The following is a 57,305-nucleotide window of genomic DNA, read 5'->3' as shown; positions in this document are numbered from 1 at the left end:
GCCGGTCGCCGCGCCCAGCGCGCCGCCCGCCGCCTGCTCGCGTTTCCCGCGACGCGGCGCCTCGTCGTCGCCGTCGGCAGGCGCGCGCCGCGCGTCAAGGAGGCCGGCCGCGCCCTGCTCGGCATCGAGGCCGGCGGGTCGCGCCACCTGCACGGCAAGCCGCGCGTCGACATCCGCGGCGGGCACATGCTGCTGCCGCACCAGGGGCGGCGCTGGCCGATCGTGCTCGTCGTCGCGCTCGGTCTCGAGCCGGGCGACACCGAGGTGGTCGCCGACGCGATCGAGCGCGTCCAGCTCACGACCGGCCGCTTCCGGCCGCTGTTCCTGGTGGACTCGGGTCAGCTCGGCCCGTTCCGCTCGCGCTCGTACGCCGTGGAGACCGTCATGCCGCGCGCGATGTACGCGCGGGTGAACCCGCAGGACTCCTACGGCGACTACCTGGCCGACCGGACGCTGTCGATCGTCACGGCGTACGGCGTGCGCTCGGTGGTGCCGGTATCCGTCGCCGCGCTGCGCGAGGGCGTCAGGCCCGACGAGCTACGGCTGCTGGGACAGCTCGAGCTCTAGCTAGACCCCGCCGACCTTGCCCGGCTCGAGCTTGCCGTCGCGGATCTGACGGAAGAACGTCGGCGTCTCGTCGGGGTCCAGCAGGACCGTCGACCCGACGCCGCCCGGACGGTAGTCCATGCTCGCGATCGGCGGGGTCCCCGTGATCCCGGCGTCGCTGTTGGCGGCGCGGAAGGCGAGCGCGAGCCGGCCCAGGTCGATGATGTCGCTCGACTCGTCAACCGTGAGCGTCGCGGTCGCGGCGTCGACGAGTGCGACCTGTCGGCTCGGGTGCAGCGCGAGCTGGCGCGGGTCGACGTTCGCGAGGACCGCCTTGACGAGCTGGCGCTGCCGCTCGGCGCGGCCGATGTCGCCCAGCGGGTCGGACTTGCGCATCCGCGCGAACTGCAGGGCCCGCGTGCCGCCCACCGTGTGGCAGCCGGACTTCCACTTGAGCTTCGAGTCGCGGTCGTCGACGTCGTGGTCGTAGCACAGACGCACACCGCCGACGGCGTCGACGACCTGCTTGACGCCGGCCATGCCGATCTCGGCGTAATGGTCCACCGTCAGGCCCGAGAGCTGCTCGACCGTCGCGACCAGCAGCGGTGCCCCGCCGTACGCGAACGCCGCGTTGATCTTGCCGGGACCCTTGCCGGGGATCTCGACGTAGGTGTCGCGGGGGAGCGAGATGAGGGCCGTCGGCCCGCTTTCGGGGACGTGCAGCAGCAGGATGGTGTCGCTGCGCTGGCCCGAGGTGCCGTCGTCCTTGACCCCGCCGTCCGAGCGCGAGTCCGAGCCGGTGATGAGGTAGGTGGTGCCCGGCGTCCCGTCGGCGCCCGAGAGTGCCTCGGTGTGCTGGATCTTGCCGTTCGCCCACATCACGAGCCCGATGGGCCACGCGAGCGCCAGGACCAGGAGCAGCGCGACCACCGCGAGGGTGACTCGCAGACGCCGCCTGCGCCGGGGTGCGCCACCGGGTGCCTGGGGGCCCTGACCCGTCGGTCCGCCGCGACCGGTGCCGGGGCGGGACGGGGGAGCGCCGGCCGCGCGACCGGTGGCGGGGTGCCCGCTCGCCGAGCGCGCGCCCGCGGCCGGCCGACCGGCAGGACGTGCGGTGGCGGGACGTGCAGCGTCAGAAGGTGCGGTGCCAGAGCGTGCGGTGCCAGAGCGTGCGGAGCCGCCCACGGCGGGCTGCGCGCTGCCCGGGGAGAACGACGGCGGGGTCGCCCCTGCGCGCGGCGGCGTGGGCTGCCGGGACGACGAGGGCGACGACGTGCGGCGCGGCGCGCCGGGGGCTGCCGCGCGCTGCGTGCGCGCCTCGGCTGCCGGCGAGTCGGGCGTGCGCTGGCCGGCCGGACGGGCCGGCTTGCCCGGTGCGCGGGCCTCGTCGCGGCCCACGGCCACGGCGTCACGCGCGGCGGGGCGGGACGCGCCGCCACCGGGGGTGAAGCTGGGCGGCGTGCCGGGCTCGTCGCGAGCCATGCTCAGCACTTGCCGGTGTCGTCGTCGAGCGTGAAGGACTCGCGACCGGCCTTGCGGGTCGCCTTGGCGGTGGGCTCCTTGGACGGGTCCGCGGTCGCCGTCGGGCCCTTGGTCGCCGCCTTCGTCGGTTCCTTGGTCGGCTGGGTGCCGCGGTCGTCGTCGGTGCCTCGGAGCATCGGGATGTCGCCGGCGATGTTCGACCAGATGACGTCCGCCTCGGACGTCCACACGACCCGGTTCTTGTTCTCGGGTGCCGCGCCCCACGGGATCGTCATGAACGTGATGTTGCCAGTGCGGATGCCGCGAGCGCTGTAGGCGAGCCCGGCGAGGTCGGATGTCGACATCGACGTCGTGACCGACTTGGTCGCGGCGTTGAGCAGCCCGAGCAGGTCCGTCCAGTCCGTCAGGACGTTCTTCGACAGCGTCTGGGACGCCATCGCGGCGAGCAGCCGCTGCTGGTTGCCGATGCGCGCGATGTCCGAGCCGTCGCCCGCCTGGCTGTGCCGCGAGCGGGCGTACGCCAGCGCGGTCTTGCCGTCGAGGTGCCGGTTGCCGGCCTCGACGTGCAGGCGGGCCTTCTTGTCGTCCATGTCGGTCGGGATGCACATGTCCACCCCGCCGATCGCGTCGACCATCGTCTGGAAGCCCGCGAAGTCGACGAGCACGAAGTCGTGGATCGTGACGCCCGTCGTGGCCTCGACCGTGCGCCACGTGCAGGCGGCCGCTGAGGCGAGGTCGAGACCCTTGTCCCAGCCGCGCGCGAACGCCTCGTTGAACATCGCGCGGCCGCTGGAGCTCGTGTCGCCGTTGGTGGTCTTGCACGTCGGGATCTCGACGAGCGAGTCACGCGGGATCGAGACCATCTCGACGCGCGACCGGTCCGCCGAGATGTGCATGACGATCGCGGTGTCGGAGCGCATCCCGCCCGCGACCCGGCCGCCGATCGCGCCGTTCTCGCCCTCGCGGGAGTCGGAGCCGAGCAGCAGGATGTTGACGGCCTTGCCGGCGTTGGGGTCGGCTCCCGCCTGGGGCGTCTGCGTCGGCCGCGGGCCGAGCAGGCCGGAGACGTCGACGTGGTCGATGTTGCCGTTGAGCCGCGCGTACACCGAGTAGGCCGCGGTCCCGCCGAAGGCGAGGATCGCGACCGTCACCAGCGCGACGCTCTGCAGGATCCGCCCGCTGCGGTGGTGGCGGGCGTGGCGCGCGTTGGCTGGGCGCTCGGCAGACATGTGGCGGACAGGCACGGCGTCGATCCTAGGGACGGGGGCTGGACGAGCGAGGGAGCGACAGGAGGAGCCCGGTGGAGAAGTTGTGCAGATCGATGCAGGTCAGCGGGCGATCCGGACAGCCGGGCACGCATCGGGTGAGCCCGCGGGTCAGCACGACGCGGTCTCGTCGTCGAGTGTGAACGCCTCACGCCCCGCCTTCTTCGTCGACCCGTGCGAGGGCCGCGCCGTGCCCGACGAGCCTGCTGGCCCGGTCGGCCGGGACGTCGCACTCGTGCCGGGCTCGTCACGCGTCTGCGGGTCCTGCGCCGTGCCGGTCAGAGCGGGTGCGTCCCGCGCGAGGTTGGCCCACACGGTCGCGGCGTCGTCCGCCCAGACGAGCGTGTTGTCGGGGTCACGCGGGTCCGGGAGCGTGGGGATGGTCAGGAACGTGACGTCGCCGGTCCGGACGTCGCGCAGGCTGCGCGCGAGCCCCGCGAGGTCGGTCGTGCTCATCGAGGTGGTGAGCGAGCGCGTCACCGCGTCGAGCAGGCGCATCAGAGCGGGCAGGTCCGTCAGGACCTCGCTCGACAGCGCCTTGTCGGCGAGTGCGGCGAGCAGCCGCTGCTGGTTGCCGATCCGCCCGGTGTCCATGCCGTAGTTGCCCTGGAACCCGCGCGAGCGCGCGAACGCCAGGGCGGTCGGGCCTGTGAACCGCTGGTAGCCGGCCTTGACGTGCAGCTTGGCCTTGCGGTCGTCCATGTCGCGCGGGACGCAGATCCACACCCCGTCGACCGCGTCCACCATGTCGCGGAACCCCACGAAGTCGACGAGCAGGAAGTCGTCGACGAGGACCCCCGTGGTCGCCTCGACCGTGCGCCACGCGCACGCGGCGGCCGACTCGAGGTCCTGACCGTGGTCCCAGCCGAGGGCGAACGCCTTGTTGAACCTCGAGTACTCGCTCGCGGCGATCGTCTCGCCGCTCGTCGTCGTGCACTGCGGGATCGCGACCATCGAGTCCCGCGGGATGGAGACGAGCTCGACGCGCGAGCGGTCCGCGGAGACGTGCAGCACGATCGTCGTGTCGGACCGCATGCTGTCGGCCACCGTGCCGCCGATCGTGCCGTTCTTGCCGGCCCGCGAGTCCGACCCGAGCAGCAGCAGCGTGAGCGCACGGCCCTCTGCCGGGTCCTGCGCCTGCGCCGCGGCCGTGGGGCGCGGGCCGAGCAGCGGGTCGAGGTCGAGGTGGTGGATGTTGTCGTCGAGCCGCACGACGAACGTGAGCGCGGCCGTGCCCGTGAACGTCATGGCGGCGAGCGCGGTGAGCGCGACCACACGCAGCGCGCGTCGCTCGCGCCGACCGCGCGCGTGCCTGCTCGTCGGGGCGGCGGGCTGGGCGGTGAGCGGCACGCGGCCGACGCTACGAGCGTCCGGTCGTCGCCGTGGGGACTCGTGCGACGGCACGGTGGAGGGGTCGTGAAGATCCGCGCACACGGGCCCACGCGACCCGTCCGGGTGTCCGTGCGCCGTTCGTCCCCAGGCGAGGACCGGCGGGGTGGTCGGCTGGGCTAGCCTGGTCCGCGATGTCCCCCTCGACCAGCCCGTCGGAGCCCGACGGCACCAGCAGCCTGCCTCCGGTCTCGGTGTTCCTCACGGTCCGCGAGGAGGAACGGCACCTCACGGCCGCGATCGAGCAGGTGCTCGACCAGGACTACCCGGGCGAGCTCGAGATCGTCGTCGCGGTGGGCCCCAGCCACGACCGGACGCGCGAGATCGCCGACGATCTCGCTGCCGGCGACGCCCGGGTGCGCGTCCTGGACAACCCCACGGGTCTGACGCCGGCCGGGTTGAACATCGCGGTCGCCGCGGCGCGGCACGACGTGCTGGTCCGCGTCGACGGGCACAGCGAGATCGAGCGCGACTACGTGCGCGTGGCGGTCGAGGCGCTGCTCGAGACGGGCGCCGCCAACGTCGGTGGGCTCATGGTCCCCGTGGGCACCACGCCGTTCGAGGAGGCCGTCGCGCGCGCGATGAGCAGCCGACTCGGCATCGGCGCCGCGTCGTTCCACACGGGCGGTCAGGCCGGACCGGCGCCGACCGTCTACCTCGGGGTGTTCCGCCGGGACGCGCTCGAGCGCGTCGGCGGGTACGACGAGCACTTCGTGCGGGCGCAGGACTGGGAGCTCAACCACCGGCTGCGGGAGAACGGCGACGTCGTGTGGTTCGACCCGCGCCTGGCGGTGACCTACCGGCCGCGCGGCGACGTGCGCTCGCTCGCCCGGCAGTTCTTCCGCAGCGGGCAGTGGCGCCGGCAGGTCATGCGGCACCACCCGGAGACCGCGGGTGTGCGCTACCTCACACCCCCAGCGGCCGTGGTCGGCATCGCGGGCGGGGCCGTCCTCGGGCTCGTCGGCGCGACCGTCGGCCCGACGTGGCTCGTCGCCGGTGCCGTCGTTCCCGCTGCGTACGCCGTCGGCGTGCTCGCGGGGTCGGTCGTCGTGGGCCGGGGGATGAGTCCCGCGGCCCGCCTGCGCCTGCCCGCCGCGATCGCGACGATGCATGTCGCCTGGGGCTCGGGGTTCCTGCGCGGCGTGGGGGCGGAGGCTGGCGGCACGCAGGCTCGCGTCCTCTATCCTGATCCGGCCAATGCGTCCCGACAGCCCCGATCCGCCGCGGGCGAGGGAATCGACCGTCACCCGGCGGAGGACTGAGCCAGCCATGCCCACCCAGGAAGCCGTGCGCCCGCGTAGGGGAGAGCTTCGCGTCTACGAGCCCCACCGCGCCGGCCTGCCCAAGTTCGGTCCGTACTTCAGCGACCTGCGCCACCGGCTCCCGTTCGCCGCGGAGTTCTCGCGGTCGGGCATCCGTGCCGCGCACACGCAGACCGTCTTCGGCCAGCTCTGGCTTGTGCTGAACCCGCTGCTCATGGCGCTCGTCTACTACCTGCTCGTCGCGATCCTGAGCTCGAACGGCGGCGGCGTGGACCGCCTCGCGCACATCGTCTGTGGCTTGTTCGTGTTCCAGCTCGTGGCCGGTGGCCTCCAGCAGGGCGCGACCTCTGTGACCGGCGGCGGGCGACTCATTATGAACATGGCGTTCCCGCGCCTGCTCATGCCCCTGGCTGCCGTGCGCACGGCGTTCTTCCGGTTCCTGCCGACGGTCCCCGTCTTCCTGGTGATCAAGGCGTTCACGGACGAGCCGTGGGGGTTGCAGATGCTCCTCTCGGTCGTGTTCCTGCTGATGATCACCGTGTTCAGCTTCGGCCTGGCGGCGATCATGGCCACCTTGCAGGTCTACTTCCGGGACACGTCGAGCTTCCTGCCGTTCTTCACGCGCATCTGGCTGTACCTGTCGCCCGTGCTGTGGACCATCGACGACCTGGGCGGCCACGGACAGCGATTCGCGCACCTCATGCTCATCGGCAACCCGCTGTTCTCGCTGATCGGCGGGTGGACGCAGCTCGCCCTGCTCAACGAGGTCCCCGAGCCCAAGGTGTGGCTCGCCGGTGCGATCTGGGCCGTGGTCGCCGCGGTCGCCGGGTCGCTGCTCTTCATGTCGAGGGAGCGTGAGTTCGCTGTCCGCCTCTGACATGGACCTGACCCAGGGCGGTTCCCGCCGGTCCGACGAGAACGCGCACCCCGAGGTGCAGCCCGCTGCCGCCGACCAGGGGGATGCTGTGCCCACGGACACCGAGGCGATCGACGCCAAGGTCGTGGACGACCAGCCCGCTCAGGGCACTGACGCCGAGGGCCAGGCGGTCGCCGCTCAGCCGGCCGCCGCTCAGCCCGGCGACGAGCCTCCTGCGGATGCGCCGGTGGCCGACGCCGAGACGCCCGAGCCTGCACCGGCTCCCGCCGTCGCTCAGCCGCGGATCGAGCGCAAGTACCCGGTCGACCCGGACGCGCCGCCCGCGGTGAGCGTCCAGGACCTGTCGATCACGTACCGCACGACGTTCGAGAAGATCCCGACGATCAAGAGCGCGATCGTGCGCCTGGGCCGCGGCGAGCGAGCGGTGCGCGAGGTGCACGCGCTGCAGAACCTGTCGTTCGACGTCATGGAGGGCACGGCGCTCGGCATCATCGGCGCGAACGGCGCCGGCAAGTCGACGCTCATGCGTGCGCTGGCCGGGGTGCTGCCGCCGACGAGCGGGCGCATCGAGGTCCGCGGGGAGATCAGCTCCCTGCTCTCGTTGGGTGTCGGCTTCAACGGCGCGCTCTCGGGTCGCGAGAACGTCATGCTCGGCGGACTCGCGCAGGGCCTGACGCGCGCGCAGGTCGCGGAGCGAGCCGAGGAGATCGCGGAGTTCGCCGAGCTCGGCGACTTCATGGACCTGCCGCTGCGCACCTACTCCGCGGGCATGGCCCAGCGCCTCGCGTTCGCGGTCTCGGTGCACATGGAGCCGGACATCCTGCTCATCGACGAGGCGCTGTCCGCCGGTGACGCCCGGTTCAAGAACAAGGCCGCCGCGAAGATGGACGAGCTCATGTCCTCGGCGCGCGCCATGTTCCTCGTCAGCCACTCGCTCGCGTCGATCCGCGAGCTGTGCAACGAGGCGATCTGGATCCACGAAGGCCGACTCATGATGCGCGGCACGCCGCAGGCCTGCGGCGACGCCTACACGCGCTTCCTCGAGGTCGGCGAGAACGCCTTCACCCTCGAAGACCTCTGAATGGAGACCGCGCGGTGAGGCCGCAGGTGAGCATCGTGACCTCCGGTCACGATGTCGCCGACGCGCGCCTGCACCGCGAGGCCGCTGCGCTGCAGCGCGCCGGTCTGCGGGTGGAGGTCCTGGGCCTCGGCGCTGCGAGCTCGGGCCCGCCCGGCGCGACGACGCGCACGTGGCCCCGCCGGGGCGCGCTGCGCCGTGCCTGGTACGCGCTCACGCTGCCTCTGCGCACGAGCGGTGACGTGGTCGTCGCGCTCGACCCCGACTCGGCGGCGGGTGCGCGGGTCGCGCAACGACTGCGCCGGGTCGTCGGACGGCGCACGGCGCTCGTGACGGACGTCCACGAGGACTACGAGCTGCTGCTCAAGGACCGGGCGTGGGCGTCCGGGCTGCGGGGCGGGGGCGCGGCGATCTCCGCGCGGCTCGGCTCACGTGCCGCGCGGCGCGCCGACCTGCTCGTCGTGGCTGACGACCACTTGATGCCCGACGCCGCGCACCGGCTCGTCGTGCGCAACCTCGCGGACACGTCGATGCTGCCCGCGCCGACCCCGCCGGGCGCGACGCCGCGCGCGGTGTACATCGGTGACCTGCGGCGCAGCCGCGGCCTGTTCGCGATGCTCGACGCGATCGAGGCGGCGGGCGGCTGGGAGCTCGACCTCGTCGGTCCCATCGCGCCGGCCGATCGTGAGGAGTTCCTCGAGCGGCTCGCGTCGCCCGAGCTGTCCGGCGTGGTGCGCTGGCACGGGCGGCAGCCGCCGCGTGAGGCGTGGACGTTCGCGAGCGGTGCCTGGGTCGGCTTCCTCATGCTGGACGCGACGCCCGCGTTCCGCGACGCGATCCCCTCCAAGCTCTACGAGTACCTCGCGTGCGGGCTCGCGGTCATCGCGACCGACCTGCCGCGCAGCGCGGCCGTGGTCCGCGAGACGCGGGCCGGGGTCGTCGTGGCCGACACGGGGCAGGCCGCACAGGCGTTGCGCGCGTGGGCGGCTGACCCCGCCGAGCTCGAGCGCCTGAGGACTGCGGCGCTCGCCGCGGCCGACTCCTACGTCGCGGGCGAGGACCTCGCGTCGTTCGCGGACGCGGTCGCACGCCTGGTCCCGCAGCCCGCCGCGAGCGCGGACGCCGGGGCCTGACCCCCTCGCCTGGCGCGGGCGTGCCCGGCGCGAGGTGCCTCAGCGCGCAGCGAGGAGCTGCAACGCGCCCGGCACGCCGTTGACGAGGTCGGCGCGCGGGTTCCAGCGCCGCGCGCGCCAGACCGCGGGGACCGCGGCCCGGTCGGCCGCGACGACGAGCTCGGCCTGGGCGAGCATGCGTCGGTGCGCGCGCGTCACCCGGCGCGCGGCGGCCCACGAGTCGGTCGTCTCCCGCACCGCTCGCAGGGCGGACCGCTCGCCGCGCGCGGCGAGCCCGGCCGGCCGCAGGTCGACGATCGTCACGTCGGCACCGGCAGCGCGCAGGGCGGCCGCGTGCGCCTCGATCGCGTCGTCGGACGCGTGGCGCGCCGCGACGACGAGGACCGTCGTGCTGCTCATGAGTCCTCCCGGGGGCGCAGCGCGGCGACGCGCGGCGCGAGCTGGCGGTCGCGGCGCAGCCGGTCGGCGAGCTCGTCGAGCGCGGCGTGCGTGGTCTCGTCCTGCCGCGCCGCGAGCGTGGCGCTCTCCGCGAGGGCTCGCGCGACCTCGTCGGGCGTGACCTCGCGGACCCGGGCGACGAGCGGGTGCTCGGCGAGCACGTCGGTCGTCGCGTTCGCCGGGTCGTGCACCGCGACGATCGGGCGCTTGGTCGCGACGTACTCGTAGACCTTCCCGCTCGTCACGTACCGGCCGGTGCCGAGCGCGAGGACGAGCACGTCGGCGTCGGCGTAGAAGTCCGCGACCTGCGCCTTGGCGACCGGCCCGGCGTACCGGACCCCGTAGCTCGCGGCGTCGGCGAGGATCTCGGCGAGCGGTCCCTGCGGCACCGCGAAGTAGCCGAGGTGACCACCGAGCGTGAGCGTCGAGCCGGCCGGGAGTCGCCCGTCGGACATCGCCGTGCGCCAGCCCTCGAGCAGCTCGGCGAGCGGCACCTTGGGGGTGACCGTCCCGAGGTAGGCGAACCGCAGCGCGCCCGCGTGCGGCGTGGCGGGCGGCACCGGCGGGAGCAGCGCCGGGTCCCAGCCGTTCTCGACGACGACCATGCGCTCGGCGACGGCGGGGAAGCGCTCCGCGTGCCAGTCGCGCAGCGGGCGGTTGACGAACCAGACCTCGCGCGCGTCGGCCAGGAGCGTGGCCTGCCAGCGCGCGACCCGTGAGCGAGGGCGCGTCGTCGTGCGGCCCGAGAACACGTCGAGCGTCCAGGCGTCGCGGTAGTCCATGACGTACGGCACGCCCGTGGCGCGCCACAGGTCGTGCGCGGCCGCGAAGGTCACGTGCGGGTTGGCCGTCGCGAGCGTGAGGTCCACGGGCGTGTCGTCGTGCACGGCGCGCGCGGCCGCCGCGAGCGGGCGGCGCCACGGGCCGTAGGACGGCTCGGGGAACGGCCGCTCGTCGGCGAGGCGTCGCAGGCGGGCCCAGACCGGGGGGAGCGCGACGCGCAGCGCGCCGTACCGGCGCACGTCGGTGTCCTGCGCGGGCCAGGCGAACGGGATGCGCCGCACGACGACACGCGGGTCGACCCGCTCCTCGAGCGACGCGTCGGCGCCCGTGTAGCGCTCGAACGTCTCGCGCGACGCGGTGACGACCGTGACGTCCCAGCCCGCAGCGGCGAAGGCGTTGACGGTCGCGAGCGCGCGGTACACGCCCCCGGCCCGCGAGGGCGGGAAGCCCCACGCGAGGTAGAGCAGGTGCGGCGGTCTGGTCATCATCCCTCGTGGTGCGCGCGGTCGGGCCGCCCACGAGGTTACGCGACCTGAGGTGCGGCGGGACGGGTCGTTCGACGGCGCCGTCCCGTGCCCGAGGATCGGGGAGGATGGTCGCCGGGCCCGCGACCGACGGGCGCGACGACGAGCCAGCGACCGGGCGGGCTGAGGAGCGGAGGACGCCGTGGGCGTGGCACGACGAGCGCGCGGGCTGGCCGCAGGCGCGGCGGGGACGCTCGCCGCGCGACGGCACCGGCTGCCGCCCGCGCTCGACCGTGCGCTGGACGCGGCGAAGTGGGCGCGCACGCCCTGGACGGCCGATCCGGCCGACGTCCCGACGCTCGTCTCGCCGCGCTCGGGACGCACCGCCCGTGTGCTCATCGGTCCCGCGAACTTCGCCGGTCAGGGCCTCGCGTGGGCGTCCGCGCTCGACCGGTCCGGCGTGCCGGCGGTGAGCTGGGCGTTCTCCGCCGACCCGCGGTTCGGCTTCGGCGCCGACCACAGCGCACCCCTGACGCAGGTGCACCGTGCGTCGCGTGCGTACCAGCGCCGGGTCTTCGCGCACGTCGTGGCGACGGTGGAGGCCGTCGTCATCGAGGCGGGCCGCCCGTTGTTCGGCCGGCTGCACGGCTACGACCCGGTGGCCGAGGCCCGAGCGTTGCAGGCGCACGGCGTGCGCGTCGCGTTGCTGTGGCACGGCACCGACATCCGGGTGCCGAGCGCGCACGCCGCCACGCACCCCGACTCGCCGTTCGCACCACCCGACGCCCGCACGCGTGCGCTCGAGGCGGTCGCGCTGCGCAACCGTCGCCGCGCTGCCGCGTTCGACGGCCCCGTGCTCGTCTCGACGCCCGACCTGCTGCCCGGCTGGCCCGGGGCGCTGTGGTGCCCCGTGGCCGTCGACGCCGACGCGTGGGCGAGCGACGCGCCCCTGCTCGCCCGCACCGCACCGCTCGTCGTGCACGCGCCGAGCAACCGCGCGCTCAAGGGCACGGACCTCGTCGAGCGCGCGGTGCGTGCGCTCGAGGCCGACGAGCTCGTCACCTACCGCGCGGTCGCGGGGGTGCCCGCCGACGAGGTCCGCGGCCTGTACCGCGGTGCGGACGTCGTGCTCGACCAGTTCCGGCTCGGCATCTACGGCGTCGCGGCGTGCGAAGCCATGGCCGCGGGACGGCTCGTCGTGAGCCAGGTCGACGCCCAGGTCCGCTCCGCGGTCGCGGCGCTCGGGCCGGAGCTGCCCGTGCGGGAGGCCACGGCGGACCAGCTCGAGTCCACCCTGCGTGCCGTCCTGGCCGACCGGGACGCCGCGCGCGCGCTCGCGGCCCAGGGGCCCGCGTTCGTGCGTGAGCTGCACGACGGCCGACGCAGCGCCTCCGTGCTGCGGGAGGCGCTGCGTCTCGACGAGCCGTCAGGCGACTGACCGGCGGGACGCTGCGGCGTCAGTCCCGCAGAGCCGCGGGCGCGGGCGCGGCGCGACGCTCGTGGGCGGTCGCGACGAGGTCGCGGACCACGGCGTCGGAGACGGCCCCGACGATCTCGGCGTCGGGGAAGCGCTGCGCGAGCCGCCAGGCCAGGGGGAGCGACGCCTCGTCGCCCATGACCACGACGTCGGGCGCGTGCGCGTCGAGCCATGCGGCGTGCTCGTCGAAGACGTAGTGCGCGATCCGCGCCGGGCCGATGTGCGAGTACACGCGGCGGTCGAGCACGGTCTCGACGCGGCGCGCGAGCTGGTAGTGCTTCGACAGGACCTTGCTCGTGAGGTTCACGCCGCGCTGGGCCGGGGCCTTCAGCGGTGTGGAGGTGCCGGCGACGAGCGTGCAGCCGCGCCGCACGCCGCGCACGAGGGTCGACGGGACGACGTCCACGAGCACGTGCGGGACCAGGTGGGCCGGGCCTCGGTGGACGTGCGGGCCGAGGTCGAGCACGTCGACGTTCGGCTCGGTCTGCGGACCGTTGCCCTCGGCGGCGGTGACGAGCGCGACGCGCGCCCCCGCGCGCAGGGCCTCGGACTGCACGCGCACGAGGCGCCGCGCCGCGAGCTGCGTGGTCGCGAGGCACAGCACGAGCGGCGCCTCTGGCGGGGGCGCGGGCACCGGGGGACGGCCCGCGAGCGCGCGGCGCAGGCGCTCGCCGTAGCGGCGCGCGCCGTAGCGCTCGACGAGCACCTCGCGCACGGTCGCGGCGTCGGCCGTCGCGAGCGCGTCCTCGAGGCGGTGCACCGCGGTGACCGTGCTCTGCGCGGTGGCCGGCAGGCCGACGTACTCGGCCATGCCGGAGGCTGCTGCGTCCGAGAGCGTCTCCTGCGGCCCGCTGCTCGTCGTCACCACGACCGGCAGCCCGGACATGGCCGCCTCGACCACGGTCAGGCCGAACGTCTCGAACGCGGACAGGTGCACGAGCACGTCGGCCCGGGCGAAGATGCCCGGCAGGTCGTCGGGGCTGGCCTGCCCGTGGAACGTGACCTTGTCCCCGAGCCCGAGCTCGGCGACCAGCGCGACGAGCTCGTCGCGGTCCGGGCCGCCGCCGACGAGCGTCAGGTGCGCCGTCTCCGGTCGCTCCTGCGCCCACAGCGCGAACGCCCGCACCAGGGTCAGCACGCCCTTGCGCTCGATGAAGTTCCCGACGAACACCCAGTGGTCCAGGCTCGTCGGCGTGCGCTCGCGCAGCGTGAAGCGCTCGTCGTCGACCGGGTTCGCGATCACGCGCACGCGCTGGGCGAGGTCGGGGAACTGACCGCGCACGCGGCGCGCCTCGAGCTCGGACACCGCGAGGTACCACTGCGCACGGCGCAGCAGCTCGGCGTACAGCCGGGCGCCCTCGGGCAGGCGCAGCACGGTGCGCAGGTAGGTCGCGTGCTCGGTCACGACGAGCTGCTGGTCGGGGCGCAGCAGCCCGCTGACCGCCCAGCCCGTCGGCATGCCCACGTGCGCGTGGACGACGTCCGCGTCCCGCAGCTCGGGCAGGTCCGCGCGGCGCAGCGCCTCCCGCTGCGCCCGGGCGGTGTCGACGCGCGGGCTCATCGAGTCGACCGGCATGTCGATACGCACGAGCTCGCCGAGCGGCGTCGTCGTGCGCGTGACTCCCGGCTCCGCGTCCGGTGGCACGTTGCGCACGTGCACGATGGTCGTGAGCTCGGCCGGGTGGCCGAGCGCGGCCACCGACTCCTGGACGAAGATGCCGTCGTACGGCCGGCCCTCGACCGGGTACCACGGTGTGGTGACGACGACTCGCTTGCCCTCAAGCACCGCTGATGACCTCCCGCAGTGCGGCGTCGAGCACACGCACCTGGTTCTCGCGTCGATAGGTGTCCGCATGGGCGCGCGCGGCGGCGTACACCTGCGGGGTCGCGCTGCGCGCGGCGCGCGCGGCCTCGACGAGCGCGTCCGCGACCGCCGGGCCGTCGACCGAGCGCACCGGGAACCACAGCGGGTACCCGCGCATGGGCTCGGTCGCCGCGGTCTCGGGCGTGTGGATCGCGACGACCGGCTTGCCCGTCGCGAGGCACTCGTACGTCTTGCCCGCGGTCACGAAGCGTGACGACGGGATCATCATGAGCAGCACGTCGAGCGACTCGTACGCCGCGCGCACCTCCGCCTTCGCGACGGGTCCCTCGAGGAAGACGCCCGCCTCGGGCCCGGGGATCATCGCGCGCAGCACCTGCGCGTCACGCGGGAAGAACCCGAGGTGGCCGTACAGGTGGGCGGTCGCGCCTGCGAGCTCCGGGTGCGTGCCGAGCGCGAGGTTCCAGCCCTGCCACGTCGCCGCGTGGGGCAGGTGGCTCGTGATCGTCCCCAGGTACCCGAACCGCAGGGGCCGGTCCGCGGGCGGGACCTCCTGCGTGACGTCGCCGAGCAGCTCGGGGTCGAAGCCGTTCTCGACGACGAGCATGCGCTCGGCCGCGCGCGGGTAGCGGTCGGCGTGCCACGCGCGCATCGGCTCGTTGACGTGCACCACGCGCGCCGCCGCCTCGATGAGCGTGCGCTCGGCGGCGACCTCGCGCGAGTCGTCGGGGAAGGCCGGACGCTCGTTGAACTGGTCCAGCGTCCACGAGTCGCGGTAGTCCATGACGTACGGGACGCGGGCGAGGCGGCCGAAGTCGTGCGCCGCCTTGAACGCGGTCCACGGGTTGCCCGTCGCGAGGACCACGTCGATCCGGTTGCGGCGGTGCACGCCCAGCAGGCGCCGCACGACCCCGGGCAGCCACGTCACGTACTTGTCGGGGAACACCTTCTGGCCGATCCGCGCACCCGCCGTCGCGATCAGCGGCATGTCGGCACGCAGGCGCGACATCTTGCGCACGTCGCGCTGCAGGTGCTGCGACGGCACCGCGACGCGCTCGACCCGCACGCGGGGGTCGATCGCGGCCAGCAGGCTGTCGTCCCGCGAGCCCGTGATGTCGTCGAAGAACGTCGGGTCGGCCGTTACGACCGTGACGTCCCACCCCATCTCGACGAGCAGGTTCGCGGTCGCGAGCGGTCGGTACACGCCGCTCGCACGCGAGGGCGGGAAGAACATCGCGACGATCGCGATGTGCGGACGTGCGCCGGAGTCGATCGTGGAGGTCACTCGTGTCCCGTCATCCGTGAGGCTGCGTGCGGTCGGGCGTCAGACGCGAGACGCCCGCCCGATCACCGTACGGGTGACCGTGGGCCACAGCGCGGCGTCGGTCACGCCTCGTCCGTCGACGAGCGCGCGCACGCCCGGCAGGTCGGCCTCGCCCAGGGTGCGGTACTCCGCGTGGTCCGCCTGCACGACCGCCGCGTCCACGCTCTCGCCCACGTGGTACGCGTCCAGGCCGAGCGTGGCGAGCTCCCCGTCCGAGTAGAGCGGGTCGTGCACGAGCGGCGTCGCACCGGCCGCGCGCAGCGCCTCGACCGTGGGGAACACGCCCGAGAACGCCGTCTCCTTGACGCCGCCACGGTAGGCGGCGCCCAGCACGACGACGCGCAGGCCGGTGAGCGGGCCCGCCGCGGCCTCGAGCAGCGCGACCGCGTGCGCGGGCATCGCGGCGTTCGCCTCACGCGCCGCGCGCACGACCGTCGCGTCGGGGTCGTTGAACAGGTACAGGCGCGGGTACACGGGGATGCAGTGCCCGCCCACCGCGATCCCCGGCCGGTGGATGTGGCTGTACGGCTGGGAGTTGGACGCGTCGATCACGGCCTGGACGTCGATGCCCTCGCGCTCGGCGAACCGCGCGAACTGGTTCGCCAGGCCGATGTTGACGTCGCGGTAGGTGGTCTCCGCGAGCTTCGCGAGCTCGGCGGCCTCGGCCGAGCCCAGGTCCCAGACGCCGTTCTCCCGCGTGAGGTCGGGACGCTCGTCGAAGTCGAGCACGGCCTCGTAGAACTCGGTCGCGCGCTGCGCACCGCGCTCGGACAGGCCGCCGACGAGCTTGGGGTAGCGACGCAGGTCGGCGAACACGCGACCGGTCAGCACGCGCTCGGGGGAGAAGACGAGGTCGAAGTCGACGCCCTCGGTCAGGCCTGAGACCTCCTCGAGGAGGGGCTTCCACCGCGTGCGCGTCGTGCCGACCGGGAGCGTCGTCTCGTAGGAGACGAGCGTGCCGGGCGTCAGGTGCGCGGCGAGCGAGCGCGTCGCGTCGTCCATCCAGCCGAAGTCGGGCTGCCACGTCGCGTCGTCCACGAACAGCGGCACGACGAGCACGACGGCGTCCGCGCCGGGGATGGCGTCGGCGTAGTCGGTGGTCGCGCGCAGCCGGCCAGCGGGCACGAGCTCGGTGAGCTTGTCCTGCAGGTGGGCCTCGCCCGGGAAGGGCTCGGTCGCGGCGTTCACCAGCTCCACGACCTGCGGGTTCACGTCGACCCCGACGACGTCGTGACCCTTCGACGCGAACTGGACGGCCAGCGGGAGGCCGATCTTGCCAAGGGCGACGACAGCGATCTTCACAGCATCCTCAAGGGGTGGAGACAGCGGTGGGGGCCGTGCGGATCCCGGCAACCCGGGCGAACGGCCTCCCTATACTAACGACGGCTTCGCCCCGGTCATGGGATCGAATGTCCCCCTGCAGCAGCAGCGATGTCGTGTGCCCCAGGAGGAGGTCGAGTGGTCCAGGCCCGGCCAGCGCTCACACCCGCGGACGTCGACGGGCGGCTCGTCGTGGTGACGCCGTGGTACCCGACGGCCGAGAACCCGTACGGCGGCGCGTTCGTGCGCGAGACGACGCGCGCGCTGCTCGGCGCGTTCCCCGACCCGCTCGTCGTGCACGTCGAGGTGCGCGCGCTCGACGCGGCCCCCGTCGAGCCGTCGCTCGGCGTCGTCGACGGCCTCGAGGTGTTCCACCTGACGGCCCCGATGGACCCGATGACCCCGCGGCACCGCGTCGCCGAGCTCGTGCGCGACGCCCTCGCGCCGTACGCCCCGGTGCTCGCGGCGGCCGCTGTGCTGCACGTGCACGTCGGGATGCCGACCGGCTGGGCGGTCCTCGACCTCGTCGGCGACCGCACGCGCGTCGTCGTGAGCGAGCACGCGTCGTACCTGAACAAGCTGTGGTCCGTGCCGCAGTCCGAGGCGATGTACGCGCGGACCGTGCGTGGCGCGGCGCTCGTCACCGCGGTCGGCGAGGACACGACGCGTGCCGTCCAGCAGCGCTACCCCGAGGTCGCGGACAAGGTCCACACGGTGCCCAACCCCGTCGACGTCGAGCGGTTCGCCCCGCGCGAGCTGCCACCGACGAACCTGCACCGCTGGCTGTACGTCGGCAACCTGCTCGAGGCCAAGGGCGTGCTGCGGCTCGTGCGCGCGTTCGCGGCGTGGCACGCGCAGCGGCCGACCGCGACGCTGACCGTGGCGGGCGGCGGGGTCGACGCCGACCGGGTGAGGGCGCTCGCGGACGAGCTCGGGGTCGGTGCCGCGGTGCGGCTCGTCGGCCGGGTCGCGCCCGCGCAGGTCGGCGCGCTCTACCAGGACGCGGACGTGCTCGTGCACCTGTCGGTCTCCGAGACGTTCGGGCTCACGGCCGTCGAGGCGCTCGCGAGCGAGTTGCCCGTCGTCGCGACCGCGACGCGCGGCGGCACGCGCACGCTCGACGTCGCGCAGGACGAGGACATGGCGCGGCTCGTGCCCGTCGGGGACGGCGTCGAGGACGTGATCGCCGCGGTGCGCGAGCTCGAGGAGCGGCGGGCGAGCGCGCGCCCGGGCCTCGTGCGCGCCGACCTCGCCGTGCGGTTCGGCACCCGGCCGGTCGGCGACGTGCTGGCGGCGGCCCTGCGCGGCGAGCCCGTCGACGAGCCCGACCCCGACGCCCCGCTCGTCGTCGCGGTCGCGCTGCACGGCTCGGCGCTGCCCGGCGCGGTGCGCGTCGTGCGTGACGCGGTGCGCCGCGGTGCGCGCGCGGTGCTGATCGCCGACGGGGCCGACCGTCTGGAGCTGGACCGTCGCGTGCAGCGGCTGGACGTCGCGCCGATCCGTGCGGGCCTGCTCAGCCACCGGCTCGAGGGGTGGGTCCTGGACGGCGTGCCGCGCGCGCTGATCGGAGCGACGCGCCCCCTCGCCCGCCGCGCGGGGCGCGAACGGGTGGTCGATGCCGCTCTCCAGCGCCAGCAGCGACTCAGCACGCGCTGGAAGACGGCCGTGGGTGGCCCCGGGCACGCGCGGATCGACCCGGGCGCGCTCGCCCGCGTCGTGACGAGGGAGGCCGGCCCGCTCGTGGCGGGTGCGGCGCTCGTGACCTGGGGACACGTGCGGGGGAGGCCGCTGGCGGAGCGCATCGCCGCGGGCAGCCCCGGCGCGGTGGTGGTGCAGGACGCCGACCTCGAGGTCGTCTCGCGGGTGGTCCAGCGGGCCTGAGACCCGCTCCACGACGCGGCGCGCCGACGGTCCGCGAAACGTGCACGTGTGACAGGTGTGAATTACTGTGACGGCGGTTCGGGCCCTTCCTCCATGCCCGGATCACCCGACGTCGGCAGTGAAGGGCACCTCGATGCGACCTCGCCGAGCACGCGTACCGCAGGCGGTCGGCCGGCCCCTGCTCGCCGGTGCGGTCGCGACCGCGCTCGTCGTGACCCTCGCGCCCGCGGTGTCCGCCGCACCCCCTGCCTCGACGGCGGACGCGGCCACCTCGTTCGTCCCGCTCGCACCCGACGCGCCCGTCTCGACGACCACCGTGCCGCTCGCCGCCGGCGTCGACGCCACGAGCCGGGCCTCGCTCGCGCTACCCGTCGAGATCGACGAGGAGCACGCGGGCCACGCCGGCAGGCTCGCCGTGCTGACCCCGGCCCGCGCCACCACGGACTTCGACGTCGTCGGGGTGACGTGGGCGACGGGTGCGGACGTCGAGCGCGTGCTGGTGCGCACGCGGCACGACGACTCGTGGTCGAGCTGGGCCGAGCTCGAGATCGACCCCGAGGCGCCCGACGCGGGCACCGCCGAGGCCGCGCACGCGCGTCCCGGCACCACGCCGTACGTCCGCACCGGCGCCGACGGGCTCCAGGTGCGCGTCGAGACCGCCAGCGGCATCGCGCCCACCGGGCTCGCCGCGACGCTCGTCGACGCGGGCGTCGAGGACCTGGCCGACGCCACGGTCTCCTCGGTGCCCGACAGCGCGGCGCGCGCCGACGCCGGGGTCGAGGACGGCACCGAGGTCGAGGACGGCACCGAGGAAGGTGTCGAGGCCGCGAGCGCCGGCGTGAGCCCGTCGCGGCTGCGGCCCGCGCTCGTGACGCGTGCGCAGTGGCACGCGGACGAGTCGATCCGCAAGCCGATCGACTGGAGCTCGACCATCCAGGCAGCGGTCGTGCACCACACGGTCAACGCCAACGGCTACTCGCGGGCCCAGGCTCCCGCGCTCGTGCGCGGCATCTACGAGTACCACGTGAAGGGTCGCGGCTGGAGCGACGTCGGGTACCACTTCCTCGTCGACCGGTTCGGCACCGTGTACGAGGGGCGCAAGGGCTCGATCGACCAGATCCCGCTGGGCGTGCACTCGGGCGGCTTCAACACGAACACCATCGGCATCGCGATCATCGGCGACTTCACCGGCACCACGCCGCCCGACGCAGCGCTGCGCTCGGTCGCCCAGGTCGCGGCGTGGAAGCTCGCGACGTTCGCGCGCGACCCCCTCGGCACGACCGTGCTCACGGCGCGCGAGGGCAGCACGCACCCCGTGCGCAAGCCCGGCTGGACCGGTTCGCTGCCCGTGATCATGGGCCACCGGGACGTCGCCTCGACCGCGTGCCCGGGCCAGCGGACGTACGACCGGCTGGGCACGATCCGCTCCTACGCCGCTGACCAGGTGCAGCGCGTCGAGTCGCGCGGCCGGACCACGTGGGCGTCGCCGGGGGACCCCGTCGTCGCCCAGGCCTACAACGCGTCGACGACGAGCTGGTCGGCGACCGTGCGCTCGGCGTGCTCCGGGACGGTCGTGCGGCGGCTGTCCGGCAGCGGCCGCGGCTGGGTCGACGTCGCGTGGGACGGCAACCGCGACAGTGGCGCGCGCGCACCCGCGGGCATCTACCGGATCACGACGACCAGGCACGGGCTGACCGACACCGTGTGGGTCGAGCGGCTGCCCTCGGGCGGGTACGGCAAGGAGACGTGCGGGCTGTCGCGCTGGGGCGGGTCCGACCGGTGGGCGACGGCTGTCGCGCTCGGCGGTGCGGGCTCGTCGAGCTCGGACGAGGTCGTGCTGGTCGCCGGGACGCAGGCGTCGATCGTGGACGGCCTGGTCGCGGGTCCGTTCGCCGCGTCCCGCAAGGCACCCGTGCTGCTCTCGGCGCGCGACGCGCTCCCGGCGGCGACCCGGGCCGAGATCATCGCGCGAGCGCCGTCACGCGTGTGGCTCGTGGGTGGGACGGGTGTGCTGGGGACGGCGCTGTCGCGTGAGCTGCGCCGCCTGGGCGTCGACGACGTGCAGCGCCTCGCGGGCGACGACCGCTACGCCACGGCCGCCGCGGTGGCGCGCGCGATGCCGGCGTCGTCGCAGGCCGTGCTCGCCTCGGGCGAGCAGGCGCACCTGGTCGACGCGGCCGCCGCGGGTGGCGCCGCCGCCGCGACCGACCAGCCCGTGCTGCTCACGACGCGCAAGAAGCTCCCGACCGCGACGCGCAGCGCGATCATCGCCCGCAAGGTCACGCGCACGACGATCGTCGGTGGGACCGGCGCGGTCTCCGGCGCGACGGCCGAGCAGGTCGAGTTCGTCACCAAGGGCACGGTCGTGCGCTACGCGGGCGACGACCGGTACGGCACCGCGCTCGCGACCGCGAAGGGCTTCGCCGACCGCGTCGGCACGCGCCGCGTGGTCGTCGCGGCGGGCAAGGACGCGCACCTGATCGACTCCGTGACAGCCGGTGCGCTCGGCCGGCTCGTCGTGCTCGTGCCCGGTGCGAGCAGCCACACCGCGGTGCAGTCCTGGCTGACCTCGGTCGGGACGACAACCCTTGACCTCGCCGGCGGCCCGGGGGCGATCACCCCCGCGACGGCACGACTCCTGATCGGCGCGGTGAGATGACCCCAACGCACCAGCCGACGACCGGACGCGGTCGCCGCGGACTGCGGGGCGCGCTCGGGTGCGTCGCCGCGTGGGCGATCGGCGCTCTCGTCGTCGGCCTCGCCGCGGCCCCGGCGGCAGCGGCGGCCGTCCCCGCCGAGGCGCCCCGCGCGCGGGCGGCGGCCGTCCCGTCGACGTTCACGTTCTCCGGGAGCGGCTGGGGCCACGGCCTGGGCATGTCCCAGTACGGCGCCTACGGCATGGCGCTCGACGGGTACTCGGGTGCGGGCATCCTCGAGCACTACTACGAGCCCGCGACGGTCGCGCGCCGCGCCGACGACCCGCAGATCCGCGTCCAGGTGCTCACGGGCGTCCGCTCGGTCACGGTCTCGCGTGACTCCGCGACCACGTGGACGCTCGGCACGGCTCCGAGCACGACCCGCTCGATCACGGCGAGCTCGCTGACCTTCACGTACTCCAACGCGAGCGGGACGGGCCGCGTGGTGGTGGTCGCCGACGGCGTCGAGTACCGCACGAACCCGACCACGTGGTCCGAGCTGCGGCTGAGCTGGTCGGGTGGCGTGGTGAGCGTGCCGTGGGCCAATGCGGGCAGCGGCGCGGTCCGGTACGCGCGCGGCATGCTGTCGTTCGGGCCGCTGGGTGGCGGGACGAACGTCGTCAACACGCTCCGGCTCAACAGCGAGTACCTCTACGGCATCGCGGAGATGCCCGCGTCGTGGCCGTCCGCGGCGCTGCAGGCCCAGGCGATCGCCGCGCGCACGTACGCCTACCGCAAGGTCGAGGCGGGCGTGCGCTCGGGGCTCAACGCCCACCTGACCGACGAGACGACGGACCAGAAGTTCACCGGCTGGAACAAGGAGAACGAGCCGGGCTACGGCAAGTACTGGGTCGCGGCGGTGAACGCGACGCGCACCAAGGACGGTGCCCAGGTCGTCGTGGCGCCCGGGGGCAAGCTCGCGGAGACGTACTACTCGTCGTCCACAGGCGGCCGCACCACGAACTCCGAGGACGTGTGGGGCAGCGCGACCCTGCCCTACCTGCGGACCCGCGACGACAAGTGGTCCGTCGACTCGCGCGTGCGCAACCCGTACGCGAGCTGGCAGGCGACGTTCACCCAGGCGCAGGTCCGCGCGAAGTTCCCGACGCTGCCTGACGTCGCCACGCTGAAGGTGACCCAGCGCGCGAGCTCGGGCGCGGTGATGCAGCTGCGGGCGACGTCGTCGAGCGGTAAGAGCGCGAACCTGCTCACGAAGACGACGACCGACGGCGTGCGGACCAGGATGGGCCTGCGGTCCGCCTACTTCTCGGTGGGCTCGTTGTCGGCGGTCCAGCGCCTGGCGGGGGACGACCGCTACGCCACGGCCGCCGCGATCGGACGCGCCGCGTACCCGAGCGGGACCGAGGTCGTGATCGTCTCGGGTGAGCAGAAGTCGCTCGTCGACGGGCTCGTCGCCGCACCGTACGCCCGCACGCTCAAGGCGCCGGTGCTCCTCGCGACGAGCACGACGGTGCCGCAGGCCACGCTCGACGAGCTCGCCCGCAGGGGCGCGACGCACGCGACTCTCGTCGGCGGCACGGGCGTGCTCGGCTCGAAGGTCGTCACCACGCTGCGCAAGGCAGGCCTGGAGGTCACGCGCCTCGCGGGCGACGACCGCTACGCGACGGCCGCCGCGGTGGCGCGGGCCTTCGGCAAGGCGACGAACGTCGTCGTCGCGTCCGGTGTCGCGGCGAACCTCGTCGACGCCGCCGCCGCCGGGGGACCGGCCGCGGCGACCGGGCAGCCGATCCTGCTGGTGCCCCGCAACGCGGTGCCCGCCGTCACCCAGGACGCGCTGACCGCGCTCGGGGCGAGGTCGGCGGTCGTCGTGGGCGGCACGGGCGTCGTGACGGGCGACGTCACGGCCGCGCTCGGGGCCGCGGGCCTGACGTTCTCGCGGCTCGCGGGCGACGACCGCTACGCGACGGCCGCCGCGGTCGCGACGGCCTACGAGTCGCGTGTCGGGACGGGGGCCGTGCTGATCGCCTCCGGCAAGGACGCCAACCTCGTCGACTCGCTCACGGGCGGTGTGCTCGGACGACTCACGCTGCTCACCGCGGGTTCGAGCGCGCCACCGCCCACGGTCGCGTGGCTCGCGGCGCGGCAGGTGCCCCAGCTGTTCGTCGCGGGAGGAGTGGGCGCGGTGCCCGACGCCGTGGTCCAGGTCCTGCGGTGAGGGTGCTGAGCGTCGTCGGCGCGCGCCCCCAGTTCGTCAAGCTCGCGCCCGTCGCGGCGGCGTTCGACGACTCGGGGATCGAGCACGTGATCGTCCACACGGGGCAGCACTACGACCCCGAGCTGTCCGACGTGTTCTTCGCGGACCTGCGGATCCCGGCGCCCGACGTGCACCTCGCGGTCGGGTCGGGCTCGCACGGCGCGCAGACCGGCGCGATGCTCGGCCCGCTCGAGTCGGTCATGGACGAGCAGCGGCCCGACTGGGTGCTCGTCTACGGCGACACGAACTCGACGCTCGCGGCCGCGCTCGCCGCGGTCAAGATCCACCTCCCGCTCGCCCACCTCGAGGCAGGGCTGCGCTCGTTCAACCGCCGCATGCCCGAGGAGCACAACCGCGTGCTCACGGACCACGCCGCGGACCTGCTGCTCGCACCGACCCAGGTCGCGGTCGACCACCTCTCCGCCGAGGGGCTCGCGGCGCGCACGGAGCTCGTCGGCGACGTCATGACCGACGTGTGCTTCCGCGTGCGGGACGCGGTCCTCGCGGCCGGGACGCGGGTGGCAGGCGCGCCCGTGGGGGAGCACGTCGTCGCGACCATCCACCGCGCGGAGAACACCGACGACCCCGTGCGGCTCGCGGCGATCGTCGGCGCGCTCGCCCGGCTGCGCGTGCCGGTGCTGCTCCTGGCGCACCCCCGGTTGCGGGCGAAGGCCGCAGCCCAGGGGATCGCGCTGGACCAGGGCTCGATCGTCGTGGCGGACCCGCTGCCGTACCACGAGATGGTCGCGGCCGTCCTCGGAGCGAGCGCCGTGGTGACAGACTCAGGGGGACTGCAGAAGGAGGCCTACCTCCTCGGGCGACCGTGCACCACGCTGCGCACCGAGACCGAGTGGGTCGAGACGCTCGAAGGGGGCTGGAACATGCTCGTGCCGACCATCGCGGAGCTCGCGCGGCTGGACGAGGTCGTCCTGCGCGGAGCCGGTGCGCTGCCGCAGGCGACGCCGTACGGGACGGGTGACGCCGCCCGGCGGGTCGCCGCCGTGCTGCAGGAGCGTCGACCGTGACCGCGCGCAGGCGGTTCCTCGGTGCCGGCGCGCTCGCCGCGCTCGTGGTCGCGGGGCTCGTCGCCCCGGCGGCGGCCGCCCCGACGTCGCCGGACGGAGCAGGACCGGACGGCGCAGGGCCGGACTCCGCGGTCGCGGCCCTGGCTGCCACGCCCCGCGGTGCGGTGCCGGCCGCGGCGGGGGACCTCGTCATCGCGGGACGGGGGTTCGGGCACGGCATCGGGCTCTCGCAGTACGGCGCCAAGGGCCGGGCCGAGAAGGGCCAGTCCGCGCAGAAGATCGCCGCGATCTACTACCCGGGCACCTCGCCCGCGCGGCTGTCGGACACGCGCTCGATCGACGTGTGGCTGCGCGGTGACACCGACGGCAAGCTCGACGTCGTCGCCGAGTCGGGCCTGCGTCTGCGCGGCTCCGACCCGACGAAGGGCACCGCAGGATCGCTCATCGCGCTGCCGACCACGGTGAAGAGCGGGACCCGCACCGTCACGCCCGCGCGGTGGCGCGTGAGCCGGCTCAGCTCCGGCTGGCGGCTGCAGGCCAGTGCGGGCGGCAAGTGGACCACCGTGACGAGCACCGCGATCGCACGCACGCTCGCGAACGCGAAGCGGGTCACCGTCTCCGACTCCGACCTGACGGTCCGCAACGTCGTCGGCAGCACCGCGAACGAGTACCTGGGGTCGCTCAACGCGGACCTCACGGACCCCGCGACGCGCGCGGTCAGCGTGACGCTGACGTCGAGCTACCGGTCCTACCTGCGCTCGGTGGTGCCCGCCGAGATGCCGTCCTACTGGCACGCCCAGGCGCTCGGTGCGCAGGCGATCGCCGCACGCACGTACGCGTCCTACGAGCAGTCAGGCGGCTACCGGCCGTGGTGGTGGGACACGTGCGACACGACGTCCTGCCAGGTGTTCAAGGGCGCCGCGTCGTACGACCTCAAGGGCCGCCGGACGGCGACGCACACGACGGCCGCCACGGACGCGGCCGTGAAGGCGACCGCCGGACTCATCCGCACCTACGGGGGCAAGCCCGCGTTCACGCAGTTCAGCGCGTCGAACGGCGGCTACTCGGTCGCCGGCTCCCAGCCGTACCTCAAGGCCAAGCCGGACCCGTACGACGCGTTCACGTGGAACCTCACGGTCAGCAAGGCGACGCTGGCCGCGGCATACCCGTCGGTCGGCACGGTGACCTCGGTCAGCATCACGCGGGACGGCAAGGGTGCCTACGGCGGCCGCGCGACGTCGGTGAAGCTCACGGGCACGGGCGGCACGACGACCGTGAGCGGCGACGCGTTCCGGATCGCGCTCGGCCTGCGGTCGACCCTGTTCACGGTGACCGTCCAGCGCTGACCACCCGCACGACGAACGCCCGTACGACGAACGCCCGGCCCCGCGGGGGGACCGGGCGTTCGCCGTACGGATGCTCAGACGAGCTGCTGCGTGGTGCCCGACGCGGCCGAGGCGAGCACGGCCTCCGCGACGCGCACGGTCGCGAGGCCGTCCTGCATCGTGACGATGTCGACCTCCTTGCCGAGCACCGCGTCACGGAACGCCTCGTGCTCGGTGCGCAGCGGCTCGGGCTTCGGGATCGCGAAGCGGACCACGTCGCCCTCGCTCACGCCACGGAACTTCGCGATCGACTCCCACGTCGTGGGGACCGTGCCGTTCGCGTAGAACGTCAGGTCGGCGGTGAGGGTGTCCGCGACGAACGCTCCGCGCTCACCGGTCACGACCGTCACGCGCTCCTTGAACGGCGACAGCCAGTTCACCAGGTGGCTGGTCACGGTGCCGTCGGCGAGCTTGCCGACGACCGCGACCATGTCCTCGTGCTGGCGCCCGCTCTGCAGCGACGTCTGCGCGGCGACGGACACGAACGGCGACTGGGTGACCCACGCGGTCAGGTCGATGTCGTGGGTCGCGAGGTCCTTGACCACGCCGACGTCGGCGATCCGGGCCGGGAACGGCCCCTGGCGGCGCGTGACGACCTGGTAGACGTCACCGAGGTCGCCCGCCGCGAGCCGCTCGCGCAGGTTCTGCAGGGCCGGGTTGTAGCGCTCGATGTGGCCGACGGCCCCGACGAGCCCGCGCGACGCGAACGCGTCGGCGACGCGCTGCGCGGACGGGGTGTCGGGTGCCAGCGGCTTCTCGACGAGCGCGTGCACGCCCGCCTCCGCGAGCGTGATCGCGATCTGCTCGTGGTAGGTCGTGGGCACCGCGACCGTCACGTAGTCGACGCCGGCCGCGATGAGGTCCTCGACCGAGCTGCCGACCGGCAGGCCGTTGGCGACGCCGTGCGGGTCGCCCGCGGGGTCCGCGACGGCGACGAGCTGGACGCCCGGCAGCGAGCGCAGCACGCGCGCGTGGTGGCGCCCCATCATCCCCAGGCCGATGAGCCCGGCGCGCAGGTCGGCCATCAGGCACCCGCCTTCGCGACCGCGTTGACCCCGGCGACGATGCGCTCGAGGTCGTCCTGGCTCAGCGACGGGTGGACGGGCAGCGACAGGACCTGCGCGCACGCCTCGCGCGTGACCGGGAGGTCGAACTCCAGGCCGAACGAGGGGAGCTGGTGGTTCGGGATCGGGTAGTAGACGCCCGACCCGACGCCGTGCTCCTCGAGCAGGGCCTTCGCGAAGCCGTCTCGGTCCTGGGGGACGCGGATCGTGTACTGGTGCCACACGTGCGTCGCGCCGTCGGCGACGTGCGGGACGCCGACGCCCTGCAAGTTCGCGGACAGGAACTCGGCGTTCGCCTGACGCTGCTGCGTCCAGGCGGGGAGCTTGCCGAGCTGGACGCGGCCGATCGCGGCGTGCACGTCGGTCATGCGCGCGTTGAAGCCGACGACCTCGTTCTCGTACCGCTTCTCCATGCCCTGGTTGCGCAGGAGCTGGACCTGGCGGACGACCTCGGGCGTGGCGCACGAGACCATGCCGCCCTCGCCCGACGTCATGTTCTTGGTCGGGTACAGCGAGAACATGCCGAACGTGCCGAACGAGCCGACGGGTGCGCCGTTCCAGGTCGCGCCGTGCGCCTGCGCGGCGTCCTCGAAGAGCTGCACGCCCCGGGCGGCGGCCAGCGCGCCGAGCGCGGTCATGTCGGCCGGGTGGCCGTACAGGTGCACCGGCATGATCGCCGCGGTGCGCTCGGTGATCGCGGCCTCGACCGAGGAGGCGTCCAGGCAGTAGGTGTCCGGGTCGATGTCCGCGAACACGGGAGTCGCACCCGTCAGGGCGACCGAGTTGGCCGTCGCGGCGAACGTGAACGACGGGACGATCACCTCGTCGCCCGGGCCGATGCCGGCCGCGAGCAGGCCGAGGTGCAGGCCCGTCGTGCCCGAGCTCACGGCGACGCACGCGCGTCCGCCGACGAGCTGCTCACCGAACTCGCGCTCGAACGCCGCGACCTCCGGGCCCTGCGCGATCATCCCGGAGCGCAGCACGCGGTCGACCGCCGCGCGCTCCTCGTCGCCGATCAGCGGCTTGGCCGCGGGGATAGTCGTTCCGCTCATGCGTGCAGCTCCTCGTCCGCCGACGCGCGACGCGTCAGCACACCCTCGTGCTCGTCGTACCGCTCGCCCGTGGCGGGGCAGAGGTACGTGCCATCTCCTTGGTCCTGCAGCGGGACGCCGGCGCGGCCGACCCACTTGAGCCGACGTGCCGGCACCCCTGCGACCAGCGCGTAGTCCGGGACGTCCTTCGTGACGACCGCTCCCGCGGCCACCGTCGCCCACCGCCCGACGGTCACGGGCGCGATGCACACGGCCCGCGCGCCCACGGAGGCGCCCTCGCGCAGCGTCACGCCGACGGCCTGCCAGTCGTGCGCGCTCTTGGGCGTGCCGTCCGGGTTCACCGCGCGCGGGAACTCGTCGTTCGTGAGCACCGCGGCCGGTCCGACGAACACGCCGGGCTCCAGCACGGCGGGCTCGTACACCAGCGCGTAGTTCTGCACCTTGCAGTTGTCGCCGACGCTCACGCCGGAGCCGATGTAGGCGCCGCGACCGATCACGCAGGACTCGCCGATCGTGGCCCCGTCGCGCACCTGCGCCAGGTGCCAGACCGAGGACCCGTCACCGACGGTCGCCGTCGGGTCGACGTCCGCGGACGCCATGATGCGTACGTTCACCAGCCAGCTCTCCGCTCGGGGGTGCTCCGGCGACGGCCGGACCTGGCACAGCCTACCGACGGCGCAGGGGCCCACGGGGACGGGAGTCCCAGGCGCTGCGACCGACGGAAGTCGGATTCGTCACGTCGTGCCGAGCACGGTGCGCGTGATGCGCTCGCCGGCCACGAGGCGTGCGAGCTCGTCCCCGGACCCGGGCTGCGCGAGGTGCGTGGCGCGTGCGGGGGAGAGCAGGACGAGCGAGCCGTCGCCGGCGAGCGTGCGGCACACGTCGCGCAGCCAGCCCGCGACGTCGGGTGAGGCGCCGAGCAGGACGCGCTCGCGCTCGTCGTCCGGCGCCCACCACGCGGCCAGCTCGGCGTGCGCGACAGGAGTGCCCGACGTGCCGAGCGCGGTCTGCGCCGCCTCGGCGGGCGGGACCCAGCCGAGGCGGTCGCCGTAGGTCATGACCGCTGCGGCGGCGTCGATCGCGCCGGGTGGCACCGGGTCCGGCGCGCGGCGTGCGAGCGCCGCGAGGGTCACGACGACGAGCGCGGGACCGCGACCGGTCGCGGCGGACGGGTCGGGCCGGGACGTCACGACGACGTCCGGCTCGACCTCGTCGGTCCCGACGACCGCGCTCGCGCCCGCGCGCCACGTCGCGAGCGTCCACAGCACGGTCCGCCAGTGCGCCGGCAGGTCGAGCGCGACCCGGGTCCCGGGGCCGACGTCGAGCTCCTCGACGAGGAGGTTCGTCGTCTTGTTCACCCAGTTCTCCAGCACGGCCCCGGAGAGCTCGACCCGCTCGCCGTCGTCGCCGTACCAGGTGAGCCGCGGACGGCCCGGATCGGCGGTCAGCAGGCGCAGGAGCGTGTCGACGTCGGAAGGCGCGGACGGACGCGTCGAGGTCATGCGCGCCACCCTAAGCGCCACGTCGACACGCTTCGGCGGTCCGATCGACAGAAGTTCACCCGACAAATCGGGACAACTACCACGGCTCCGGTTGACGGGCGCGAACGACACGCGTGTAATTCAGATTGTCCGAAGACATCCGAGCGCGAGCACCACGGCGCGGCCGCCCCGACCGTCCCATGACGGTACCGAACGGGGCAGTCGCTCAGGTCGAGCCTTGACCGAGAACCAGCATCTGCCGGAGGCACGCATGTGGAACCTGCTCGACGGTGACGGGGCCACCTCCGAGTTCCCCTCTGACGCGCACCGCCAGGCGGCGCCCGTCTCCCAGACTCCTTCGAACGTCCTGTCGCTGTTCGGCACCCCGGACGACGACGGGCCCATGGGGTGGCAGGAGCGCGCGCTGTGCGCCCAGACCGACCCCGAGGCGTTCTTCCCCGAGAAGGGCGGCTCGACGCGCGAGGCCAAGAAGGTCTGCACGGGCTGCGACGTCCGCAGCGAGTGCCTCGAGTACGCGCTCGCGAACGACGAGCGGTTCGGCATCTGGGGCGGTCTGTCCGAGCGCGAGCGTCGCAAGCTCAAGCGTCGCGTCGTCTGAGCGTTCGTCGTCCCAGGGTCGATCGTCCGCGGAGCCGTCACGACGACGTGACGGCTCCGTCGCCCGACCCTCACGTCCGGTCGGGGCGGCGTGGCGAGTCGCTCCCCGCGCGGCGCGGCCGGGCGTGCATCATGGCTCGAGCATGAATGCGACCCTCCCGCCCGTGGACCACCCGACGACCGCGGCGATCCCGACGACGACGTCGGTGACCGCCGTCCTCGTGACCCGCGGGACCACCCCGTACCTCGCGACGACGCTCGCGGCGCTCGCCGGCCAGGCGCGCCGACCGGCACGCGTCATCGTCGTCGACGTCGCCGAGCGCCACGCCACGGCCGACCCGCTGCCGCTTGTCGTCGAGCGCGCGTTCGCGGTCGTGGGGGGCGGGACGCCCGACCTGCGCGTCGTCGAGGCCCCGGGAGCGCGCACCTTCGGCCAGGCCGTGCGGGCCGCGCTCGCGTCCGACGACGGCCCCACCACCGCCTGGCTGTGGCTCCTGCACGACGACAGCGCACCCGAGCCGACCGCGCTCGCCGAGCTCTCGCGCGCGGTCGCGCGCGCGCCGTCCGTGGTCGTCGCGGGCGTCAAGCAGCACACCTGGACCGAGCCGGTGCGCCTCATCGAGGTCGGCATCCGCACCGCGCGGTCGGGACGCCGGATGACGGACGTCGAGCCGGGCGAGCTGGACCAGGGCCAGCACGACGCGCGTGAGGACGTGCTCGGCGTCGGTCTCGCGGGTGCGCTCGTCCGTCGCGACGTGTGGGACGAGCTCGGCGGCCCGGACCCCGTGCTCGGCCCCTACGGCGACGGGCTCGACCTGTCGCGCCGTGCGCGCCTCGCGGGCCACCGCGTGGTCGTGGTCCCCGCCGCGGTCGTGCGGCACGCGCAGGCGGGGTACCTCGGGCTGCGCTCGGTCTCCCCGTCGGGCGTGGACGACGACGGCGACGGCGAGGACGACAGCGCCGACCCGCGCCGCTCGTTCGCCGCGCGCCGCCGCGCGCTGACGCACCTGCGGCTCGTCACCGGGCCGTGGGTGCTCCTGCCCGTCGTGGTCGTGCTGGCGCTCGTGAGCGCCGTCGTCCGTTCGCTCGTCCAGGTCGCGGCCAAGCAGCCGGGGCTCGCGGTCGACGAGCTGCGTGGCCCGCTCGCGGCGCTCGCCCGGCCGGGCGCGGTGGTCGCGGCTCGGCGTCGCGCGCGTGCCACCCGCCGCCTGCCCCGACGTGCGCTGCGGCCGCTGCAGGCCACCTGGCGCGAGGTGTGGCGCCAGGGACGTGACCGGCGCCTGGCCCGACGTGAGGAGCGGCGCGTCGTCGTCGCGCCGTCCGAGCTCGAGCTGCGCGAGCTCGCGGCGCTGGCCACGCGACGGCGCGCAACCCTGGCTGCGGTGACGGTCGCGCTCGTCGCGATCTCGACGGTCGCGTTCGGTCCGCTCGTGGCTGCGGTGGGACGCGGTGCGCGGCTCGTCGGCGGCGCGCTGCTGCCGCTCGCCGAGACGGTCGGCGACCTGTGGGCGGCGGCCACGTCCAGCTGGGTCTCGGGTGGGGTCGGTGCGCCGGGTCCTGCGGACGCGCTGCTCGGCGTGCTCGTCGTGCCCGCGACGCTCGCGGGCGGCCGGCCCGACCTCGGCGTCGCGCTCGTCGTGCTCGGCTCGGTGCTGCTCGCGGGGCTCGGCGCCTGGGTGGCCGCGGGCGCCGCGACGCGGTCGGTGACGCTGCGTGCGTGGGCCGCGGTTGTCTGGGCGGGTGCCCCCGCGCTGCTGCTCGGGGTTGGCGACGGCCGGATCGGCCCCGTGCTCGCGCACGTGCTGCTGCCCTGGGTCGCGTTGGGCCTCGCGCGGGCCGTCGGCGTCCAGCGCGTCGACCTCGTCCTGTCCGGCGTCGCCACCGCCCGCCGCGAGGCCCGCGCGGAGCACGACGAGCGCGCGGCGGTCGGCGACGCACCACCCACCCACGCCTCCGCGCCGTCCGACACGGGCCACGACGCGACGACCGACGACCGGCCGGCCCACGACGGGCGCGACGACGACGGGTCGACCGACGACAGGCCCTCCGCCGACGGGTCGACGAACAGCGGGTCGACGAACAGCGGGTCGACGAACGGCGGGTCGACGGACGAGGGGTCCACCGCGGAGGAGACCGGGCCGGCTGCCTCCGACTGGGTCGGCGCCGCACGCCCGACCGGGTCGCTCACGGCCGCCGCCGCAGGCGCGCTCGCGCTCGCGGGCGTCGTCGCGGGCGCACCGTCGTTGCTCGTGCCCTGCATGCTCGCGGTGCTCGGCGCGGCCGCGTGCGCGCGGCGCAACCGACGTCGGCTCCTCCTGATGCTCGTCCCCGCACTGGTCGTCGCCGGGCCGCTGCTCGTCGAGGCGGCGTCCCGCGGGACGGCCGGGCTGCGCCTGCTCGTGGCCGACCCGGGCCTCGCGGTCGCCACCGTGCCGGAGGGGCCGCTCGCGCGCCTGCTCGGGCTGCCGTCCGCCGCGGCGGCGCTCGTGCCGGAGTCCGTGCCCGACGGCCTCGTCCGCGCGTGGCCACTCGCGCTCGGCGCAGTCGTGCTCGTGGTCGCCGCGCTCGCGCTGCTGCGGGGGAGCGTGGCCCGAGCGGTCCGGCTCGGCTGGGCGGTGGCCGCGCTCGGCCTCGCGACCGCGACCGTGGTCGCGCGCGTCCCGGTCGGGCTCGACGACGGCGTCGCCGCGTACGGCTGGACCGGGCCCGCGCTGTCGCTCGCGATGCTCGGGCTGCTCGTGGCGGCGCTGCTCGGCGCGGACGGGGTGCTCACGCGTCTCGCGCGCCACTCGTTCGGCTGGCGGCAGCTCGTCGTGGGCGTGGTGACGCTCGCCGCCGTCGTCGTGCCCGTCGCGTGGCTCGGGGGCTGGAGCGTGCAGGCGCGCGACGGCACCGCGCTGACGGCACGGGCGCTCGAGCGCACCGTGGTGCCCGCGGTCGGGCGCCAGGCGCAGGGCTCGTCGAACGCGTCGCGCATCCTCGCGCTGGCGAGCGACCCCGGCGACGACGCCGTGACCTGGCAGCTGCTGCGCGCGGACGGACCGCAGCTCGTCGACCTCGCGGCGACCGTCGCGACGCTCGAGCTGACGGGGACCGGAGACGAGCCGCGCGTCGCGGAGCCCGACGCGGCCACCCAGGAGATCGACACGCTGGTCGCCCGCCTCGCGACGGGTGCGAGCGGTGACGTCGCGGGTCCGCTCGCCGCGCTCGCGGTGGGCGACGTGCTCGTCCCGGTGCTGCCCACCCACCTGTCCGACGACGACGAGGCTGCGGCCGACCGTGCGCGCGACGCGCTCGTCGGCGAGCTCGACGCGACGGCGGGCCTGGAGCGCGTCACGCAGAACGCGTCCGGCATCCTGTGGCGCGTCCAGCCCGCCGCGCCGACTGGCGGCGGCGAGCCCGTGCCGGTCGACCCCGCGTGGGCGCGGCTGGTCGCGTCGGGCGGCGACGTCACCGACCCGGCGTCGGCGGCGGTCGCGGTCGAGGCACTCGGGCGCTCGGTGGACACCCGGATCCCGGACGCGACCGGCGGCGAGGACCGGCGGCTGCTCGTCCTCGCGGAGCGGGCGGACGCGCACTGGACGGCCACGCTGGGCGGCAAGCCGCTGCGGGCCGTGTCGAACGGCTGGCGCCAGACGTTCGAGCTCGGGTCGTCCGGCGGTCACCTGATCGTCCGTCACGACGCACCGGAGCGCACGACGTGGCTCGTCGTGCAGGCGGTCGTGCTCGGGCTGACGGTGCTCCTGGCGATGCCGGTACGTCGACGGAGGGCAGGGCGATGAGCCGCACGACGAGCGTGGTCCGGCTGGTCTCGGGCGTGGCGGTCGGCGCGCTCGTCGTCGGCGTCGTGGGCCTCGGCCTGCAGCTCCCGTCGCCCGCGACGGACGACGTGCTGTCCGCCGGCGCCGTGGTCGACGTCCCACCGTCGCCGACGCGGCTCGTGTGCCCCGGCCCGCTGGTGCTGCCCGAGCAGCGTGAGTCGGACGCCGACTTCGACCCCGTGCCGGTCGACCCGCTGACCTCGCTCGTCGCCGTCGCGACCTCGAGCGGTGGTGGCGCGGTCCTCGACCTCGCGGGCGCCGTGACCGTCGCGCGGCTGACCGAGGGCGTGGACACGAGCCTCGTGCGCGAGGCCGGTGGAGCGGCCGTCGTCGAGGCCGAGCCCACCGACGAGCCCGCCGTGGTCGGTGCGGCGAGCTCCGCGCTCGTCACCGCGGGCGACCTGCGGGGCCTGGCCGCGGCGTCGTGCCAGGCGCCGACGACCGATGCGTGGCTCGTCGGCGGCTCCACCGAGCTCGGTGCCACCGCGCTGCTCGTGCTGCAGAACGCCGGCTCGACGCCGGCCGTGGTGCACCTCGACGTCTTCGGGGCCACGGGCGAGGTCGACCTCGACACCGAGCAGTACCTCGTAGCTCCCGGCGCCGAGCGCGTCGTCGTGCTGGGCGGGCTCGCGCCCGAGGAACGCCGGATCGCCGTGCACGTGTCCGCGACGGGCGGTCGCGTGAGCGCGTTCGTCCAGGACTCGACGCTTGACGGATTCACGCCCACGGGCACGGACCTCGTCGTGGCCGGGGCGGCACCGGCTCGCCGCCAGGTGATCCCCGGTGTCGCGCTGCTCGCGACGGACGTGGACGACACCGACGCGGGCGTGCTGCGGCTGCTCGTGACGGGACGCGCGGCCACGACCGCGCGCGTGCGGCTGCTCGGCCCCGACGGCGTGGAGGACCTGCCCGGAGCGGAGTCGCTCGCGCTCGAGCCGGGTGTCGTGACCGACGTCCCGCTCGGCGGGCTGCCGCAGGGCGCGTACACCCTCGTCGTCGATGCGGACCACGCGGTCGTCGCGAGCGCGATGCTCGCCCGCCCGGGCGAGCCCACCGCGCAGGACCCGGGCAGCCCGACGCGGGAGCGGGCGTGGGTCGCGTCGGTCGCCCCGACCCAGGGTGGCCGGTCGCACGAGTCGGTCGTCGCGCTGCCGGACCGCGCCCGGGGCACGCTCGTCCTCGGCGCCGTCGCGAGCACGGGTGCCCTCGACCGCAAGGCCGTGCTCGCGGCCGAGGTGCGGGTGCTCGGCTCGGACGGGCAGGTCGTCGTCGCCGAACGCGTCGAGGTCCCCGTCGGTCGCACGGTCGCGCTCACGCTCGCGGACCTCGCGGGGTCCGACACGCGCGTGACCGGCGTGCAGGTGGTGCCGGACGACGGCGCCGCGTGGTTCGCGGCGGGGCTCGTGGCGCAGGTCGAGCGCGGTGACGGCACGCTGCTCTCGGTGCTGGTCCCGGTGCCCGGCGAGGCCGGGACGACCGCGACGACCGTGCGCGCCGACCCGCGGCTCGGGACGCGCTGAGCGCAGTCGCGTGGTCGGGCGTCAGCGTCCGTCGTCGCGGTACGTCGGGTCGATGTCCTCGGGGGAGCGGCCGAGCATGTGGGCGACCTGCTCGACGACGACGTCGCGCACGAGGTCCGCGAGGTCGAGCGTGTCGTGCGCGCGCGCCTCGACGGGCCGCCGGTAGACGACGATCCGGGCGGGCAGACCCGCGTCGGCCGGGAAGTACCGGCCCAGCGGGACGCCGCCGCGCTCCCACGGCGCGGGGTTGGACGGCGGGACGTCCTCGACCGCGAACTCGGTCCCCTCGAGCTGGCGGGCCCACCGCCGCTCGAGGTGCTCGACCGCGTCGAGCACGAGGTCGTCGAACCGCTGCGCACGCGTGCGGAACGCGGGCATCGTGGTCGGCATGAGCGGTCCGCGAGGCCCCCGGCCGCGCCGGTCACGGCGGCGGACGGGTCGTACGGACCCGTGGCCCTCGTGCGGGGCCGGGTCGAACCCACGGCGGTCGGGGAGGCCTGCGCTCACCCGGTGCACGATATCCGCTGGGGCGGCGCGTGGGACCGTGCACGGCGTGGACGGCAGCCGGTGTCGCCGACTCGGGGTAGGTTCGCCCCGTGAGATCCGTCCGGCAGTGCTCGCGCACCGCGTGCGGCCGTCCAGCCGTCGCGACGCTGACCTACGTGTACGCGGACTCGACCGCGGTGCTCGGCCCGCTGGCCCAGCACGCCGAGCCGCACTCCTACGACCTGTGCGTCCCGCACGCCGAGCGGCTCACCGCGCCGCGCGGCTGGGAGGTCGTCCGGCTGCTGCCCGAGTTCGAGCCGCTCGCCCCGAGCCGCGACGACCTGCTCGCACTGGCCGACGCGGTCCGTGAGGCCGGGCGCACCCCGGAGCCGGTCGCGGTCACGTCCGCGACCGCCGTGGTCCCGGAGCCCGCCGCACTCGCGGACGCCCCCCGTCGCGGCCACCTCCGGGTGCTGCGCGGCACGGGCCCCGACGTGACCTCGCCTGACGGGGCCGTCTAGGCCGTGGCACGTCGCAGGGGGGATGCGGCCCGGGCACGGGCCGCTGCTCAGCAGGAGTCGTTGGGGTCGATCAGCCAGCCGCAGGGGCCGTTGCCGCCGGGCACCGAGGCGTGCCAGGGCTGCGGCGAGGTCCGGCTGACGCGCATTCGCATGTCGCTGCCCGACGGGCGGGCGGCGACGTTCGTCTCGTGCCCGGCGTGCGAGATCACGAACTGGTTCGCGCTCGACGGTGACGGCACCCCGCTCACCCGCGGCGAGGTCACCGGCACCGGCTGACGAGCGCGGCGCGGCCCGGCTCTGCCGCGACGGCCCACGGAGCGCGCGCCGCCCGACGACGGCAGGTGCGCGCGGTGCGGATACGATGCCGCAGTGAGTGCCGAGCGAGTCGACCTGTCCGCGTTCATCAAGGCCTACGACGTGCGAGGGCTCGTCCCCGAGGAGCTCGACGCGCGCGTCACGCGAGCGATCGGTGCCGCGTTCGCCGACGTCGTGGTGATCCCCGAGACGCCCGCGGGCAGCCGCCCGACCGTGGTGATCGGCAACGACATGCGCCCGTCCGGCCCCGAGCTCGTCGCGGGCTTCGCCGACGGTCTGACCGCGCGCGGCGTCGACGTCGTGACGATCGGGCTGGCGTCCACCGACGGGCTCTACTTCGCCTCGGGCAAGCTCGCCATCCCGGGCGCCATGTTCACCGCGAGCCACAACCCCGCGCAGTACAACGGCATCAAGCTGTGCCGCGCGGGCGCCCGCCCGGTGGGGCAGGACTCGGGCCTCGCCGCGGTGCGTGACCTCGCGGGCGACTACCTGGGCGGCGAGGTGCCGCAGGTCGCCGACGACGAGCGCGGCACCGTCACGTCGCGCGACATGCTGACGGAGTACGCGCAGTTCCTGCGCTCGCTCGTCGACCTGTCGGCGATCCGCCCCCTGAAGGTCGTCGTCGACGCGGGCAACGGCATGGGCGGCTTCACGGCGCCCGCGGTGCTCGGCACGGGCGCGGGCCTGCCCGCGCTGCCGCTCGAGGTGGTGCCGCTGTACTTCGAGCTCGACGGCACGTTCCCGAACCACGAGGCCAACCCGCTCGAGCCCGCGAACCTCGTCGACCTGCAGCGCGCGGTCGTCGAGCACGGGGCCGACATCGGCCTGGCGTTCGACGGCGACGCGGATCGCTGCTTCGTCGTCGACGAGAACGGCGACCCGGTCTCCCCGTCGGCCATCACCGCGCTCGTCGGGCTCCGCGAGGCCGCGCGTGAGCAGGCGGCCGGACGCACCCCGACCGTGATCCACAACCTCATCTCGTCGCGCGTCGTGCCGGACCTGCTGCAGGCCGCGGGTGCGCGGACCGTCCGCACGCGCGTCGGGCACTCGTTCATCAAGGACCAGATGGCCGAGCACGACGCGGTGTTCGGCGGCGAGCACAGCGCGCACTACTACTTCCGGGACTTCTTCTTCGCCGACACGGGCATGCTGGCGGCGCTGCACGTCCTGGCGGCGCTCGGCGGTCAGCCGCACCCGCTGTCGGCACTGTCCGACGCGTACCAGCCGTACGTGGCCTCGGGCGAGATCAACTCGCGCGTCTCATCGGTCCCCGACGCGCGCGGACGCGTCGTCGAGGCGTACGTGACGCAGCAGGGCGCGGGTCCCGTCGAGGTCGACGAGCTCGACGGCCTGACGGTCTCGCACTGGGACTCCCACCCGCAGTGGTGGTTCAACCTGCGTGCGTCGAACACCGAGCCGCTGCTGCGGCTCAACGTCGAGGCGGCCGACGAGGACATCATGATCAAGGTGCGCGACGACGTGCTGTCGCTGGTCCGCCAGGGCGAGCCGGAGTACGCGAGCGCGTCCGACGAGGCGGGAGCCACGGCATGAGCGACGACCTGACGGCGGTCCCCGGCGGCCTCGAGTCCTGGGCGCGCGAGCTGCTGCGCTGCCCGGTGACGGGTGCGACCCTGGTCGACGGGACCGACGACGAGGGCAACCCGGTCCTCGTCTCGACCGACCCCGAGCGTCCGCTGCGCTACCCCGTGCGCGACGGCATCCCGGTGCTCCTGGAGTCGGCGGCCACACCCGCCTGAGCGCCGCTAGGGTGTGCGCGGACCTGACGGAGAGGGGATCGGGCGCATGGCGCACTCGGGCGGCAACAAGGCGATCGTCGCGGCACTCGCGGCCAACCTGGGCATCGCGGTCACGAAGTTCATCGCATACCTGCTGACGCACTCGAGCTCGATGCTCGCGGAGGCGGTGCACTCCCTGGCCGACTCGGGCAACCAGGTCCTGCTGCTGGTCGGCGGCAAGCGCGCCCGCCGCGCGGCTGACGAGGAGCACCCCTTCGGGTACGGACGTGAGCGCTACCTGTACGCGTTCATCGTCTCGATCGTGCTGTTCTCGCTCGGTGGGTTGTTCGCGCTGTACGAGGCGTGGCACAAGTGGGCCGACCCGCACCCGATCGAGTCGTGGCACTGGGTGCCCGTCGTGGTGCTGGTCGTCGCGATCGGGCTCGAGTCCTTCTCGTTCCGCACCGCGATCCACGAGTCGAACCAGGTGCGCGGCACGCAGTCGTGGGTGCAGTTCATCCGGACGGCCAAGGCACCCGAGCTGCCCGTGGTGCTGCTCGAGGACTTCGGCGCGCTGATCGGCCTCGTGCTCGCGCTGTTCGGCGTGAGCCTGACCCTGGCGACCGACGACGGGCGCTGGGACGCGGTCGGCACCGCGGGCATCGGCGTGCTGCTCGTCGTGATCGCGGTCGTGCTCGCCATGGAGACGCGGTCGCTGCTCCTCGGGGAGTCGGCGACCAAGGAGTCCGTGGGCCGGATCCGCGGCGCGCTGGTCGGGGAGGGCGTCGCGTCCGTCATCCACCTGCGCACGCTGCACCTGGGCCCGGAGGAGATCCTCGTCGCGGCGAAGATCGAGGTGCCCGCCGCGGTCTCCGCGGCCGACGTCGCCCGGGCGATCGACGACGCCGAGGCGCGCGTGCGCGCGGCCGAGCCGAGCGCGACCGTGATCTACCTCGAACCCGACCTGCGGCGCGAGTAGGGCGTCACGCCCGTCGGACGAGCCGCGCGACTCACGACGGCGGGTCGAGGACTCCGTGCGGGAGGCGGTGCAGCAGCACGGCCTCCTGGTCGCGGCGCACGCTCGCGCGCTGCTCGGCGACGAGCTCACGGTCGCGGCGCTCGGCGAGCACCGCGGCGAGGAACGCCTCGGGGTGCGTGCCGGGGGCCGGCAGCGGCCGGACGTAGCGCTGGACCTCGTGGGTCAGGCGCGTCCCGAGCTCGACGCGCGAGCCGGGGTGCAGGCGCGTCGCCCGTCCCAGGAACTGCCGCACGGACAGCGCCAGGCCGTCGGGCAGACGCGCGATGTCCGCCGTGCGCGCCCAGACGGCGAGGTGCGGCGGCATGACGAGCGGCGCCCGTCCCCCCGCCCCGCCGCGCACCCGCACGGCGTACGTCCCGGCGAGGATGTCGCCCACGCGCTTGCCCTGGGGGTGCACGAGCGAGCAGATCAGCGCGACCGACCCGAACGTGAGCCACAGCTCGACCACGCCGACGAGCGCGCGCACGAACGCCTGGCGGAACACGATCGGTCCGCCGTCGTCGCGCACCACGCGGATACCGACAGCGAGCTTGCCGAGCGTGCGGCCGCGCGTCAGGGTGTCCACGGTCGTGGGCAGCACGATCAGCACGAACGCGATCGCGACGGTGCCTCCCACGTCGGCGACGGCCTCGGGCACGCCGATCCGCGCGACGTTGGTGAGCAGGATGGCCACGAGCAGCAGCACGGCCACGAGCACCGCCAGGTCGATCAGCGCGCCCAGCATCCGCGAGATCGCCGACGCCGGCCGGGCGTCGAGCTCGACGCCCTCACCGATGACGATGGTGTCCACGGTCCTCCTCGTCGTCCGTCCGGTGCTCGCGCGGCGTGGCGACGCCGCGACCGCACCCTAGCCGGTCGGCGGGGATGGCAGGCTGAGCGCATGGACCTCGACGCGTACCAGGCGGTGCACTCGGCGTCGTGGCAGCGCCTCGACGAGCTGATCCGTACTCGGCGGCGCACGGGTGCCGAGGCCGACGAGCTCGTGCGCCTCTACCAGGCCGCCGCGACCGACCTGTCGACCATCCGGTCGGCCGCCCCCGACCCTGAGACCGTGACGCGCCTGTCGCAGCTCGTCGCACGCGCGCGTGCGGCGATCGCCGGGACCCACGAGCCCTCGTGGCGCGACGCCGTCCGGTTCGTCGTGGTGACCGTTCCCGCGGCGTTCTACCGGCTCCGCTGGTGGACGGTCGCGGTGATGGTCGCGTTCCTCGCGGTGGCGGTGGTGGCCGGGGTCTGGGTCGCGACGAACCCCGACGCGCTCGCCGCGATGGGCACGCCCGCCGAGCAGCGCGAGTACGTCGACAACGCGTTCGCGTCGTACTACGACCCCGGCATCGGCTTCGCCGCGACCGTCTGGACGCACAACGCGTTGCTCGCTGCGCTGTGCGTCGGGACGGGCGTGACCGGGATCGGCCCGGTGTACTTCCTGTGGTCCAACGCGGTCGCGATCGGGAACATCGGCGGCATGATGGCGGCGCACGACGCGCTCGACGTGTTCCTCACGCTGATCGCGCCCCACGGCCTGCTCGAGCTCACGGCGGTGTTCGTCGCGGGTGCGGCCGGGCTCAAGGTCTTCTGGGCGTGGCTGGCGCCGGGTCCGCGCACGCGCGGCCGCGCGCTCGCCCAGGAGGCGCGTGCACTGTTCACCGCAGCGATCGGGCTCGTGGGCGTGCTCGCGCTGTCGGGGCTCGTCGAGGGGTTCGTCACCGGGTCCGGGCTGGTGTGGTGGGTCAAGATCGTCATCGGCGCGCTCGCGCTCGCGGCGTTCTGGGCCTACACCCTCGTGCTCGGCGGCCGCGCGGTGCGGGCGGGCGCGACGGGCGACCTGGAGGACGACCGCGCGGGCTACGCCCTGGCCACCGCCGGCTGAGCACCCGCCCGGCTGAGCCCGCCCTGCGTGAGCACCCGCCCTGCGTGAGCACGCGCCCTGGCGAGCACCCCGCCGCGACGGGTCAGAGGCGTCCGGCGGCCTTGAGCGCGAGGTAGGTGTCGGCGAGGCGGGGTGCGAGCTCGTCGGGCAGCCCTTCGACCACCTCGACCCCGCGCTGCCGCAGGCGAGCGGCCACGGCGGCGCGCTCGAGCGCGCCGCGCTCGGCAGCGGCCGCGTCGAACACCTCGGTCGCGTCCTGGCGTCGGCGGGCCAGCGCCGCGACCTCGGGGTCGATCACCGAGGCGAGGACGACCTGGTGCCGATCGGCCAGCCCCGGGACGACGTCGAGCAGCCCGTGCTCGACCACCGCCGGCTCGAGCGCCGTGACCAGGACGACGAGCGCGCGCTGCGACATCCGGGCGCGCACCTGCGCCACGACTCCCGGCCAGTCGGTCTCGACGAGCTCGGGCCGGGCCACCGCGAGCTGGTCGGCGAGCTCGGGCATGAGCCGGGGACCGGAGGCGCCGGCGACCCGCGCCCGCACGCGCCGGTCGTACGCGAGCAGCTCGACGCGGTCGCCCGCGTGCTGCGCGAGCGCCGCGAGCAGCAGCGCCGCCTCGATCCCGGCGTCGAGCCGCGGCTCGTCCTGGACCCGTACGGCTGACGTCCGGCCCGTGTCGAGCACGATCATCACGCGCCGGTCCCGCTCGGGCCGCCACGTGCGCACCACGACGTCGGCGCGCCGGGCCGTCGCGCGCCAGTCGATCGAGCGCACGTCGTCACCGATCACGTACTCCCGCAGCGAGTCGAACTCGGTGCCCGCGCCACGCACCTGCACCGCTGCGCGACCGTCGAGCTCGCGCAGCCGGGCCAGCCGCGAGGGCAGGTGCCGCCGCGACCGGAACGGGGGCAGCACGCGCAGGCGCGCGGGCACCGTCACGGACGCCTGGCGTGCGGCGAGGCCCAGCGGCCCGAACGCTCGGATCGTCACGCGGTCCGCGTGCAGGTCCCCGCGGCGCGTCGGCCGCAGCGCGGTGCGGACGCGCCGCGCCTCGCCCGGCGCGAGCGTCACGTCGTGGCGGTCGGGATGCGTGCGCGCGGCGGCGTCGGTACCGGGCGTCAGCCCTGCGGCGGCCAGCACTCCGGCCGACGGCGGCCACGCGTCGCGCACGCGCGCCCGCAGCCGACGACGGCCCACGTTCGTGAGCGTCACCGTGCAGGTCGCGGGCTCGTCCAGCCGCACCGACGCGGGCACGGCGCGTGCGACGGCGACCTGCCGCGGGGAGGCGGCCAACGCCGCGTCGACAGCGCACGCGAGCGCGACGAACACCGCCCACACGATCACGGTCCCGGTGAGCGGGACGAGCAGGACCACGGGGATCCCGAGCGCGGCGAGCAGCACGGCCCGCCAGGTCAGCGCCACGGCGGCCCGTCAGCGGGGGACGGGGACCGAGGCGAGGACCGTGTCCAGCACCGTCTCGGCCGTGACGCCCTCGAGCTCGGCCTCGGCGCGCAGCTGCACGCGGTGCCGCAACGTCGGGTGCGCGAGCGCCTTGACGTCGTCGGGCGTCACGTATCCCCGGCCCGAGAGCCAGGCCCAGGCGCGCGCGGTCGCGAGCAGCGCGGTCGCCCCACGTGGCGAGACGCCCAACGACAGCGACGGGGACTGGCGCGTGCCGCGGCACACGTCGACGGCGTAGCCGAGCACCTCACGCGCGACCTGCACGCGCGCGACCTCGGCCCGTGCGCGCTCGAGCATCGCGCGGTCGGCCACGGGTCGCACGCCCGCCGCGGCGAGGTTGCGCGGGTCGAACCCGGAGGCGTGCCGGGCGAGCACCTCGACCTCGTCCTCACGCTCCGGCAGCGGGAGCGTGAGCTTGAGCAGGAAGCGGTCGAGCTGCGCCTCGGGCAGCGGGTACGTGCCCTCGTACTCGACAGGGTTCTGCGTCGCGATCACGAGGAACGGGTCCGGCAGCGGCCGCGGGAGGCCGTCGACCGACACCTGACGCTCCTCCATGGCCTCGAGCAGCGACGCCTGGGTCTTCGGGGGCGTGCGGTTGATCTCGTCCGCGAGCAGCAGGTTCGTGAAGACCGGGCCCTCACGGAACGAGAACTCCGCGGTGCGCGCGTCGTACACGAGCGAGCCGGTGACGTCGCCGGGCATGAGGTCCGGCGTGAACTGCACGCGCTTGGTGTCGAGGTCGAGGCTCGCGGCGAGCGTGCGCACGAGCAGCGTCTTCGCGACGCCGGGGACGCCCTCGAGGAGCACGTGGCCGCGGCACAGCAACGCGATGACCAGGCCGGAGACGGCGGCGTCCTGGCCGACGACGGCCTTGGCCACCTCGGCGCGCACGCCGGCGAGCGCGCGGCGCAGCTCGGCGCTGGGCGTCGGTGTGGCGCTCGCCGGGGGCGTGCCATAGGGCGACGGTGCGGCCGCGGCAGCCGGCGGCGTCGGACCCTGCGCACCGGCCACCGGCGCAGGGACGGGTGCAGGCGGAGGGACCGGCGCGGGCGTCGCAGGGACGGACGCCGGCGCGGGCGCCGGCGCGGGCGCCGGCGCGGCCGCCTGCACCGCGGGCGCGGCGTCGGGTGCGGGGGCCGGCGGCACCGGGGCGGGCGCCGGTGGCGAACCCGCCGGGTTCGGGGGCACGGTGGCGTCGTCGGTCACGATCGGTGAACCTCGCTCTCCAGGTCGTCCAGGTACGCGGCCAGGCGAGCCAGGCCGGGGTCGTCGTGCGGTGGTGGTCCGTACAGCAGGTCGGCGACGGCGCGCGGGTCGCGTCCGATCGCGTGGGCGATGGCGTCGACGAGCTCGGTGGCGCCCGCGGATCGCGGCAGCCCGAGGCGCGAGGCGCACCGGGCCGCGGCCGCCGCGCGCAGCGCCGCCGCGGCGTGGCCGTGCGCGCGTGCCCGGCGGTAGAGCCGCCCGCGGCCGCGCGTGGTCTCGCCCGAGCGGACGACGACGGGCAGCGGCTCGACCACGAGCGGTCCGAACCGACGTCCGCGCCACACCGCCGCGACGAGCCCGACGAGCCCGAGCATCAGCATCAGCGGGCCGGTCCACGGCGGCATCGTCGAGGAGAGCGACTCGTCGTCCGGCGTCGTGCCGTTCCACGGGTCCTGCCAGGACGGGATGTACCAGACGAGGTGCTCGCTGCGGCCGAGCACACGCAGCGCGAGAGCGGCGTTGCCCGCCTCGGCGAGCGAGTGGTTGGTGAGCGGCAGCGCGCTCGCGAGCACCGCGACGCGCCGGCCGTCGACCTGCGTGACGACGTACGCGCCGGTGCCGTCGGCGCCGTCCGCGGGCGGGAAGCACACGGTCGCGCCGGGCGGGCCGGACAGCGTGCCGGGGGAGACGATCTCGCCGGCCGCGCGTGCGTCCGGGTCGGCGCACGAGGCGGGTCGAGGCTCGTCGCCCGGGGCGCCGCCGGAGCCGTCCACCCCGGCGACGGCGGACGACGCCCACGGCGCGTCGACGAGCACGAGGTCGGCGTCCAGCTCGCGCAGGGCCTCGATCTGGGGATCCCCGAGGGCGGTGTCGCCGAGCACGGCGACCGTGACCCCGGCAGCGTCCGCCGCGAGCACGTCGGCGAACCGGCGGGTGTACTCGACGTCGACGCCGTTCCGGCCGAGGATCTGCGCCACCGCACGGGCACCCGTGGGCTGCGGGTTGTCCGGTGCGAGCGGGGTGACCGACGTGCGCGGCTCGGGCAGCGCGGCGAGCAGGCCGATGACGACGAGGATCGCGCCGATGACCAGCGGCAGCCGCGCGCGCCGCCAGCGCCGCGAGGCTCGCGAGCGTGCCGTGGTGCCGTCGCCGACGACGCCGGGCGGCCCGTCGGGCGAGTCGGGCAAGGGCGTCGCCGCTCGCCCGACGGGCCCCGTCGTGGTGGTCGTCGTCATCGCGGGACCGCCTGGACGTGCTCGAGGCGCACCGCCGTGTCGCTCGGCCGCGCGGCGCCGAGCGCGACGACCAGCTCGCGCAGGCGCGCGTCGTCCGCCTCGCTCGCGGACCGGCCGCCGTAGGCGACGTCGTCGAAGAGCGCGCCCGCGGCGACCAGCTCGGGGGCGACGCCGGGCAGGCGCGCGCCGGCCTCGAGCGTCGCCTCGTGCGCCGTCCGGCCGGGCCGCTCGTCGAGCACCGCCCGCTCCTCGAGGTCGCGCACGACCGACCGGAACCGCTCGAGCACCGCGGTGTCCCAGTCGCCCGCGCGTGCCGCGGCGTCGGCTGCCGCACGCAGCTGGGCGGCCGTCCGCGCGTCGTCGTGCGCGAGCACGGCCCGCGCGGCGGACGCGCGCCCGCTGCGCACCGGACCGGCCACCCACCAGGCGATGAGCAGCGCGATGACGATCGCGCCGCCGACCACGACGGCGATCATCGGGCCGTCGAGGTGGACGCGGCCCTGGACGTCCTGGAACTGCCTCAGGAACCAGTCGAGCAGGCGTTCCAGGATCGAGCGCTGATCGGAGTACTCGGGACGCGAGAGCTCCTCGAGCGCCCAGCGCCGCGCCGTCTCGGCATCGGGCGCCACGGGCGGCTCGGCGCGCGCGACGACGGCCCGCACGACGTCGGTGACCGTGCGGGCGACGAGTGCCGCAGAGGTCACCTGGTCTGCTCCGCGGCGCGCGCGAGCTCGATGTCCAGGCCCTCGCGGCGCATGCGCGTGTCGATGTAGAGCAGCGCGACGACCGACGACATGAACACGGTCGTCAGCGTGAGCGCGAGGATCTCGCCGACCGACGTCGCCGCGATCGCCCCGAAGCTCAGCACGTCGGTGCTCGGCACGACGAACATGAGCACGAGCGTCACGGGGTACTGGATGATCTGCGCGACGATGCCGACGATCACGCTCAGCAGCAGGTAGATGCCGAACAGGCGCCAGAAGCTGCCCCGCGTCAGCCGCCATGCCCGCGCGACGGTCGGCCAGAACCTGCGCTCCTCGAGCATGAGCGCGGCGGGGACGAGCAGCGTGCGGACCGAGACCCACACACTGACGACGACGACCACCACGACCGCGGCCACGACGTAGAGCGCGAACAGCCCCCAGCTCTCGGTGCGGGCGATCAGCACCCCCACGGTCACGAGCGCGCCGAGTGCGAGCGCGCTCGCCACCCCGATGAGCAGCGTGAAGCCGACGACGTGCCAGACGCGGCCCGAGCGGAGCACCTCGGAGATCGTGACCTTGCGGCCGATCACCGAGCGGCTGACCGACACGATGAGCAGGCCCGTGAGCACGGTCGACGCGAGCGCGGAGACGGGCAGCGCGACGAGCTGCGCGAAGCTCGCACCCAGGAGCGACGAGGACTCGCTGTCGAACCCTTCGCCCTGCAGCGACTGCTCGTCGAGCCACGTGGTGAGCTCGCCGGACAGCAGGCCGCCGATGTACCACGTGAGCACGGCCTTGAGCAGGACGGCGACCGCGATGACCATCAGAGAGAGGCCGAACATGACGGTCGGGTTCGCTCGCACCGCGCGGAACGCGCCGTCGAGGATCTCGCCCAGGTTGAGCGGCCGCAGCGGGATGATCCCCGGCCGAGCCGCGGGGGCCTGCCAGGCCCCGGGGCCGTACCCGGGCGCCGCGGGCCCGTACCCGGCGGGCGGGTAGGGCGCCTGCCCGTACGCGGGCTCTCCGTACGGCTGCTGGGGGTAGGGCTGCTGCGGGTACGGCGGCTGCTGGCCGTACGGCGCCGGCGGCTGGTCGACGGGCCGGTCGACGGGCTGGTCGCTCGGCTGCTGACCCGCGTACGGCGGGGTCGGGACGGTGCCCCACGAGGTCGGGGCCGCCGGCGGTGCCGCGGGCGGCTGGTCGGCCGGGGCCAGCGGCTGGTCCGGCTGCGCGGGGCGGGCGGGGGGCGTGGCCGCGCCGGGCGCAGCCCACGTCGGCGTCTGGTCGGCGTCCTGCGGGCCCGTCATCGTGGCGTGGCTCCCTCGCGTCCGGGCCGGGCGCGCGCCCGGGCCTGCCTGCGCACCCGGCGGGGCCGAGCGCGCCCTCATCGTGCCACGCCGCAGGTCGTCGGCCGGTAGTTCCACCCGGTCGCGCGCGCGGCTTCGCCCGGAGTGCACGGCGGACGGTGCGACAATGCCGCCATGAAGGGACGTGTGCTGGTGGTCGACGACGACATCGCGCTCGCCGAGATGATCGGCATCGTGCTGCGGTCGGAGGGGTTCGACCCGGTCTTCTGCGAGGACGGCGACGAGGCGCTGGGCGTGTTCCGGCAGACCCAGCCGGACCTCGTCCTGCTCGACCTCATGCTGCCGGGCAAGGACGGCAACGAGGTGTGCCGACTGATCCGCGCCGAGTCCGGGGTCCCGATCGTCATGCTCACGGCCAAGAGCGACACCGTGGACGTCGTGCTCGGCCTCGAGTCGGGCGCCGACGACTACATCTCGAAGCCGTTCAAGCCCAAGGAGCTCGTCGCCCGCGTCCGTGCGCGCCTGCGTCGGACCGACGAGCCCGCGCCCGAGCACCTGACGATCGGCGACGTCACGATCGACGTCCCGGGGCACCGGGTCGAGCGCGGCGGCCGTCCGGTCTCGCTCACGCCGCTCGAGTTCGACCTGCTCGTCGCGCTCGCGCGCAAGCCGTGGCAGGTGTTCACGCGCGAGGTCCTGCTCGAGAAGGTGTGGGGCTACCGGCACGCCGCCGACACGCGGCTGGTGAACGTCCACGTGCAGCGGCTGCGCAGCAAGATCGAGAACGACCCGGAGCAGCCGGAGATCGTCGTGACCGTGCGCGGAGTCGGTTACAAGGCGGGCGTGACGCCCACGTGACGCTCGTCGTACCCGCCGGGGGGTGCCCGCGGTGCCGCGGCTGAAGGGGACCGGGCGCCTGGTACGGGCGCGAGCCGGGCGCCGGTTGCGGCGCTGGGCGCACGCGTGGCGCTCGTCGCTGCAGGTCCGCGTCATCACGACGACGCTCGCGATGGGCCTCGTCGCGCTCGGCGCGATCGGGCTGTACGTCGGCGACCGCATGAAGGACGGCCTGTTCACCGGGCGCGTCGAGCAGCTGCTGCTCGAGAGCGCGCGCGGCACCAGCCAGGCGCAGAAGACGTTCGACTCGTCGAACGCGCAGACCGCGCCCGACGTCCAGCGCCTCCTGCAGGACGTCGCCACGGTGCAGGGCTCGGGCGGTGCGGGCGAGCGCGAGGTGTTCCTGCTGCGCGCGCCGGGGGAGTCGTCGGCGGACTCCGTCGGCAACGCCGCGTCCGCGCGCGTGCTGATCCCGTTGGTCAGCCCCGAGCTGCAGCGGGCCACGGCCGAGGGCGGCCAGCGCTGGCAGTCCGTCGCGTGGGAGGTGAACGGTCGCGTCGAGCCCGCCGTCATGGTCGGCCAGGACGTCAACGTGCCGTTCGCGGGGACCTACCAGCTCTTCTTCCTCTACAGCCTGCAGGCCGAGCAGGACCGGCTCGACTTCCTGCTGCGCACGCTCGCGGCGGCGGCCGTCGCGCTCGTCGCGCTGCTCGGCGGGATGACGTGGCTCGTGACGCGCCAGGCGGTGCGCCCCGTGCGTCGTGCCGCGGAGGTCGCCGAGCGCCTCGCCGACGGTCACCTCGCCGAACGCATGCCGGTGCGGGGCGAGGACGAGATGGCCACGCTCGCGAGCTCGTTCAACGAGATGGCCGCGAGCCTGCAGGACCAGATCCGCCGCATGGAGGAGCTGTCGGCGCTGCAGCGCCGGTTCGTCTCCGACGTGTCGCACGAGCTGCGCACGCCGCTGACGACGATCCGGATGGCCGGCGAGGTCATCCACGCGTCGCGCGACGACTTCGACCCCGCGGTCAAGCGGTCGGCCGAGCTCCTCGCCACGCAGCTCGACCGGTTCGAGGACCTGCTCGCCGACCTGCTCGAGATCAGCCGGTTCGACGCGGGCGCCGCCGTCCTGGACGCCGACTCGCGCGACGTGCGCGACGTGGTGCTGGCCGCCGTGGAGCACACGTTCCCGCTCGCGGGGCGTCGCGGCTCGTGGCTGAGCGTCGAGCTGGCGCAGTCCGAGTGCATCGCGGACATCGACCCGAGGCGCGTCGAACGCATCCTGCGCAACCTGCTCGTCAACGCGATCGAGCACGCCGAGGGCAGCACCGTGCAGGTCACGGTCGGTGCGGACCGGTACGCCGTCGCGGTCACGGTCCGCGACCACGGCGTCGGCATGACCGCCGAGGAGGCGCTGCACGTCTTCGACCGCTTCTGGCGCGCCGACCCCGCACGCGCGCGCACCACGGGCGGCACGGGCCTAGGGCTGGCGATCTCGCTCGAGGACGCCCACCTGCACGGCGGCTGGCTCGAGGCGTGGGGCAGGCCCGGTCGCGGCGCGTGCTTCCGCCTCACGCTGCCGCGCCGCGCGGGCATCCGGCTGACGGACTCGCCGTTGCCCCTCGTGCCCGACGAGCCCGCGCCGCCCGACCCCGTGACCCAGGTCGTCACCCGCTCGCGCACCGACCCCGCGGCGCTGCCCGACCTCGTCGACGAGCAGCACCCTCCCGACACCCACCAGCGCCAGGAGGTCCGATGAGCACGCCCCGGTCCGGCAGCCGGGCCGCACGCTCGCGGCGTCCGGCGCGCCTCGCGGCGTCCGGGCTGGCCGCGCTCGTCGTGCTCGCGCTCGCGGCGTGCACCTCGATCCCGACGTCCGGCGCGGTACGCGAGGGCGACGGGACGGTGACCGAGAACGGCGACATCGACGTGCTCGCCGAGGGCCCGCGCCCCGGCGCCACGCCGCAGCAGATCGTCGAGGGCTTCCAGCTCGCGGGCGCGGCCGGGTTCGACAGCGAGTTCGCGACCGCGCGGGAGTTCCTCACCGGTCCGGTGAAGCGCACGTGGGAGCCGCTGACCGAGGTCCTCGTCGCGGAGGCGCCGGTCGTCGTCGACACGAGGTCCCGTTCCGTGACCGCGACCGTCCCCCTGGCGGCCCGCGTGGACGCCGACGGGCGCTACACCGAGGCCCCGCAGGGCGCGGACACGGCGGTCACCTACGACCTCGTGCGCGTCCAGGGTGAGTGGCGCATCTCGCTGGCGCCCGACGGGCTCGTGCTGTCCGCGGCGTCCTTCGACAAGCAGTTCCGGTCCACGCCGCTGTACTTCCTGTCCGCGGACGGGGAGTCGCTCGTCCCCGACACCCGCTGGTTCCCCGCGCACAACCTGCAGACCTGGGTCGCGCGCGCTCTGCTCGTCGGCCCGTCGCCGTGGTTGCGCGACGCCGTCACGACGGCGATCCCCGAGGGAGTGCAGCTCCAGGCGGGGACGGTCGTCATCGACGTCTCGGGCTCGGCGCTCGTCCCGCTCGACCCGGCCAACACCCTGCTCAAGGCCGACACGGCGAGCATCGTCGCGCAGTTCGAGGCCTCGCTGATCCAGGTCGCCGGGGTGCGCCGGGTCAAGGTCACGGCCGGTGCGGTGCCGCTCGTCGAGCAGCGGGAGATCCCGCGCGGCGGCCTGCCCGACGGCCCGGTCGAGATGATCCAGGACGACCAGCTCGTCGCGCTCGGTGAGGACGGCCTCACGGCGGTCGACGGGATCGCGCCGCTACCGGCGGGCTCGCGGGCGCTCGCGCGCGACGAGAAGGGTGACCTGCGCGTCATGCTCGACGCGGGCGGCTCGCTCGTGACCGTGCCGCGCGTCGACGCCGAGTCCCGGGTGCTCGTGCCGGGGCCTGCGCTCGTCGCGCCGTCCGTGGACCGGCTCGGCTGGGTGTGGACGGCACGGGCGGGTGAGGGCGTGATCGCGGTCAAGGACGGCGAGGACCCGCTCGTGGTGCCCGCCGAGTGGCTCGAGGGCCGCACGACGGTCGCCGTGCGGATGGCCCGCGACGCGACCCGGCTCGCCGTGGTGTCCCGCGGGGCCGACGGCGTGTGGGTCAACGTGTTCCCGGTCGTGCGCGACGCGCAGGGGACGCCGCAGAAGCTCGGCGAGCCCGTGCGCGTCGGCGCGGTCCTCGAGGACGCGACCGAGGTCGTCTGGCTCGACGAGTCCGTGCTCGGCGTGGTCGGGCGCAGCGACGGCGAGACGCTCCTGGTGCACCGCGTGCCCGTGTTCGGTCCGACGACCGCCGAGCCCGAGGTGCCGGACGTCGAGGCGCTCGCGGGCGGTCGGGTCGTCTACCTCACGACCACCGACGGCGTGCTGCACAAGCTGGTCGGCACGACGTGGGCCACGGTGGCCGACGTCGAGGGCGTGCGCGACCCGAGCTACCCCGGCTGATCCGCCCGCGGCTCGCGCGGCTCCTGTCGGTCGTCGGTGTCGTCTGCGGTGTCCGGGTCGTGCCGGGCACCGTGGAGGTCGACGAACCGCGCGGTCGGCTCCGAGACGTACCAGGACGGCTCGTGCGACTCGTCCTCGTCCGTGCCGGGCGGGACGGGGGCGACGGGTCCGACGGGTGCGACGCGTGCGGCGTCGGTCGTGGCACGCCGCGAAACCCGCAGCGGCTGGGTGTCGTCCGGGTCGAACGGGTGGTCGCGCGTCGGCCACACGACGAGGGGCTCGGCCCAGCGGTCGGCGGTGACCGCGAGCCGTCCGCCACCGCTCGGCCGTGCCGGCACGACCGCGGGCGGGACCGAGCCGGGCGGGACCGAACCGGGTGGGGCTGAGCCGGGTGGGACCGAGCCGGGTGGGCCGTCCGGGCGCGAACCATCGGGACGCGGGCGCGGTCGCGTGGGCGGACCCGCGTCGTCCTCGCCGTCCGACGGCGGCATGTCCGCTGGCGTGAAGATCAGCGCGCACAGGTCGCGGTAGGTGGCGTCGGGACGTGCGACCCAGTTGATCTGGCGCAGCGCCTGGTCCTGCCCGGCGGACTCCAGCAGGAACTGCCCGTAGCCGAGCACCTGGCCCAGCACCGACCGCGAGTACCGCATGTCCGTGACCTTCATCAGCGGCATCATGCCGATCTGGTGGGTCACGAGGCCCGTGAGCAGCAGCATCCGCTTGTCGGTCGCGACGAACCACTCGACGCGCCACACCAGCAGCAGCCAGCCGAACCGCAGCAGCGCCGCCACCCACAACCACCACACCACGAGCGCCCGGTCGCCGAGCGACGACTGCAGGACGTAGGTCAGCCACCCGCACACGCAGAACACGACGGACGCCGTCACCGCGGGCTCGACGAGCTTGGCCCAGTGCCAGCGGGCCGCCAGCACGACGCGCTCGCCGGGCAGGACGTACCGGCGCAGCAGCCGGTGGGTCATGACGATGCGCGTGGCGTCGTCCGTCGTCACGTCGTCACCTCCCGTCCGCGTGAGGCCCGCCGTCGGGCGTCGGCGCCGCGCCCGTCAGGACGCCAGGTTGCTGAAGAAGCGCCCGAACCCCGCGAACGCGTCGTAGATGAAGTCCCAGATCGACCGCACGACGTCGGCGGCCTTGTCCGGGTTCTGCACCACGGCGTAGATGAGGAAGATCACGACGATCCACATCAGGATGTTCTTGGCTCTCGCCGGCATCGTCGGCTCCTCCGGGTGGCTCGTCGTCGCGTGGTCAGGTGCTGCTGGTCACCGCCGCCGTCGTCGTCCGGTCGGTCGCCGACGGGCCGTCGCCGGCCCACCGGTCGGCGCACACAGTACAGACCGGCACGTTTCACCCGAAAGCGACACGACGGGCCGGTCGGAAGTGACCCCTCGTCGTCCCCAGGTCGAGGGTGCGCGGCCCGCGGCGGCCGGGTGGACGGCACGATCGCGGGATGGGTCGGGTCGGGCAGGGCACAGGGCGCCGCGCGTCGTGCGAGCGACGTGCGCGGATCGCGGCGGGCCTGCGCGAGGTATGGCACGAGCTCGCGGGTCTCGTCCTGCCCGTGCAGTGCGCGGGCTGCGGCCGGGACGACGAGGCGTGGTGCCCGCCGTGCCGCGCGGCGTTCGACCGCGAGCCGTGGCGCTGCGAGCAGCGCGCGGGCCGGCTCGACCCGCTCGACGCCGCGCCGCTGCCCGTGCTGACGCTCGCGGACTGCGTCGGCGTGGTGCGCGCGGCCGTCATCGCCTGGAAGGACCGCGGGCGCCGCGACCTGACGCGGCCGCTCGTGGCGTGCGCGTCCCGCCTCGGGTCCGCCCTGGTCGTCGGCCCGCCCGGCGTGGCCTCGCTCGCGGCGCTGGTGCCGGGCACGAGCGTGCTCGTCGTCCCCGCGCCGTCGACGCGTGCCGCTCTCCGGCGGCGCGGCTTCGCGCACGTCGACGAGCTCGCGGACGGTGTGGTGGACGGGCTGCGGTCGACGGGGCTCGTCGCGCACCGCGCGCGGGTGCTGCTCCGCGACGGCGCGGACCAGGTGGGCCTCGGGGTCCGGGACCGCGCACGACTCGGCCGGGTGCGCGTGGCGTCCCGGCACGGAGCGGCCGTCCACGGGCGGCTCGTCGTGCTCGTCGACGACGTGCTCACGAGCGGGGCGACGCTCGCCGCCGCGGCGCGTGCGCTCACCTCGGCCGGCGCGCTGCCCGTGGCGGCCGTGACGCTCGCGTCCACGCCCGGCCCCGGTGCTCTGAACGGGTGATCCCGGGACCTTCAGCCTGACTTCGGCGCGTCCGGCGAGCGCACAGTGGTGATGCGACCTCGGCGGGGTTAGCGTGTCAGTCCGAGCCGACGTCGCACGGGACGGTCCTCGGACCGGCCGGCGCGTGGAGGAGGTGATGCCCGAAGCGGCCCTCTCGAGGGCCACGACCGCAGACACCGGGCGGCGAGCCGCCGCCCCTCACCTCCCAGGAGGCTCACATGGAGATCGTGGTTGCCGGCCGGCGCACCGAGGTGTCCCCGAAGTTTCGGGCGCACCTGACGGACAAGCTCTCGAAGATCGAGCAGCTGGCCCCCCGCGCCCAGCGGATCGACGTCCTCGTCTCGCACGAGACGAACCCCCGGCAGGCGGACAGCTCGGAACGGGTCGAGCTCACCGTCATCGACAAGGGGCCCGTGATCCGCGCCGAGGCGTGCGCCGATGACAGGTATGCAGCACTGGACCTCGCGCTCACCAAGCTCCTCGAGCGCCTGCGACGGACGCGCGACCGTCGCAAGGACCACCGCAACCACACTCCGCTCACGCCGGTCGACGTGCGACCGCCTCAGGAGGAGCCACCCGTGCAAGAGTCCGCCGTCGCAGCCGACGGCACCACCGAGGTCACCCTCGGTGACTCGCCCGTGGTGATCCGGGAGAAGACGCACCAGGCGCTGCCGATGACGATCGACGACGCGCTGTACGAGATGGAGCTGGTCGGGCACGACTTCTTCCTGTTCGTCGACGCGGAGACCGCGCAGCCCGCGGTCGCCTACCGGCGGCGCGGGTGGAGCTACGGCGTGATCAAGCTCGACACCCCGGTGTCTGCGCAGGCGCGGGTCGGGTGACCCGCGCGCCTCGCAGGCGCCACCGCGACTGACGCGCCCGGCCGGTGTCCTTCTCCCGGCCGGGCGTCGTCGTGCCCGGGCCCCGCGCTGCGCCCGGGACCGTCGGCTGCGTGCGGAGTCGGGGCGATGTCGGACCCGGAGGGCAGGATGTCCTCGTGGTCACGCCAACGCGTACGTCGGCACCGACGCCGGTCCCGGTCCCCGAGCGGTACACGCTCGCCCAGGCGCGGCGCATCGCGCTCGCGGCGCAGGGCCTGCACCGGCCGCGCCCGGACGGCCCGATCACGATCCGGCAGGTGCAGCAGGTCATCGACCGGGTGGGCCTGCTGCAGATCGACTCCGTGAACGTCCTCGCGCGTGCGCACCAGGTGCCGCTGTTCTCCCGCCTCGGCCCGTACGACGTCGCGCTGCTCGACCGGGCGGCGTCGCGTGCGCCGCGCCGTCTCATGGAGTCGTGGGCGCACGTGGCCTCCTACGTCCCGCCGACGACGTACCAGCTGCTCGAGTGGCGGCGGCGCGCGGATCGCGAGCGGTACGGCGCCTCAGTCGTCGAGGGTGTGCCGCTGCGGGAGTCCCCTGTGCTCGACGAGGTCCGCACGATGGTCGCCGATCGCGGGCCGGTCACCTCGCAGCAGGCGCACGAGCTGTTCGCCGAGCGCTTCCCGCGCGAGACGGGTGCCTGGGGCTGGAACTGGACCGTGGCCAAGAGCGCGCTCGAGTACCTCTTCTTCGCGGGCGAGGTCGCGGTCGCGGGGCGCACGCCGGCGTTCGAGCGGCGCTACGACCTGACCGAGCGCGTCCTGCCGAGCGACGTGGCCGCTCGGCAGGTGCCGGACGACGAGGAGGCCGTGCGCCGGCTCGTCGAGATCTCGGCCCGCGCGCACGGGATCGGGACGCTGCGCTGCCTGGCCGACTACTTCCGGCTCTCGACCGCCCGCGCCCAGCGCGCGGTGAGCTCGCTCGTCGCGGACGGCGTCCTGGTCCCCGCGCAGGTGGCGGGCTGGGACCGCGAGGTGTACCGGCACGTCGAGGCGCGCGTGCCGCGCCGCGCGACCGGCGCCGCGCTGCTGAGCCCGTTCGACCCGCTCGTCTTCGAACGTCGCAGGCTCGAGGAGCTGTTCGGCCTGCGGTACCGGATCGAGATCTACGTCCCGCAGGCGCAGCGGCAGTGGGGCTACTACGTGCTGCCGTTCCTGCTGGGTGACGCGATCGAGGCGCTCGTCGACCTCAAGGCGGACCGCGCGACCGGCCGGCTCGTCGTGCAGGCCGCGCACCGCGCACCCGGCGCGCGCGACCGGCAGGGGGCGCCGGGCGACGACGAGGTCGCGCGGGCGCTCGCGGACGAGCTCTGGCTCGTGGCGCGATGGACCGGGCTCGACGAGATCACGTTCGGCGCGGACGGCGTCGGCGGGGACCTGGTACCCGCGCTCACCCGGGCGGTGCGACCGTCGTCGGCCGGCCTCGCGGGCACAGCCGGGGCCGTGGGGTGACGCGCCGGTCCGACTTCGTCCTGGTCGCGCTCGCGGGCGTGCTGTGGGGGACCGGTGGGCTGGCGGGCGCCGAGCTCGGCGACGCCGCACGGCTGTCGTCGGGCGCTGTCGCGGACTACCGCCTCCTCGGCGGGGGAGGTGCCCTGCTCGTCGTGCTGGCGGCGCTCGGCCGGCTGCGCGGGCTGCCGCGCTCCCGCCCGGCGGTCACGCGGGTCGTCGCGACCGCGGTGCTCATCGCCGCGTTCGAGGCCGCGTACTTCGAGGCGGTCGAGCGCGCGGGCGTGGCGGTCGCGACGCTCGTCACGCTCGGCACGGCTCCGCTGCTCGTCGCGGGGGTGACGGCGGTGCGGGCCCGGTCGTGGCCGTCGCGGACGACGACGTCGGCGCTCGTGCTGGCGCTGTCCGGGCTCGGGGCGCTCGTTCTCGGTCAGGACCCGAGCCACGCGGTCGACCCGTGGGGCATCGGGCTCGCGCTCGTCGCTGCGGCCGCGTTCGCGGCGATCACGGGCGTCAACGCGCGGCCGGTCCCCGGGCTGGACGGGCTCGCGGTCACCGCGCTCGCGTTCACCCTCGGCGGACTGCTGCTCGTGCCGTACGCGCTCGCGAGCCCCGGCGGCTTGCAGCTCCCCACCGACGGCACAGGGTGGGCGTGGCTCGTGTACCTCGCCGTGGTGCCCACGGCGGCCGCCTACAGCGCCTACTTCACGGGCCTGCGCACCGTCCCCGCGACGTCGGCGACGCTGCTCTCGCTGCTCGAGCCGGTGACCGCCGCGGTGCTCGCGGTGGCGCTGCGGGACGAGCACCTGGGGCTCTTCGGGGTGCTCGGAGCGATCTTGCTCGTCTCGGCTGTGGTCGTGCTGCGCCCACGCGCGTCCGCCTCGCCTAGGATGGTCGCGCTCGGCGACGCCGCCGGGCTCCCGCGCCACCCCGCGCCGTCCGAGCCCGGGACATCTACACCAGGAGTCATGCGTGTCAGCGATTCTCGAGAAGGTCCTGCGGCTCGGTGAGGGCCGGATCCTCAAGAAGCTGTCGGGCGTCGCCCAGCAGGTCAACGCCCTGGAGGATGCGTTCGAGTCCCTCACCGACGCGGAGCTCCGCGAGGAGACCGACCGGTTCAAGGCGCGCCT

The 57,305-nt window shown here is 74.9% G+C and carries 49 protein-coding genes (2 of these 49 cut by a window edge); 28 read left to right on the top strand and 21 right to left on the bottom strand.

Annotated elements, in window-relative coordinates; all coding sequences use genetic code 11:
- Positions 1-567 carry the 3' portion of a hypothetical protein gene (locus CGE01nite_RS03895; protein ID WP_141369101.1) on the top strand. It extends 6 nt beyond the left edge of the window, so 567 of the gene's 573 nt are visible here — the last part of the coding sequence; its start codon lies beyond the left edge, outside the window; it ends in the stop codon at positions 565-567.
- On the opposite strand, the gene CGE01nite_RS03890 is transcribed toward CGE01nite_RS03895, so the two are convergent.
- The 3 genes from CGE01nite_RS03890 to CGE01nite_RS03880 form a co-directional block, all read right to left on the bottom strand.
- Positions 568-1,476, bottom strand: coding sequence for an LCP family protein (locus CGE01nite_RS03890; RefSeq protein WP_229747389.1), 909 nt, complete (start codon positions 1,474-1,476; stop codon positions 568-570).
- Positions 1,477-2,030: 554 nt separating this feature from the next.
- On the bottom strand, positions 2,031-3,272 hold the full coding sequence (locus CGE01nite_RS03885) for an LCP family protein (protein ID WP_229747390.1): 1,242 nt from the start codon (positions 3,270-3,272) through the stop codon (positions 2,031-2,033).
- A gap of 132 nt (positions 3,273-3,404) precedes the next feature.
- On the bottom strand, positions 3,405-4,643 hold the full coding sequence (locus CGE01nite_RS03880) for an LCP family protein (protein WP_255318470.1): 1,239 nt from the start codon (positions 4,641-4,643) through the stop codon (positions 3,405-3,407).
- Between the two features lie 173 nt (positions 4,644-4,816).
- Between CGE01nite_RS03880 and CGE01nite_RS03875 the strand changes: the two genes are divergently transcribed.
- From CGE01nite_RS03875 to CGE01nite_RS03860, 4 genes are read left to right on the top strand one after another with little or no spacing between them, the layout of a single operon-like run.
- A complete protein-coding gene (locus CGE01nite_RS03875) occupies positions 4,817-5,944 on the top strand; it encodes a glycosyltransferase family 2 protein (protein ID WP_141369099.1) in 1,128 nt (375 codons plus the stop codon).
- A gap of 7 nt (positions 5,945-5,951) precedes the next feature.
- Entirely contained in the window at positions 5,952-6,821 is an 870-nt protein-coding gene (locus tag CGE01nite_RS03870) for an ABC transporter permease (RefSeq protein ID WP_141369097.1), read from the top strand.
- On the top strand, positions 6,799-7,902 hold the full coding sequence (locus CGE01nite_RS03865) for an ABC transporter ATP-binding protein (RefSeq protein ID WP_229747391.1): 1,104 nt from the start codon (positions 6,799-6,801) through the stop codon (positions 7,900-7,902). The genes CGE01nite_RS03870 and CGE01nite_RS03865 overlap by 23 nt, the downstream gene beginning before the upstream one ends.
- Before the next feature lie 35 nt (positions 7,903-7,937).
- Positions 7,938-9,032 (top strand): glycosyltransferase, encoded by a 1,095-nt coding sequence (locus tag CGE01nite_RS03860; RefSeq protein WP_229747392.1) that lies wholly within the window; start codon positions 7,938-7,940, stop codon positions 9,030-9,032.
- A gap of 39 nt (positions 9,033-9,071) precedes the next feature.
- On the opposite strand, the gene CGE01nite_RS03855 is transcribed toward CGE01nite_RS03860, so the two are convergent.
- Both CGE01nite_RS03855 and CGE01nite_RS03850 read right to left on the bottom strand, forming a co-directional pair.
- Complete coding sequence (locus CGE01nite_RS03855) at positions 9,072-9,431, bottom strand: hypothetical protein (protein WP_141369093.1); 360 nt, start codon at positions 9,429-9,431, stop codon at positions 9,072-9,074.
- Complete coding sequence (locus CGE01nite_RS03850) at positions 9,428-10,738, bottom strand: glycosyltransferase family protein (RefSeq protein ID WP_229747393.1); 1,311 nt, start codon at positions 10,736-10,738, stop codon at positions 9,428-9,430. Before CGE01nite_RS03850 ends, CGE01nite_RS03855 begins: the two co-directional genes overlap by 4 nt.
- 187 nt (positions 10,739-10,925) lie before the next feature.
- Between CGE01nite_RS03850 and CGE01nite_RS03845 the strand changes: the two genes are divergently transcribed.
- The gene (locus CGE01nite_RS03845) at positions 10,926-12,155 is read left to right on the top strand and encodes a hypothetical protein (RefSeq protein ID WP_141369091.1); all 1,230 of its coding nucleotides are present in this window, start codon (positions 10,926-10,928) and stop codon (positions 12,153-12,155) included.
- Positions 12,156-12,174: 19 nt separating this feature from the next.
- On the opposite strand, the gene CGE01nite_RS03840 is transcribed toward CGE01nite_RS03845, so the two are convergent.
- Genes CGE01nite_RS03840 through CGE01nite_RS03830 form a run of 3 tightly spaced genes read right to left on the bottom strand, consistent with a single transcriptional unit; the run spans position 12,175 to position 16,642 of the window.
- Positions 12,175-13,980: a glycosyltransferase family 4 protein gene (locus CGE01nite_RS03840; RefSeq protein ID WP_141369089.1), complete on the bottom strand. Its 1,806-nt coding sequence runs from the start codon at positions 13,978-13,980 to the stop codon at positions 12,175-12,177.
- The gene (locus CGE01nite_RS03835) at positions 13,973-15,301 is read right to left on the bottom strand and encodes a glycosyltransferase (RefSeq protein ID WP_141369087.1); all 1,329 of its coding nucleotides are present in this window, start codon (positions 15,299-15,301) and stop codon (positions 13,973-13,975) included. Before CGE01nite_RS03835 ends, CGE01nite_RS03840 begins: the two co-directional genes overlap by 8 nt.
- A gap of 39 nt (positions 15,302-15,340) precedes the next feature.
- The gene (locus CGE01nite_RS03830; RefSeq protein ID WP_048342774.1) at positions 15,341-16,642 is read right to left on the bottom strand and encodes a nucleotide sugar dehydrogenase; all 1,302 of its coding nucleotides are present in this window, start codon (positions 16,640-16,642) and stop codon (positions 15,341-15,343) included.
- A 156-nt stretch (positions 16,643-16,798) separates the two neighbouring features.
- Between CGE01nite_RS03830 and CGE01nite_RS03825 the strand changes: the two genes are divergently transcribed.
- The 5 genes from CGE01nite_RS03825 (at position 16,799) to CGE01nite_RS03805 (ending at position 25,823) form a co-directional block, all read left to right on the top strand.
- A complete protein-coding gene (locus CGE01nite_RS03825) occupies positions 16,799-18,541 on the top strand; it encodes a glycosyltransferase (RefSeq protein WP_170210887.1) in 1,743 nt (580 codons plus the stop codon).
- Between the two features lie 133 nt (positions 18,542-18,674).
- Positions 18,675-21,200, top strand: a complete 2,526-nt coding sequence (locus tag CGE01nite_RS03820) for a cell wall-binding repeat-containing protein (protein WP_141369083.1) — start codon at positions 18,675-18,677, stop codon at positions 21,198-21,200.
- Complete coding sequence (locus tag CGE01nite_RS03815) at positions 21,197-23,413, top strand: cell wall-binding repeat-containing protein (RefSeq protein ID WP_141369081.1); 2,217 nt, start codon at positions 21,197-21,199, stop codon at positions 23,411-23,413. Before CGE01nite_RS03820 ends, CGE01nite_RS03815 begins: the two co-directional genes overlap by 4 nt.
- The gene (gene wecB / locus CGE01nite_RS03810) at positions 23,410-24,477 is read left to right on the top strand and encodes a non-hydrolyzing UDP-N-acetylglucosamine 2-epimerase (protein ID WP_141369079.1); all 1,068 of its coding nucleotides are present in this window, start codon (positions 23,410-23,412) and stop codon (positions 24,475-24,477) included. The genes CGE01nite_RS03815 and wecB overlap by 4 nt, the downstream gene beginning before the upstream one ends.
- Positions 24,474-25,823 carry a SpoIID/LytB domain-containing protein gene (locus CGE01nite_RS03805; RefSeq protein WP_141369077.1) on the top strand — a complete coding sequence of 450 codons (1,350 nt, stop codon included), beginning with the start codon at positions 24,474-24,476 and terminating at the stop codon, positions 25,821-25,823. The genes wecB and CGE01nite_RS03805 overlap by 4 nt, the downstream gene beginning before the upstream one ends.
- A 74-nt stretch (positions 25,824-25,897) precedes the next feature.
- Here the strand turns inward: CGE01nite_RS03805 and CGE01nite_RS03800 are convergent, their stop codons facing one another.
- The 4 genes from CGE01nite_RS03800 to CGE01nite_RS03785 form a co-directional block, all read right to left on the bottom strand.
- Entirely contained in the window at positions 25,898-26,887 is a 990-nt protein-coding gene (locus tag CGE01nite_RS03800) for a Gfo/Idh/MocA family protein (RefSeq protein ID WP_141369075.1), read from the bottom strand.
- A complete protein-coding gene (locus CGE01nite_RS03795) occupies positions 26,887-27,978 on the bottom strand; it encodes a DegT/DnrJ/EryC1/StrS family aminotransferase (protein WP_141369073.1) in 1,092 nt (363 codons plus the stop codon). Before CGE01nite_RS03795 ends, CGE01nite_RS03800 begins: the two co-directional genes overlap by 1 nt.
- On the bottom strand, positions 27,975-28,577 hold the full coding sequence (locus CGE01nite_RS03790; protein ID WP_048341718.1) for an acyltransferase: 603 nt from the start codon (positions 28,575-28,577) through the stop codon (positions 27,975-27,977). Before CGE01nite_RS03790 ends, CGE01nite_RS03795 begins: the two co-directional genes overlap by 4 nt.
- Before the next feature lie 135 nt (positions 28,578-28,712).
- Entirely contained in the window at positions 28,713-29,480 is a 768-nt protein-coding gene (locus tag CGE01nite_RS03785) for a TIGR03089 family protein (RefSeq protein ID WP_141369071.1), read from the bottom strand.
- Positions 29,481-29,730: 250 nt separating this feature from the next.
- Between CGE01nite_RS03785 and CGE01nite_RS17445 the strand changes: the two genes are divergently transcribed.
- The 3 genes from CGE01nite_RS17445 to CGE01nite_RS03770 all read left to right on the top strand — a co-directional run bounded on the left by CGE01nite_RS17445 (position 29,731) and on the right by CGE01nite_RS03770 (position 35,418).
- Positions 29,731-30,078 carry a WhiB family transcriptional regulator gene (locus CGE01nite_RS17445; protein ID WP_048341721.1) on the top strand — a complete coding sequence of 116 codons (348 nt, stop codon included), beginning with the start codon at positions 29,731-29,733 and terminating at the stop codon, positions 30,076-30,078.
- Between the two features lie 142 nt (positions 30,079-30,220).
- The gene (locus CGE01nite_RS03775; protein ID WP_141369069.1) at positions 30,221-33,859 is read left to right on the top strand and encodes a glycosyltransferase; all 3,639 of its coding nucleotides are present in this window, start codon (positions 30,221-30,223) and stop codon (positions 33,857-33,859) included.
- On the top strand, positions 33,856-35,418 hold the full coding sequence (locus tag CGE01nite_RS03770) for a DUF5719 family protein (RefSeq protein WP_141369067.1): 1,563 nt from the start codon (positions 33,856-33,858) through the stop codon (positions 35,416-35,418). The genes CGE01nite_RS03775 and CGE01nite_RS03770 overlap by 4 nt, the downstream gene beginning before the upstream one ends.
- 21 nt (positions 35,419-35,439) lie before the next feature.
- Here the strand turns inward: CGE01nite_RS03770 and CGE01nite_RS03765 are convergent, their stop codons facing one another.
- Positions 35,440-35,808 carry a metallopeptidase family protein gene (locus tag CGE01nite_RS03765; RefSeq protein WP_048342402.1) on the bottom strand — a complete coding sequence of 123 codons (369 nt, stop codon included), beginning with the start codon at positions 35,806-35,808 and terminating at the stop codon, positions 35,440-35,442.
- A gap of 206 nt (positions 35,809-36,014) precedes the next feature.
- On the opposite strand from CGE01nite_RS03765, the gene CGE01nite_RS03760 reads away from it, so the two are divergent.
- From CGE01nite_RS03760 to CGE01nite_RS03740, 5 genes are all read left to right on the top strand, one after another.
- Complete coding sequence (locus tag CGE01nite_RS03760; protein WP_048342401.1) at positions 36,015-36,425, top strand: DUF3499 domain-containing protein; 411 nt, start codon at positions 36,015-36,017, stop codon at positions 36,423-36,425.
- A gap of 60 nt (positions 36,426-36,485) precedes the next feature.
- Positions 36,486-36,701 carry a hypothetical protein gene (locus tag CGE01nite_RS03755; protein ID WP_229747394.1) on the top strand — a complete coding sequence of 72 codons (216 nt, stop codon included), beginning with the start codon at positions 36,486-36,488 and terminating at the stop codon, positions 36,699-36,701.
- Between the two features lie 93 nt (positions 36,702-36,794).
- Positions 36,795-38,291, top strand: coding sequence for a phosphomannomutase/phosphoglucomutase (locus tag CGE01nite_RS03750; protein WP_048342399.1), 1,497 nt, complete (start codon positions 36,795-36,797; stop codon positions 38,289-38,291).
- Positions 38,288-38,497 (top strand): Trm112 family protein, encoded by a 210-nt coding sequence (locus CGE01nite_RS03745; protein ID WP_048342398.1) that lies wholly within the window; start codon positions 38,288-38,290, stop codon positions 38,495-38,497. The genes CGE01nite_RS03750 and CGE01nite_RS03745 overlap by 4 nt, the downstream gene beginning before the upstream one ends.
- Before the next feature lie 46 nt (positions 38,498-38,543).
- Complete coding sequence (locus CGE01nite_RS03740; RefSeq protein ID WP_048342397.1) at positions 38,544-39,455, top strand: cation diffusion facilitator family transporter; 912 nt, start codon at positions 38,544-38,546, stop codon at positions 39,453-39,455.
- A 31-nt stretch (positions 39,456-39,486) separates the two neighbouring features.
- On the opposite strand, the gene CGE01nite_RS03735 is transcribed toward CGE01nite_RS03740, so the two are convergent.
- Entirely contained in the window at positions 39,487-40,305 is an 819-nt protein-coding gene (locus CGE01nite_RS03735; protein WP_141369065.1) for an RDD family protein, read from the bottom strand.
- 90 nt (positions 40,306-40,395) lie between these two features.
- Between CGE01nite_RS03735 and CGE01nite_RS03730 the strand changes: the two genes are divergently transcribed.
- Positions 40,396-41,385 carry a stage II sporulation protein M gene (locus CGE01nite_RS03730; RefSeq protein ID WP_048342395.1) on the top strand — a complete coding sequence of 330 codons (990 nt, stop codon included), beginning with the start codon at positions 40,396-40,398 and terminating at the stop codon, positions 41,383-41,385.
- Between the two features lie 82 nt (positions 41,386-41,467).
- On the opposite strand, the gene CGE01nite_RS03725 is transcribed toward CGE01nite_RS03730, so the two are convergent.
- The 5 genes from CGE01nite_RS03725 to CGE01nite_RS03705 form a co-directional block, all read right to left on the bottom strand.
- Positions 41,468-42,808, bottom strand: coding sequence for a DUF58 domain-containing protein (locus CGE01nite_RS03725; protein ID WP_141369063.1), 1,341 nt, complete (start codon positions 42,806-42,808; stop codon positions 41,468-41,470).
- A gap of 9 nt (positions 42,809-42,817) precedes the next feature.
- A complete protein-coding gene (locus tag CGE01nite_RS03720; RefSeq protein WP_218022592.1) occupies positions 42,818-43,858 on the bottom strand; it encodes an AAA family ATPase in 1,041 nt (346 codons plus the stop codon).
- A 191-nt stretch (positions 43,859-44,049) separates the two neighbouring features.
- On the bottom strand, positions 44,050-45,288 hold the full coding sequence (locus tag CGE01nite_RS03715; RefSeq protein WP_229747395.1) for a DUF4350 domain-containing protein: 1,239 nt from the start codon (positions 45,286-45,288) through the stop codon (positions 44,050-44,052).
- Positions 45,285-45,992: a DUF4129 domain-containing protein gene (locus CGE01nite_RS03710; RefSeq protein WP_229747396.1), complete on the bottom strand. Its 708-nt coding sequence runs from the start codon at positions 45,990-45,992 to the stop codon at positions 45,285-45,287. Before CGE01nite_RS03710 ends, CGE01nite_RS03715 begins: the two co-directional genes overlap by 4 nt.
- Positions 45,989-47,299: a DUF7847 domain-containing protein gene (locus tag CGE01nite_RS03705; RefSeq protein WP_141369061.1), complete on the bottom strand. Its 1,311-nt coding sequence runs from the start codon at positions 47,297-47,299 to the stop codon at positions 45,989-45,991. Before CGE01nite_RS03705 ends, CGE01nite_RS03710 begins: the two co-directional genes overlap by 4 nt.
- A 174-nt stretch (positions 47,300-47,473) precedes the next feature.
- Between CGE01nite_RS03705 and mtrA the strand changes: the two genes are divergently transcribed.
- From mtrA to CGE01nite_RS03690, 3 genes are read left to right on the top strand one after another with little or no spacing between them, the layout of a single operon-like run.
- Positions 47,474-48,157, top strand: a complete 684-nt coding sequence (gene mtrA / locus CGE01nite_RS03700; protein WP_048341300.1) for an MtrAB system response regulator MtrA — start codon at positions 47,474-47,476, stop codon at positions 48,155-48,157.
- A gap of 31 nt (positions 48,158-48,188) precedes the next feature.
- On the top strand, positions 48,189-49,895 hold the full coding sequence (gene mtrB, locus CGE01nite_RS03695) for an MtrAB system histidine kinase MtrB (RefSeq protein WP_141369059.1): 1,707 nt from the start codon (positions 48,189-48,191) through the stop codon (positions 49,893-49,895).
- On the top strand, positions 49,892-51,580 hold the full coding sequence (locus tag CGE01nite_RS03690) for an LpqB family beta-propeller domain-containing protein (protein WP_141369057.1): 1,689 nt from the start codon (positions 49,892-49,894) through the stop codon (positions 51,578-51,580). Before mtrB ends, CGE01nite_RS03690 begins: the two co-directional genes overlap by 4 nt.
- Here CGE01nite_RS03690 and CGE01nite_RS03685 read toward each other — a convergent pair.
- The gene (locus tag CGE01nite_RS03685; RefSeq protein ID WP_141369055.1) at positions 51,568-52,590 is read right to left on the bottom strand and encodes a PH domain-containing protein; all 1,023 of its coding nucleotides are present in this window, start codon (positions 52,588-52,590) and stop codon (positions 51,568-51,570) included. The genes CGE01nite_RS03690 and CGE01nite_RS03685 overlap by 13 nt on opposite strands.
- A 54-nt stretch (positions 52,591-52,644) precedes the next feature.
- Positions 52,645-52,812, bottom strand: a complete 168-nt coding sequence (locus CGE01nite_RS16880) for a hypothetical protein (protein WP_170210886.1) — start codon at positions 52,810-52,812, stop codon at positions 52,645-52,647.
- Positions 52,813-53,048: 236 nt separating this feature from the next.
- Between CGE01nite_RS16880 and CGE01nite_RS03680 the strand changes: the two genes are divergently transcribed.
- The 5 genes from CGE01nite_RS03680 to secA all read left to right on the top strand — a co-directional run.
- Positions 53,049-53,846 (top strand): ComF family protein, encoded by a 798-nt coding sequence (locus CGE01nite_RS03680; RefSeq protein WP_141369053.1) that lies wholly within the window; start codon positions 53,049-53,051, stop codon positions 53,844-53,846.
- Positions 53,847-54,064: 218 nt separating this feature from the next.
- Positions 54,065-54,688, top strand: a complete 624-nt coding sequence (hpf, locus tag CGE01nite_RS03675; RefSeq protein WP_048341298.1) for a ribosome hibernation-promoting factor, HPF/YfiA family — start codon at positions 54,065-54,067, stop codon at positions 54,686-54,688.
- A gap of 155 nt (positions 54,689-54,843) precedes the next feature.
- A complete protein-coding gene (locus CGE01nite_RS03670) occupies positions 54,844-56,178 on the top strand; it encodes a winged helix-turn-helix domain-containing protein (protein ID WP_141369051.1) in 1,335 nt (444 codons plus the stop codon).
- Complete coding sequence (locus CGE01nite_RS03665; protein WP_141369049.1) at positions 56,175-57,185, top strand: DMT family transporter; 1,011 nt, start codon at positions 56,175-56,177, stop codon at positions 57,183-57,185. The genes CGE01nite_RS03670 and CGE01nite_RS03665 overlap by 4 nt, the downstream gene beginning before the upstream one ends.
- On the top strand, positions 57,148-57,305 hold the beginning of the coding sequence (gene secA / locus CGE01nite_RS03660) for a preprotein translocase subunit SecA (protein WP_048341295.1). The gene runs 2,623 nt beyond the window's last position; only the first 158 of its 2,781 coding nucleotides appear in the window; it begins with the start codon at positions 57,148-57,150; its stop codon lies off the right edge, out of view. Before CGE01nite_RS03665 ends, secA begins: the two co-directional genes overlap by 38 nt.

The organism is Cellulomonas gelida (assembly GCF_006538725.1).
Lineage (GTDB): Bacteria > Actinomycetota > Actinomycetes > Actinomycetales > Cellulomonadaceae > Cellulomonas > Cellulomonas gelida.
Note: the sequence above shows the minus strand (reverse complement) of the source record. Positions and strands in the feature narration are given on the sequence as shown.

What these genes read in the sequence shown, in the direction of transcription:
- CGE01nite_RS03715 (WP_229747395.1), bottom strand. Translation starts at nt 45,288, where the DNA reads ATGACGACGACCACCACGACGGGGCCCGTCGGGCGAGCGGCGACGCCC.
- CGE01nite_RS03680 (WP_141369053.1), top strand. Translation starts at nt 53,049, where the DNA reads ATGGGTCGGGTCGGGCAGGGCACAGGGCGCCGCGCGTCGTGCGAGCGA.
- mtrA (WP_048341300.1), top strand. Translation starts at nt 47,474, where the DNA reads ATGAAGGGACGTGTGCTGGTGGTCGACGACGACATCGCGCTCGCCGAG.
- CGE01nite_RS03800 (WP_141369075.1), bottom strand. Translation starts at nt 26,887, where the DNA reads ATGGCCGACCTGCGCGCCGGGCTCATCGGCCTGGGGATGATGGGGCGC.
- CGE01nite_RS03855 (WP_141369093.1), bottom strand. Translation starts at nt 9,431, where the DNA reads ATGAGCAGCACGACGGTCCTCGTCGTCGCGGCGCGCCACGCGTCCGAC.
- CGE01nite_RS03730 (WP_048342395.1), top strand. Translation starts at nt 40,396, where the DNA reads ATGGACCTCGACGCGTACCAGGCGGTGCACTCGGCGTCGTGGCAGCGC.
- CGE01nite_RS03790 (WP_048341718.1), bottom strand. Translation starts at nt 28,577, where the DNA reads ATGGCGTCCGCGGACGTCGACCCGACGGCGACCGTCGGTGACGGGTCC.
- CGE01nite_RS03765 (WP_048342402.1), bottom strand. Translation starts at nt 35,808, where the DNA reads ATGCCGACCACGATGCCCGCGTTCCGCACGCGTGCGCAGCGGTTCGAC.
- hpf (WP_048341298.1), top strand. Translation starts at nt 54,065, where the DNA reads ATGGAGATCGTGGTTGCCGGCCGGCGCACCGAGGTGTCCCCGAAGTTT.
- CGE01nite_RS03770 (WP_141369067.1), top strand. Translation starts at nt 33,856, where the DNA reads ATGAGCCGCACGACGAGCGTGGTCCGGCTGGTCTCGGGCGTGGCGGTC.
- CGE01nite_RS03795 (WP_141369073.1), bottom strand. Translation starts at nt 27,978, where the DNA reads ATGAGCGGAACGACTATCCCCGCGGCCAAGCCGCTGATCGGCGACGAG.
- CGE01nite_RS03815 (WP_141369081.1), top strand. Translation starts at nt 21,197, where the DNA reads ATGACCCCAACGCACCAGCCGACGACCGGACGCGGTCGCCGCGGACTG.
- CGE01nite_RS03745 (WP_048342398.1), top strand. Translation starts at nt 38,288, where the DNA reads ATGAGCGACGACCTGACGGCGGTCCCCGGCGGCCTCGAGTCCTGGGCG.
- CGE01nite_RS03875 (WP_141369099.1), top strand. Translation starts at nt 4,817, where the DNA reads ATGTCCCCCTCGACCAGCCCGTCGGAGCCCGACGGCACCAGCAGCCTG.
- CGE01nite_RS03820 (WP_141369083.1), top strand. Translation starts at nt 18,675, where the DNA reads ATGCGACCTCGCCGAGCACGCGTACCGCAGGCGGTCGGCCGGCCCCTG.
- CGE01nite_RS03740 (WP_048342397.1), top strand. Translation starts at nt 38,544, where the DNA reads ATGGCGCACTCGGGCGGCAACAAGGCGATCGTCGCGGCACTCGCGGCC.
- CGE01nite_RS03850 (WP_229747393.1), bottom strand. Translation starts at nt 10,738, where the DNA reads ATGACCAGACCGCCGCACCTGCTCTACCTCGCGTGGGGCTTCCCGCCC.
- CGE01nite_RS16880 (WP_170210886.1), bottom strand. Translation starts at nt 52,812, where the DNA reads ATGCCGGCGAGAGCCAAGAACATCCTGATGTGGATCGTCGTGATCTTC.
- CGE01nite_RS03870 (WP_141369097.1), top strand. Translation starts at nt 5,952, where the DNA reads ATGCCCACCCAGGAAGCCGTGCGCCCGCGTAGGGGAGAGCTTCGCGTC.
- CGE01nite_RS03705 (WP_141369061.1), bottom strand. Translation starts at nt 47,299, where the DNA reads ATGACGGGCCCGCAGGACGCCGACCAGACGCCGACGTGGGCTGCGCCC.
- CGE01nite_RS03785 (WP_141369071.1), bottom strand. Translation starts at nt 29,480, where the DNA reads ATGACCTCGACGCGTCCGTCCGCGCCTTCCGACGTCGACACGCTCCTG.
- CGE01nite_RS17445 (WP_048341721.1), top strand. Translation starts at nt 29,731, where the DNA reads ATGTGGAACCTGCTCGACGGTGACGGGGCCACCTCCGAGTTCCCCTCT.
- CGE01nite_RS03690 (WP_141369057.1), top strand. Translation starts at nt 49,892, where the DNA reads ATGAGCACGCCCCGGTCCGGCAGCCGGGCCGCACGCTCGCGGCGTCCG.
- CGE01nite_RS03775 (WP_141369069.1), top strand. Translation starts at nt 30,221, where the DNA reads ATGAATGCGACCCTCCCGCCCGTGGACCACCCGACGACCGCGGCGATC.